The organism is Pseudomonas sp. ANT_H4 (assembly GCF_008369295.1).
Lineage (GTDB): Bacteria > Pseudomonadota > Gammaproteobacteria > Pseudomonadales > Pseudomonadaceae > Aquipseudomonas.
The window spans coordinates 57672-112399 of the sequence record NZ_VOBG01000015.1; the positions used below are offsets into that span (position 1 = coordinate 57672).

At 58.6% G+C, this 54728-nt stretch carries 59 protein-coding genes and 2 pseudogenes (2 of these 61 cut by a window edge); 33 read left to right on the forward strand and 28 right to left on the reverse strand.

Annotation, left to right across the window (positions count from 1 at the left end):
• The 8 genes from dnaE to ispD form a co-directional block, all read left to right on the forward strand.
• Positions 1-240, forward strand: partial view of a DNA polymerase III subunit alpha gene (dnaE, locus tag FQ182_RS19020; RefSeq protein WP_149413005.1) — the end only. The gene continues 3282 nt to the left of window position 1, outside the view; the window shows 240 of its 3522 coding nt (coding positions 3283-3522); the start codon falls outside the window, past its left edge; it ends in the stop codon at positions 238-240.
• A 153-nt stretch (positions 241-393) separates the two neighbouring features.
• The gene (locus FQ182_RS19025) at positions 394-1341 is read left to right on the forward strand and encodes an acetyl-CoA carboxylase carboxyltransferase subunit alpha (protein WP_149413006.1); all 948 of its coding nucleotides are present in this window, start codon (positions 394-396) and stop codon (positions 1339-1341) included.
• Between the two features lie 111 nt (positions 1342-1452).
• Positions 1453-2781, forward strand: a complete 1329-nt coding sequence (gene tilS / locus FQ182_RS19030) for a tRNA lysidine(34) synthetase TilS (RefSeq protein ID WP_149413007.1) — start codon at positions 1453-1455, stop codon at positions 2779-2781.
• Between the two features lie 273 nt (positions 2782-3054).
• On the forward strand, positions 3055-4686 hold the full coding sequence (locus tag FQ182_RS19035; protein WP_149413008.1) for a CTP synthase: 1632 nt from the start codon (positions 3055-3057) through the stop codon (positions 4684-4686).
• 5 nt (positions 4687-4691) lie between these two features.
• A complete protein-coding gene (gene kdsA, locus FQ182_RS19040; RefSeq protein WP_133099403.1) occupies positions 4692-5537 on the forward strand; it encodes a 3-deoxy-8-phosphooctulonate synthase in 846 nt (281 codons plus the stop codon).
• A gap of 157 nt (positions 5538-5694) precedes the next feature.
• Positions 5695-6984: a phosphopyruvate hydratase gene (eno, locus tag FQ182_RS19045; RefSeq protein WP_149413009.1), complete on the forward strand. Its 1290-nt coding sequence runs from the start codon at positions 5695-5697 to the stop codon at positions 6982-6984.
• A gap of 172 nt (positions 6985-7156) precedes the next feature.
• A complete protein-coding gene (gene ftsB / locus FQ182_RS19050) occupies positions 7157-7435 on the forward strand; it encodes a cell division protein FtsB (protein ID WP_029297251.1) in 279 nt (92 codons plus the stop codon).
• Entirely contained in the window at positions 7432-8139 is a 708-nt protein-coding gene (gene ispD / locus FQ182_RS19055) for a 2-C-methyl-D-erythritol 4-phosphate cytidylyltransferase (RefSeq protein ID WP_149413010.1), read from the forward strand. Before ftsB ends, ispD begins: the two co-directional genes overlap by 4 nt.
• Before the next feature lie 29 nt (positions 8140-8168).
• Here the strand turns inward: ispD and FQ182_RS19060 are convergent, their stop codons facing one another.
• Positions 8169-9065, reverse strand: coding sequence for a LysR substrate-binding domain-containing protein (locus tag FQ182_RS19060; protein ID WP_149413011.1), 897 nt, complete (start codon positions 9063-9065; stop codon positions 8169-8171).
• A 108-nt stretch (positions 9066-9173) separates the two neighbouring features.
• On the opposite strand from FQ182_RS19060, the gene FQ182_RS19065 reads away from it, so the two are divergent.
• From FQ182_RS19065 to rpoS, 8 genes are all read left to right on the forward strand, one after another.
• Positions 9174-10286 (forward strand): S-(hydroxymethyl)glutathione dehydrogenase/class III alcohol dehydrogenase, encoded by a 1113-nt coding sequence (locus tag FQ182_RS19065; protein ID WP_149413012.1) that lies wholly within the window; start codon positions 9174-9176, stop codon positions 10284-10286.
• An 89-nt stretch (positions 10287-10375) separates the two neighbouring features.
• The gene (fghA, locus tag FQ182_RS19070) at positions 10376-11221 is read left to right on the forward strand and encodes an S-formylglutathione hydrolase (RefSeq protein ID WP_149413013.1); all 846 of its coding nucleotides are present in this window, start codon (positions 10376-10378) and stop codon (positions 11219-11221) included.
• Positions 11222-11275: 54 nt separating this feature from the next.
• The gene (ispF, locus tag FQ182_RS19075) at positions 11276-11749 is read left to right on the forward strand and encodes a 2-C-methyl-D-erythritol 2,4-cyclodiphosphate synthase (protein WP_133099396.1); all 474 of its coding nucleotides are present in this window, start codon (positions 11276-11278) and stop codon (positions 11747-11749) included.
• Positions 11746-12804, forward strand: a complete 1059-nt coding sequence (gene truD / locus FQ182_RS19080) for a tRNA pseudouridine(13) synthase TruD (RefSeq protein ID WP_149413014.1) — start codon at positions 11746-11748, stop codon at positions 12802-12804. Before ispF ends, truD begins: the two co-directional genes overlap by 4 nt.
• A complete protein-coding gene (gene surE / locus FQ182_RS19085; RefSeq protein ID WP_149413015.1) occupies positions 12792-13541 on the forward strand; it encodes a 5'/3'-nucleotidase SurE in 750 nt (249 codons plus the stop codon). The genes truD and surE overlap by 13 nt, the downstream gene beginning before the upstream one ends.
• 41 nt (positions 13542-13582) lie before the next feature.
• Entirely contained in the window at positions 13583-14218 is a 636-nt protein-coding gene (locus FQ182_RS19090; RefSeq protein ID WP_178114486.1) for a protein-L-isoaspartate(D-aspartate) O-methyltransferase, read from the forward strand.
• Between the two features lie 210 nt (positions 14219-14428).
• Entirely contained in the window at positions 14429-15265 is an 837-nt protein-coding gene (locus FQ182_RS19095) for a peptidoglycan DD-metalloendopeptidase family protein (RefSeq protein WP_149413072.1), read from the forward strand.
• Positions 15266-15370: 105 nt separating this feature from the next.
• A complete protein-coding gene (gene rpoS / locus FQ182_RS19100) occupies positions 15371-16375 on the forward strand; it encodes an RNA polymerase sigma factor RpoS (protein ID WP_149413017.1) in 1005 nt (334 codons plus the stop codon).
• A 218-nt stretch (positions 16376-16593) separates the two neighbouring features.
• On the opposite strand, the gene FQ182_RS19105 is transcribed toward rpoS, so the two are convergent.
• Positions 16594-16803 (reverse strand): cold-shock protein, encoded by a 210-nt coding sequence (locus FQ182_RS19105; RefSeq protein WP_014336857.1) that lies wholly within the window; start codon positions 16801-16803, stop codon positions 16594-16596.
• Positions 16804-17193: 390 nt separating this feature from the next.
• Here FQ182_RS19105 and dcd point away from each other — a divergent pair, with 390 nt between their 5' ends.
• Together dcd and FQ182_RS19115 are read left to right on the forward strand one after the other, a co-directional pair.
• Positions 17194-17760, forward strand: a complete 567-nt coding sequence (dcd, locus tag FQ182_RS19110) for a dCTP deaminase (RefSeq protein ID WP_133099392.1) — start codon at positions 17194-17196, stop codon at positions 17758-17760.
• A gap of 108 nt (positions 17761-17868) precedes the next feature.
• Positions 17869-18069 (forward strand): hypothetical protein, encoded by a 201-nt coding sequence (locus tag FQ182_RS19115; protein WP_133099391.1) that lies wholly within the window; start codon positions 17869-17871, stop codon positions 18067-18069.
• A gap of 68 nt (positions 18070-18137) precedes the next feature.
• On the opposite strand, the gene FQ182_RS19120 is transcribed toward FQ182_RS19115, so the two are convergent.
• The 7 genes from FQ182_RS19120 to FQ182_RS19150 all read right to left on the reverse strand — a co-directional run bounded on the left by FQ182_RS19120 (position 18138) and on the right by FQ182_RS19150 (position 25795).
• A complete protein-coding gene (locus FQ182_RS19120; protein ID WP_149413018.1) occupies positions 18138-18902 on the reverse strand; it encodes an ABC transporter ATP-binding protein in 765 nt (254 codons plus the stop codon).
• Positions 18903-18917: 15 nt separating this feature from the next.
• Entirely contained in the window at positions 18918-20036 is a 1119-nt protein-coding gene (locus FQ182_RS19125) for a succinylglutamate desuccinylase/aspartoacylase family protein (RefSeq protein WP_149413019.1), read from the reverse strand.
• A gap of 8 nt (positions 20037-20044) precedes the next feature.
• Entirely contained in the window at positions 20045-20755 is a 711-nt protein-coding gene (locus FQ182_RS19130; protein ID WP_133099388.1) for an ABC transporter permease, read from the reverse strand.
• Positions 20752-21480 (reverse strand): ABC transporter permease, encoded by a 729-nt coding sequence (locus tag FQ182_RS19135; protein ID WP_149413020.1) that lies wholly within the window; start codon positions 21478-21480, stop codon positions 20752-20754. Before FQ182_RS19135 ends, FQ182_RS19130 begins: the two co-directional genes overlap by 4 nt.
• A gap of 58 nt (positions 21481-21538) precedes the next feature.
• Positions 21539-22321 carry a transporter substrate-binding domain-containing protein gene (locus FQ182_RS19140; RefSeq protein ID WP_149413021.1) on the reverse strand — a complete coding sequence of 261 codons (783 nt, stop codon included), beginning with the start codon at positions 22319-22321 and terminating at the stop codon, positions 21539-21541.
• A gap of 255 nt (positions 22322-22576) precedes the next feature.
• The gene (locus FQ182_RS19145) at positions 22577-25018 is read right to left on the reverse strand and encodes a penicillin acylase family protein (protein ID WP_149413022.1); all 2442 of its coding nucleotides are present in this window, start codon (positions 25016-25018) and stop codon (positions 22577-22579) included.
• 132 nt (positions 25019-25150) lie between these two features.
• Positions 25151-25795, reverse strand: a complete 645-nt coding sequence (locus FQ182_RS19150) for a glutathione binding-like protein (RefSeq protein WP_149413023.1) — start codon at positions 25793-25795, stop codon at positions 25151-25153.
• A gap of 135 nt (positions 25796-25930) precedes the next feature.
• On the opposite strand from FQ182_RS19150, the gene FQ182_RS19155 reads away from it, so the two are divergent.
• Positions 25931-26485, forward strand: coding sequence for a cysteine hydrolase family protein (locus FQ182_RS19155; RefSeq protein ID WP_149413073.1), 555 nt, complete (start codon positions 25931-25933; stop codon positions 26483-26485).
• Between the two features lie 72 nt (positions 26486-26557).
• Here the strand turns inward: FQ182_RS19155 and FQ182_RS19160 are convergent, their stop codons facing one another.
• Together FQ182_RS19160 and FQ182_RS19165 are read right to left on the reverse strand one after the other, a co-directional pair.
• Complete coding sequence (locus FQ182_RS19160) at positions 26558-26770, reverse strand: SEC-C metal-binding domain-containing protein (protein WP_149413024.1); 213 nt, start codon at positions 26768-26770, stop codon at positions 26558-26560.
• Positions 26767-27258 (reverse strand): LEA type 2 family protein, encoded by a 492-nt coding sequence (locus FQ182_RS19165; protein WP_149413025.1) that lies wholly within the window; start codon positions 27256-27258, stop codon positions 26767-26769. Before FQ182_RS19165 ends, FQ182_RS19160 begins: the two co-directional genes overlap by 4 nt.
• Before the next feature lie 366 nt (positions 27259-27624).
• Between FQ182_RS19165 and FQ182_RS19170 the strand changes: the two genes are divergently transcribed.
• From FQ182_RS19170 to FQ182_RS19180, 3 genes and pseudogenes are all read left to right on the forward strand, one after another.
• Entirely contained in the window at positions 27625-28800 is a 1176-nt protein-coding gene (locus tag FQ182_RS19170; protein ID WP_256666186.1) for a colicin E3/pyocin S6 family cytotoxin, read from the forward strand.
• A 14-nt stretch (positions 28801-28814) separates the two neighbouring features.
• On the forward strand, positions 28815-29054 hold the full coding sequence (locus tag FQ182_RS19175; RefSeq protein WP_149413026.1) for a pyocin S6 family toxin immunity protein: 240 nt from the start codon (positions 28815-28817) through the stop codon (positions 29052-29054).
• 359 nt (positions 29055-29413) lie between these two features.
• Positions 29414-29709 (forward strand): annotated as a pseudogene (locus FQ182_RS19180) (IS3 family transposase); the annotation flags it as partial.
• 207 nt (positions 29710-29916) lie between these two features.
• On the opposite strand, the gene FQ182_RS30385 reads toward FQ182_RS19180, so the two are convergent.
• The 3 genes from FQ182_RS30385 to FQ182_RS19195 are packed head-to-tail and all read right to left on the reverse strand — an operon-like array spanning position 29917 to position 31244.
• Positions 29917-30333 (reverse strand): recombinase family protein, encoded by a 417-nt coding sequence (locus tag FQ182_RS30385; RefSeq protein ID WP_256666188.1) that lies wholly within the window; start codon positions 30331-30333, stop codon positions 29917-29919.
• Positions 30269-30742: a YchJ family protein gene (locus tag FQ182_RS19190; RefSeq protein ID WP_149413027.1), complete on the reverse strand. Its 474-nt coding sequence runs from the start codon at positions 30740-30742 to the stop codon at positions 30269-30271. The genes FQ182_RS30385 and FQ182_RS19190 overlap by 65 nt, the downstream gene beginning before the upstream one ends.
• A 4-nt stretch (positions 30743-30746) precedes the next feature.
• Positions 30747-31244, reverse strand: a complete 498-nt coding sequence (locus FQ182_RS19195; protein WP_149413028.1) for a DUF6231 family protein — start codon at positions 31242-31244, stop codon at positions 30747-30749.
• Between the two features lie 191 nt (positions 31245-31435).
• Here FQ182_RS19195 and FQ182_RS19200 point away from each other — a divergent pair, with 191 nt between their 5' ends.
• The 3 genes from FQ182_RS19200 to FQ182_RS19210 all read left to right on the forward strand — a co-directional run bounded on the left by FQ182_RS19200 (position 31436) and on the right by FQ182_RS19210 (position 33340).
• The gene (locus FQ182_RS19200) at positions 31436-32128 is read left to right on the forward strand and encodes an OmpA family protein (RefSeq protein WP_149413029.1); all 693 of its coding nucleotides are present in this window, start codon (positions 31436-31438) and stop codon (positions 32126-32128) included.
• A 167-nt stretch (positions 32129-32295) separates the two neighbouring features.
• A complete protein-coding gene (locus tag FQ182_RS19205) occupies positions 32296-32589 on the forward strand; it encodes a DUF1145 domain-containing protein (protein WP_149413030.1) in 294 nt (97 codons plus the stop codon).
• Entirely contained in the window at positions 32582-33340 is a 759-nt protein-coding gene (locus tag FQ182_RS19210; protein WP_149413031.1) for a collagen-like protein, read from the forward strand. The genes FQ182_RS19205 and FQ182_RS19210 overlap by 8 nt, the downstream gene beginning before the upstream one ends.
• Before the next feature lie 80 nt (positions 33341-33420).
• Here the strand turns inward: FQ182_RS19210 and FQ182_RS19215 are convergent, their stop codons facing one another.
• Positions 33421-33885, reverse strand: a complete 465-nt coding sequence (locus FQ182_RS19215; protein ID WP_149413032.1) for a CopD family protein — start codon at positions 33883-33885, stop codon at positions 33421-33423.
• A 98-nt stretch (positions 33886-33983) separates the two neighbouring features.
• Between FQ182_RS19215 and dinG the strand changes: the two genes are divergently transcribed.
• The 5 genes from dinG to pdxH all read left to right on the forward strand — a co-directional run bounded on the left by dinG (position 33984) and on the right by pdxH (position 41845).
• Positions 33984-36128: an ATP-dependent DNA helicase DinG gene (gene dinG, locus FQ182_RS19220; protein WP_133099374.1), complete on the forward strand. Its 2145-nt coding sequence runs from the start codon at positions 33984-33986 to the stop codon at positions 36126-36128.
• 98 nt (positions 36129-36226) lie between these two features.
• Positions 36227-38611, forward strand: coding sequence for a beta-galactosidase (locus FQ182_RS19225; protein ID WP_149413033.1), 2385 nt, complete (start codon positions 36227-36229; stop codon positions 38609-38611).
• Between the two features lie 102 nt (positions 38612-38713).
• Positions 38714-39859 (forward strand): serine hydrolase domain-containing protein, encoded by a 1146-nt coding sequence (locus FQ182_RS19230; RefSeq protein WP_149413034.1) that lies wholly within the window; start codon positions 38714-38716, stop codon positions 39857-39859.
• Positions 39860-40015: 156 nt separating this feature from the next.
• The gene (locus FQ182_RS19235; protein ID WP_149413035.1) at positions 40016-41176 is read left to right on the forward strand and encodes an OmpA family protein; all 1161 of its coding nucleotides are present in this window, start codon (positions 40016-40018) and stop codon (positions 41174-41176) included.
• 21 nt (positions 41177-41197) lie between these two features.
• Positions 41198-41845: a pyridoxamine 5'-phosphate oxidase gene (gene pdxH / locus FQ182_RS19240; RefSeq protein WP_149413036.1), complete on the forward strand. Its 648-nt coding sequence runs from the start codon at positions 41198-41200 to the stop codon at positions 41843-41845.
• A gap of 49 nt (positions 41846-41894) precedes the next feature.
• Here pdxH and FQ182_RS19245 read toward each other — a convergent pair whose 3' ends face one another.
• A complete protein-coding gene (locus tag FQ182_RS19245; RefSeq protein WP_149413037.1) occupies positions 41895-42140 on the reverse strand; it encodes a hypothetical protein in 246 nt (81 codons plus the stop codon).
• 157 nt (positions 42141-42297) lie between these two features.
• Here FQ182_RS19245 and FQ182_RS19250 point away from each other — a divergent pair, with 157 nt between their 5' ends.
• Entirely contained in the window at positions 42298-42762 is a 465-nt protein-coding gene (locus FQ182_RS19250) for a glycine zipper 2TM domain-containing protein (protein ID WP_133099368.1), read from the forward strand.
• A 76-nt stretch (positions 42763-42838) separates the two neighbouring features.
• Here the strand turns inward: FQ182_RS19250 and FQ182_RS19255 are convergent, their stop codons facing one another.
• The 3 genes and pseudogenes from FQ182_RS19255 to nhaA all read right to left on the reverse strand — a co-directional run bounded on the left by FQ182_RS19255 (position 42839) and on the right by nhaA (position 45701).
• Positions 42839-43174, reverse strand: a complete 336-nt coding sequence (locus FQ182_RS19255) for a hypothetical protein (protein ID WP_149413038.1) — start codon at positions 43172-43174, stop codon at positions 42839-42841.
• A pseudogene (locus FQ182_RS19260) lies at positions 43171-44357 on the reverse strand (S-type pyocin domain-containing protein). Before FQ182_RS19260 ends, FQ182_RS19255 begins: the two are co-directional and overlap by 4 nt.
• A 156-nt stretch (positions 44358-44513) precedes the next feature.
• Positions 44514-45701 (reverse strand): Na+/H+ antiporter NhaA, encoded by a 1188-nt coding sequence (gene nhaA, locus FQ182_RS19265; RefSeq protein WP_149413039.1) that lies wholly within the window; start codon positions 45699-45701, stop codon positions 44514-44516.
• A 216-nt stretch (positions 45702-45917) separates the two neighbouring features.
• Between nhaA and FQ182_RS19270 the strand changes: the two genes are divergently transcribed.
• Positions 45918-47012: a PLP-dependent cysteine synthase family protein gene (locus FQ182_RS19270; RefSeq protein WP_149413040.1), complete on the forward strand. Its 1095-nt coding sequence runs from the start codon at positions 45918-45920 to the stop codon at positions 47010-47012.
• Positions 47013-47083: 71 nt separating this feature from the next.
• On the opposite strand, the gene FQ182_RS19275 is transcribed toward FQ182_RS19270, so the two are convergent.
• The 3 genes from FQ182_RS19275 to FQ182_RS19285 form a co-directional block, all read right to left on the reverse strand.
• Positions 47084-48697, reverse strand: coding sequence for an NAD(P)/FAD-dependent oxidoreductase (locus tag FQ182_RS19275; protein ID WP_149413041.1), 1614 nt, complete (start codon positions 48695-48697; stop codon positions 47084-47086).
• Between the two features lie 106 nt (positions 48698-48803).
• A complete protein-coding gene (locus FQ182_RS19280) occupies positions 48804-49475 on the reverse strand; it encodes a COG3650 family protein (protein WP_149413042.1) in 672 nt (223 codons plus the stop codon).
• A gap of 75 nt (positions 49476-49550) precedes the next feature.
• Complete coding sequence (locus FQ182_RS19285) at positions 49551-50150, reverse strand: short chain dehydrogenase (protein WP_149413043.1); 600 nt, start codon at positions 50148-50150, stop codon at positions 49551-49553.
• Positions 50151-50256: 106 nt separating this feature from the next.
• On the opposite strand from FQ182_RS19285, the gene FQ182_RS19290 reads away from it, so the two are divergent.
• A complete protein-coding gene (locus FQ182_RS19290; protein WP_149413044.1) occupies positions 50257-51165 on the forward strand; it encodes a LysR family transcriptional regulator in 909 nt (302 codons plus the stop codon).
• Here FQ182_RS19290 and FQ182_RS19295 read toward each other — a convergent pair.
• From FQ182_RS19295 to livG, 6 genes are all read right to left on the reverse strand, one after another.
• Positions 51162-51647 (reverse strand): DoxX family protein, encoded by a 486-nt coding sequence (locus FQ182_RS19295; protein WP_149413045.1) that lies wholly within the window; start codon positions 51645-51647, stop codon positions 51162-51164. The genes FQ182_RS19290 and FQ182_RS19295 overlap by 4 nt on opposite strands.
• Complete coding sequence (locus FQ182_RS19300; protein WP_149413046.1) at positions 51644-52420, reverse strand: DUF2063 domain-containing protein; 777 nt, start codon at positions 52418-52420, stop codon at positions 51644-51646. The genes FQ182_RS19295 and FQ182_RS19300 overlap by 4 nt, the downstream gene beginning before the upstream one ends.
• Positions 52417-53298 (reverse strand): DUF692 domain-containing protein, encoded by an 882-nt coding sequence (locus FQ182_RS19305; RefSeq protein WP_149413047.1) that lies wholly within the window; start codon positions 53296-53298, stop codon positions 52417-52419. The genes FQ182_RS19300 and FQ182_RS19305 overlap by 4 nt, the downstream gene beginning before the upstream one ends.
• Before the next feature lie 25 nt (positions 53299-53323).
• The gene (locus FQ182_RS19310) at positions 53324-53629 is read right to left on the reverse strand and encodes a DUF2282 domain-containing protein (RefSeq protein WP_149413048.1); all 306 of its coding nucleotides are present in this window, start codon (positions 53627-53629) and stop codon (positions 53324-53326) included.
• Between the two features lie 189 nt (positions 53630-53818).
• Entirely contained in the window at positions 53819-54520 is a 702-nt protein-coding gene (locus FQ182_RS19315; protein WP_133099355.1) for an ABC transporter ATP-binding protein, read from the reverse strand.
• On the reverse strand, positions 54521-54728 hold the 3' end of the coding sequence (livG, locus tag FQ182_RS19320; RefSeq protein ID WP_149413049.1) for a high-affinity branched-chain amino acid ABC transporter ATP-binding protein LivG. Its footprint extends 560 nt past the window's final position; only the last 208 of its 768 coding nucleotides appear in the window; its start codon lies off the right edge, out of view; it ends in the stop codon at positions 54521-54523.

The window sequence follows — 54728 nt, forward strand, 5'->3', positions numbered from 1 at the left end:
GCCGAAAGCCTGCGCCTGAAAGTGCGGACTGAAGCGCTTAAAGGTGATCAACTACGCTGGTTGGGGGACTTGCTCAAGCGTCATCGTGGCGCATGCCCAGTGACCATGGAGTACACCGGCAGCGATGCAAAGGCCATGCTGCAGTTTGGCGAGACCTGGCGAATTGACCCGGCAGACGGCTTGATTCAAGCATTGCGTGACCAGTTTGGGCGTGACAACGTCTTCCTCCAATACCGTTGACGGTCATGGGGCTTCTTTGCCATGAAGAGCAAGCGCCCTGACCTCGACCCAATATTTAATCTCGACCTAAACGCGCCTCTCCCTTAAGGTAGGGCGCGAATAGACAATCGGCTGGCCAGGCACCCCTTGGCCGTCGACCCAAGACGGACGCTTATGAACCCGAATTTTCTTGATTTCGAACAGCCGATCGCTGACCTGCAAGCCAAGATCGAAGAACTGCGCCTGGTCGGCAATGACAATTCGCTGAACATAGGCGATGAAATCTCCCGCCTGCAAGACAAGAGCAACACGCTCACCGAAGACATCTTCGGCAAGCTGACTAGTTGGCAGATCGCGCGCCTGGCCCGGCACCCGCGCCGTCCGTACACCCTGGACTACATCGACCACATCTTCACCGAGTTCGATGAGCTGCATGGCGATCGTCACTTCTCTGACGACGCTGCCATTGTTGGCGGTATCGCTCGCCTGGACGACCAGCCAGTGATGGTGATTGGTCACCAGAAAGGCCGTGAAGTGCGCGAGAAGGTTCGCCGCAACTTCGGCATGCCCCGCCCGGAAGGCTACCGCAAGGCCTGCCGCCTGATGGAAATGGCAGAACGCTTCAAAATGCCGATCCTGACCTTTATCGACACCCCAGGTGCCTACCCAGGCATCGACGCCGAAGAGCGCAACCAGAGCGAAGCGATTGCCTGGAACCTTCGGGTCATGGCACGACTGAAAACCCCGATCATCGCCACCGTGATCGGTGAAGGTGGTTCCGGCGGTGCACTGGCCATTGGCGTGTGCGATCAACTGAACATGCTGCAATATTCGACCTACGCGGTGATTTCGCCGGAAGGTTGTGCCTCGATCCTGTGGAAAACCGCCGAGAAAGCGCCGGATGCCGCGGAAGCGATGGGTATCACCGCCGAGCGCCTGAAAGGTCTGGGTATCGTTGATAAAGTCATCACCGAGCCATTGGGCGGCGCCCATCGCGATCCGGCGGCCGTGGCCGCTTCGATCCGTGCCGAACTGAGCGCACAGCTGTCGATGCTCAAGAAGTTCGACAATGACGCACTGCTGGCCCGCCGTTACGAGCGACTGATGAGCTACGGTCTCTGATCGATCACCGATCTGACAGACAATGAAGAACTAATGTGGGAGCCGGACTTGCCTGGCTCCCACATTTGATCGCTATAAGTTTCGAGGGTGATTCTGCTCGGACGGTACTCGATGAAACCTTTCAAGCCGGATCTTCCCGCCAAGCTCCTGCAAGCACTAGCCCCCTGGCGCAATGCCCCGGCTTGGCACATCGCTTTCTCCGGTGGCCTCGACTCCACCGTCCTGCTGCACCTTCTGGCTACGCTGGCCAAGACCGAAAACCTCCCGCCACTCAGTGCTATCCATGTCCATCATGGGCTGCAAGCTGCGGCCGATGCTTGGCCGGCTCATTGCCAGGCCTTGTGCGACACGCTGGGCGTGCCACTGCAGGTCATCCGCGTAAAAGTGCAGCCTGGCGCAAGTCTGGAGCGTGCGGCCCGTGAGGCGCGGTATCAGGCGCTCGGCCAAGTGACCAGGGCAGGAGAGCTGCTGCTCACGGGCCAACACCGCAACGATCAGGCCGAAACCCTGTTGTTTCGATTATTGCGTGGGGCGGGCGTGCGCGGGCTGGCGGCTATGCCTGTGCAGCGTCCGTTGGGTGATGGCTACCTGCTGCGGCCGCTGCTAGATACGTCGCGCATCGAATTGGAAGCCTACGCTCACGAGCAGCAGTTAACCTGGGTCGAAGACCCGACCAACGCCGACCCGAGCTTCTCGCGCAACTACCTGCGCCATCACGTGCTCCCGCTGCTGACCGAGCGCTGGCCTAAGGCTGTCAGCACTATGGCCCGCAGCGCCGAGCATCTGAGCGAGGCCCAGGGTTTGCTCGATGAATTGGCACTGATGGACTTACAGGCCGCCAGCCAGCCCTCGATATTCCCCTGGCTGGCACTGCCATCCCTGGCCCTTGAACCGCTTACCATGCTTTCCGAGGCCCGTCAGCGCAACGCCTTGCGACACTGGCTGACACCGCTGAGCCGTTTGCCCGACAGTGATCACTGGGCTGGCTGGAGTGCGTTGCGTGATGCTGCGGCAGACGCCCAGCCTCTGTGGCGCCTGGCAGACGGCCAGTTGCATCGGGCTGGCGGGCGTATCTGGTGGTTGCCTGCCGGCTGGTCGGATTTTTCTGACGCTCCGGCGAGCTGGTCACACCCTGAAAATCCACTACAGTTACCCGGTAATGGTCATCTGTATTTTAGCGGCACTGCGCCCAAAGGCCCACTGCACATACGCTACCGCCAGGGCGGCGAAGTCATGGAAGTGCCAGGTCGAGGTCACCGCGACCTTAAGCGTTTGCTTAACGAAAGCGGGGTGCCGGGCTTTGTCCGTGGCAGATTGCCGCTGCTGTACCGCGACGAGCAATTATTGGCCCTGCCGAACCTGCCTGGACTGGCGGCAAGTGCCCGTGGCGACTGGGAATTACATTGGATACCTGCAACACGCGATCAAGGTTTGAGCTGATAGCCCCTTTCCGGTAGACTACGCTCCCTTCTTGATACAACTTCTGTGGATTCGCCTGAATCGCAGCAGTTGCCGATTACCAAGCAGTCTTTGCTGGGCGATTCCAAAAAATGTGTAGCGATCAACGTACCGGTGTTCCATTGCCGGTCTGTCATAACGCGGCGGTTTTTTTGAAAGATGCACTGTGATTAATGCAGGTGATCGGGGGCTTCGGCCTTCCTTCGCTTTCCCCGGCGGCTCGGACCGCTTTAACGCAGACTTCTAGGGTTTTTCATGACGCGCTACATATTCGTCACGGGCGGTGTTGTTTCTTCATTGGGGAAAGGCATTGCCTCCGCTTCATTGGCGGCCATCCTGGAGGCGCGGGGACTTAAGGTCACCATGCTCAAGCTGGACCCGTACATTAACGTCGATCCGGGCACCATGAGCCCGTTCCAGCACGGTGAAGTGTTCGTCACCCACGACGGCGCCGAGACCGACCTGGACCTGGGTCACTACGAGCGGTTCATCCGCACGACTATGACCCAGAACAACAACTTCACCACCGGCCGTGTCTACGAGCACGTGCTGCGCAAGGAGCGCCGTGGTGACTACCTGGGTGCAACCATCCAGGTGATCCCGCACATCACCGACGAAATCAAGCGCCGCATCATCAAGGGCGCTGGCGATGCCGACGTGGCCATGGTCGAGATCGGCGGCACCGTGGGCGACATCGAGTCCCAACCGTTCCTTGAAGCCATCCGCCAGTTGCGTTTCGAAGTCGGCGCCAAGCGCGCGATGCTGATGCACCTGACCCTGGTGCCGTATATCGCCACCGCCGGCGAAACCAAAACCAAGCCTACCCAGCACTCGGTCAAGGAACTGCGTTCCATCGGCCTGCAGCCAGATGTGCTGGTGTGCCGCTCCGACCACGCGATCGATATCGCTTCGCGTCGCAAGATCGCCCAGTTCACCAACGTTGAAGAGCGTGCGGTGATTGCCCTGGAAGACGCCGACACCATCTACAAGATCCCGGGCATCCTGCACGCTCAGGGCCTGGATGATTTTGTCGTCGAACGTTTCGGCCTGCAATGTGGCGGCGCCGATCTGTCCGAGTGGGAAGCCGTGGTTGACGCCAAGCTCAACCCTGAGCATGAAGTCACCATTGCCATGGTCGGCAAGTACATGGAACTGCTGGATGCCTACAAGTCGCTGATCGAAGCGATGAGCCATGCAGGCATCAGCAACCGCACCAAGGTCAACCTGCGCTATATCGATTCCGAAGACATCGAGAACCAGGGCACCGCGTTGCTGGAAGGCGTCGATGCTATCCTGGTGCCGGGCGGCTTCGGTCTGCGTGGCGTGGAAGGCAAGATCACTGCCGTTCAATACGCTCGGGAAAACAAGGTGCCTTACCTGGGTATCTGCCTGGGCATGCAAGTGGCGGTCATTGAGTTCGCCCGTAACGTGATGGGCTGGAAAGACGCCAACTCCACCGAGTTCGATCGCGCCAGCGGCCACCCGGTCGTCGGTTTGATCACCGAATGGGAAGATGCCACCGGCGCTGTTGAGACCCGTACCGAAACCTCCGACATGGGCGGCACCATGCGCCTTGGCGCGCAGGATTGCCTGCTGGAATCAGGCTCGCTGGTGCACGATTGCTACGGCAAGGACGTGATCGTCGAGCGTCACCGTCACCGTTACGAAGTGAACAACAAGCTGCTGCCACAGATCCTGGACGCTGGCCTGAAAGTTTCCGGTCGCTCCGGTGATGGCGCATTGGTTGAAGTGGTCGAAGCGCCAGATCATCCATGGTTCGTCGCTTGCCAGTTCCACCCAGAGTTCACCTCGACACCTCGTGACGGTCACCCGTTGTTCAGCGGCTTCGTCAAAGCTGCACTGACGCAACATCAGAAGAAGGCGTAAACCTGATGGCCCAGAAGATCATTCGCGTAGGCGACATCGAGATTGCCAACGACAAGCCAATGGTGCTGTTCGGCGGCATGAACGTGCTGGAAAGCCGCGATATGGCGATGAAGGTCTGTGAAGAGTACGTCAAGGTCACCCAGAAACTGGGTATCCCTTACGTGTTCAAGGCCAGCTTCGACAAGGCCAACCGTTCGTCTGTGACCTCCTATCGCGGCCCTGGCCTTGAAGAAGGCATGCGGATCTTCCAGGACATCAAGCAAGCTTTCGGCGTGCCGATCATCACCGACGTCCACGAGTCTGAACAGGCCGCCGTGGTCGCCGAGGTGTGCGACATCATCCAGTTGCCGGCCTTCCTGTCGCGCCAGACCGACCTCGTGGTCGCGATGGCCAAGACTGGCGCTGTGATCAATATCAAGAAAGCCCAGTTCCTCGCGCCCCAAGAAATGAAACACATCCTGAGCAAGTGCGTGGAAGCGGGTAATGACCAGTTGATCCTCTGCGAGCGCGGTTCCAGCTTCGGCTACAACAACCTCGTGGTGGACATGCTCGGTTTTGGCATCATGAAACAGTTCGAATACCCAGTGTTCTTCGACGTGACCCACGCGCTGCAAATGCCCGGCGGTCGCTCCGATTCCGCTGGCGGGCGTCGTGCCCAGGTATTGGATCTGGCCAAGGCCGGCATCAGCCAGTCCCTGGCTGGTCTGTTCCTGGAAGCCCACCCGGACCCGGACAACGCCAAGTGCGATGGTCCGTGTGCCCTGCGCCTGGACAAACTGGAGCCATTTCTGGCCCAGCTCAAGCAGTTGGACGAACTGGTCAAGAGTTTTCCGACGGTAGAGACCGCGTAAAGCCGATTTCTCCGGTAAAGTATCCCACGCTAAATGCTCAGGCCCTCGGGCCTGAGTCTTGTCGTCTGCAAGTCTGCCCCGTTGTTCCACCCTTGCGGTCGGTCAAAAGATTTCCTTCAGCTGCGTCGTTTTCGTCAACTTTGGAGTGTTTACAACAATGGCAAAAATCGTCGACATCAAAGGTCGTGAAGTTCTCGACTCCCGTGGCAACCCCACCGTCGAAGCCGACGTGCTTCTCGATAACGGCATCATCGGCAGCGCCTGCGCGCCGTCCGGTGCTTCCACCGGTTCCCGTGAAGCACTGGAACTGCGTGATGGCGACAAGAGCCGTTACCTGGGCAAGGGTGTACTCAAGGCTGTAGCCAACATCAACGGTCCGATCCGTGACCTGTTGCTGGGCAAGGACCCGCTGGACCAGAAAGCCCTCGATCACGCGATGATCAAGCTCGACGGTACCGAAAACAAAGGCAGTCTGGGCGCCAACGCGATCCTCGCCGTATCCCTGGCTGCTGCCAAGGCCGCTGCACAGGATCAGGACCTGCCGCTGTACGCGCACATCGCCAACCTCAACGGTACACCGGGCGTCTACTCGATGCCGGTACCGATGATGAACATCATCAACGGTGGCGAGCACGCCGATAACAACGTCGACATCCAGGAATTCATGGTGCAGCCGGTTGGCGCCAAGACCTTCTCCGAAGGCCTGCGCATGGGTACCGAGATTTTTCATCACCTCAAGGCTGTGCTGAAGGCTCGTGGCCTGAGCACTGCTGTTGGTGACGAAGGTGGTTTCGCGCCGAACCTGGCATCCAACGAAGATGCACTGAAAGTGATCTCCGAAGCCGTGGCCAACGCCGGCTACAAGCTGGGCACCGACGTGACCTTGGCCTTGGACTGCGCTGCCAGCGAATTCTACGAAGACGGCAAGTACAACCTGTCCGGCGAAGGCCAGGTGTTCAACTCCGAAGGTTTTGCTGACTACCTCAAAGGCTTGAGCGAACGCTACCCGATCATCTCCATTGAAGATGGCCTGGACGAGTCCGATTGGGACGGCTGGAAAATCCTCACCGACAAGATCGGCGAGAAAGTCCAACTGGTGGGCGACGACTTGTTCGTGACCAACACCAAGATCCTGAAAGAAGGCATCGACAAAAAGATCGCGAACTCGATCCTGATCAAGTTCAACCAGATCGGCACCTTGACCGAAACCCTGGAAGCCATCCAGATGGCCAAGGCGGCTGGTTACACTGCTGTGATCTCCCACCGCTCCGGCGAAACTGAGGACTCGACCATTGCCGACCTGGCCGTGGGTACCTCGGCGGGCCAGATCAAGACCGGTTCCCTGTGCCGTTCCGATCGCGTTTCCAAGTACAACCAATTGCTTCGTATCGAAGAGCAGTTGGGCGCCAAAGCCAAGTACAACGGTCGTAGCGAGTTTCGCGGCTGATTGTTAAATGGTAAAAAGTCAGCAGATTGCGTCGGAAAAATCACGACAGCGTGAATTTCGACGCTAATCTCATGGCTATCAAGCGTAAGCCTGGTTTTTCCAGGCTTCGTGCTATCAGTTACTTCAAAAGTTTTTGCATGGCTGTCTTTTTTCACTGGAAACCCGATATTCGATGCGCAGTCCCAATTGGTTGTTCCTCGTCTTGCTCTTGCTCCTGGCTGGCCTGCAGTACCGCCTATGGGTGGGGAATGGCAGCCTGGCGCAGGTAACCGACCTGACCCAGCAAATTGCCGCACAGCACGCCGAAAACGAGGTGTTGCTGGAGCGCAACCGTGTGCTCGATGCCGAAGTGCTTGAGTTGAAAAAAGGCATGGAGACCGTAGAAGAACGGGCTCGTCATGAATTGGGCATGGTCAAGGAGGGCGAAACCCTCTACCAGTTGGCCCAATGAACCACTGTTTACCGGCCTTCTGGGCCGTGATTCCTGCCGCGGGCGTTGGTGCCCGTATGGCCGCGGACCGTCCCAAGCAATACTTGCAACTGGGCGGGCGCACTATTCTCGAACACAGCCTCGGCTGTTTTCTCGATCATCCTGACCTTAAGGGGCTGGTGGTCAGTCTCGCTGTTGATGATCCTTATTGGCCGGCTCTGCCGTGTGCCGGTGATCCGCGTATTGCGCGGGTGGATGGCGGTGAAGAGCGTTCGGGTTCGGTGCTTAACGCGTTGCTGCACCTACATGCCCAGGGTGCCGGTGATGACGATTGGGTGTTGGTGCACGATGCGGCACGGCCGAATTTGAGTCGCGATGACCTGGACAAACTATTGTCGGAACTGGCGAATGATCCTGTAGGCGGTTTGCTGGCGGTACCTGCTCGCGACACCCTCAAACGTGTCGATAAGCACGGGCGAGTGGTAGAGACCGTTGATCGCAGCCTGATCTGGCAAGCCTATACGCCGCAGATGTTTCGCCTGGGCGCCTTGCATCGGGCTTTGGCTGACAGCCTGGTGGCCGATGCCGTGATCACCGATGAAGCTTCGGCCATGGAATGGTCCGGCCAGGCGCCGCGCTTGATCGAAGGGCGCTCGGACAATATCAAAGTGACCCGGCCTGAAGACTTGGAGTGGCTGCGGCTACGATGGTCGAATCGCAGATAAATGTGGCATGACCCAGCAGGTGCTACTTTTCAGTCGCTGTACTCCGGCCTTCCAGCCAACCCCTCTTTCAAAAAGTCCACCAGCTTGCGCACCTTCGGCGACAAATGCCGTTGCTGCGGATACAGCGCCCATACCGCCGTATTGGGCGGTTGATGACCCTCAAGCAACGACACCAGTGCGCCGCTGTGCAAGTGTTTCAGCACGTAATAGTCCGGCAACTGACACAAGCCCACCCCTTGCAGCGCTGCATCTAAAACCGCCTGCCCACTGTTGCAGCGCCAGTTTCCATGCACCCGCTGGGAAAACTCCCGCCCGTCTTGTGCCAACTGCCAGATATCCGAACTGCCGATCAGACAGTTATGCCGACTCAATTCCGACAAGCTGTGTGGCCGTCCATACCGCTCAAGGTAGGAGGGAGACGCGCAGAGGTACATGCGCCGTGGCGCCAGGCGGCTTGCGACCATCCTTGAGTCTTGCAGGCGTCCAAGGCGAATCGCCAGGTCCAGCCCTTCGTGGACCAGGTCCAGTTGGCGGTTGCTCAGCTCGATATCTACCCGCAGTTGTGGGTAAAGCCCCATGAACCGCGTCACCAGTGGCACGATAAAGCGTTCGCCATAGGCCACGGCGCAGGTCATGCGCAACATGCCCTTGGGTTCGCTGGCCAGGTCACCCACTGCCCGTAGGGCTTCCTCGCGGCCATCCTGCAGACGTTGGCAATGTTGCAGAAAAGTCTGGCCGGCCTCGGTCAGCGTTACCCGTCGGGTGCTTCGGTACAGCAGGCGGGTTTGCAGGCGTTCTTCCAGGCGCGCCACCTGGCGGCTGATATGGGACGAGGACACCCCAAGACGTTCGGCGGCCGCCGTAAATTGGCTGCACTCGGCCACGGCAACGAACTCATCGATGCCTTCCCAGCGGTTTTCCAGCATGGTGATTATCCCTGTGCAGCAATAATGTTTTGCTTTTACCTGGATTATTAATCAGTAGGCAATGTTTTACACTGTTGGTCTTGCTTTATAACTCCATGGAGAACCCGGATGATCAAGTCCCGCGCTGCCGTAGCCTTCGAGGCCAAGAAACCCCTTGAGATCGTTGAAGTTGATGTCGCCATGCCCAAGGCGGGTGAAGTGCTGTTGCGCGTGGTCGCCTCCGGTGTTTGCCATACTGATGCTTTCACTTTGTCGGGCGCCGATCCGGAAGGCATCTTCCCGTCGATCCTCGGCCATGAAGGCGGCGCGATAGTCGAAGCCATTGGCGAAGGAGTGACATCGGTGGCGGTGGGCGACCACGTGATCCCGCTGTACACCCCGGAATGTGGCAAGTGCAAATTCTGCCTGAGTGGCAAGACCAACCTATGCCAGGCGATTCGTGCCACTCAGGGCAAGGGTTTGATGCCTGATGGCACTTCGCGCTTTTCCTACAAGGGCCAGCCGATTTTCCACTACATGGGCACCTCGACTTTCTCTGAGTACACCGTGTTGCCGGAAATCTCCGTGGCCAAGATCCCCAAGGATGCGCCCCTGGAAAAAGTCTGCCTGCTGGGCTGCGGCGTCACCACTGGCATCGGTGCGGTGATCAACACCGCCAAGGTCAAGCCGGGTGACACCGTGGCCATCTTCGGTCTGGGCGGTATTGGTCTTTCGGCGGTCATTGGTGCGGTCAAGGCCAAGGCCGCACGCATCATTGCCATCGACATCAACCCGGCCAAGTTCGAGATTGCCAAGCAGCTGGGTGCCACCGACTGCATCAACCCGAAAGACTATGACCGCCCGATCCAGGACGTGATTGTTGATTTGACCGACGGCGGCGTGGACTTTTCCTTCGAATGCATCGGCAATGTCCAGCTGATGCGTGCGGCCCTTGAATGCTGCCACAAAGGCTGGGGCGAGTCGGTGATCATCGGTGTGGCCGGTGCTGGCCAGGAGATATCCACTCGTCCGTTCCAGTTGGTGACTGGTCGCGTCTGGCGCGGTTCGGCGTTCGGTGGCGTGCGCGGTCGCAGCGAGCTGCCAAGCTATGTGGAAATGGCCCAGACCGGTGAAATTCCTCTGGATACCTTCATTACTCACACCATGGGCCTGGAAGATATCAACAAGGCATTCGACCTGATGCATGAAGGCAAAAGCATCCGTACCGTCATTCATTTCTGAAGAGCAGCGGCAAGTTGCAAGCTATAAGCGGCAAGGGGGGCGACTCTCTTGCAGTTTGAGGCTTGTGACTTGAAGCTGGGAGCACTCCCATGACCCTGGAAAATATTTCCTGCCAGAAGAGTTTTGGCGGTTGGCATAAACGTTACAAACACAGCTCCCGCGTACTGGGCTGTGACATGACGTTCGCCGTCTACCTGCCGCCGCAAGCGGAGCAGGGCGGCAAATTGCCGGTGCTGTACTGGCTGTCGGGACTGACTTGCACCGATGAAAACTTCATGCAGAAGGCGGGTGCGATGCGTGTTGCGGCCGAGTTGGGGCTGATCATCGTTGCGCCAGATACCAGTCCGCGTGGGTCCGGTGTGCCTGGGGATCCGGACGGTGCCTGGGATTTCGGTCTGGGTGCCGGGTTTTATCTGAATGCCACCCAGGAGCCTTGGGCCAAGCACTATCGGATGCATGACTACGTGGTGCAGGAATTGCCGGAACTGGTCGAGGCGCATTTCCCTGCCTCCAGCAAGCGCGGCATCAGCGGTCACTCCATGGGTGGTCACGGCGCGCTGGTCTGTGCCTTGCGCAATCCGGGTCGTTATCAATCGGTGTCGGCGTTCTCGCCGATCAACAATCCGATGGATTGCCCGTGGGGCCAGAAGGCCTTCTCCCGCTACTTGGGGGATGAGCGTTCGAAGTGGCGTGAGTGGGATGCCTGTGTGTTGATCAGCGAAGCTACGCAAAAGCTGCCGTTGCTGGTAGACCAGGGCGATCGCGATGATTTTCTTGAGGTGCAACTCAAGCCCGAAGCCTTGCAGCAAGCCGCCAGGGCGGCCAACCATCCGCTCAAGCTGCGGCTGCAACCGGGCTATGACCACAGCTACTTCTTTATCGCCAGCTTCATCGAAGACCATTTGCGACATCATGGACGCGCTTTGCTCGGTTAATGTCGGGCAAAAGTAGGTAGAATCACGCCCTGAATTAAATCGGGGCATTTTTTTATGCGTATTGGCCACGGCTATGATGTGCACCGTTTCGCCGAAGGCGACTTCATCACCCTGGGTGGCGTGCGGATCGCGCACCACCACGGGTTGCTGGCTCATTCCGACGGCGACGTTGTCCTGCACGCCTTGAGCGATGCCTTACTCGGCGCCGCTGCGCTGGGGGATATTGGCAAGCACTTCCCGGACACCGACCCGCAATTCAAGGGGGCGGACAGCCGTGTGCTGCTGCGCCACGTGGTCGGCCTGATCCATGCCAAGGGCTGGAAGGTCGCCAATGTCGACAACACCATCATTGCCCAGGCGCCGAAAATGGCCCCGCATATCGAATCGATGCGCGCGCTGATTGCCGCGGATCTTCAAGTTGAGTTGGATCAAGTGAACGTAAAAGCCACCACCACCGAAAAACTCGGGTTTGCCGGTCGCGAAGAGGGCATTGCCGTGCACGCCGTTGCCTTGTTGCAACACGCATGAATGATCTACAACTGCTGGGTCCGCGAGCCTATGGCGATGCCCTGGGCAGCGCAGTACTGAAGGCCACGGCCGAAGACTTCCAGGTGGATGAAGTACTGGATATTCCGCTGACCGGCGAAGGCGAACACCTGTGGTTATGGGTGGAGAAGCGCGGCCTGAATACCGAAGAGGCGGCGCGGCGCATTGCCAAGGCGGCAGGTGTGCCGTTGCGCACCGTCAGCTATGCAGGCCTCAAGGATCGCCAGGCGCTGACCCGCCAGTGGTTCAGCGTGCAACTGCCGGGCAAGGCCGATCCGGACCTGACTGCGGCGGAAAACGACACGCTGAAGATCCTGAAGATCGCCCGCCACAAGCGCAAGCTGCAACGCGGCGCTCATTCGGCCAACGGCTTCACGCTGCGGCTGACTCAGTTCGTCGGCGATGCCGCCGCGATCGATGCGCGCCTGCAACTGATCGTCCAGCAAGGCATCCCCAATTATTTTGGCGCTCAGCGCTTCGGCCATAACGGTGGCAACGTGGCGGATGCCCGCGATTGGGCTGCCCGCAAGGCCTTGCCGGAACAGCGCAACGTGCGTTCACGCCTGCTTTCCACCGCCCGTAGTTTTCTGTTCAATAAAGTGCTGGCGGCGCGGGTAGCCGACGGCTCCTGGCAGCGCGCCCAGGTCGGCGACTTACTGGCGTTCACCGATAGCCGCAGCTTTTTCCCGGCGGGGGAGGCGGAGTGTAGCGATCCGCGCCTGGCCATCCTTGATTTGCATCCCACCGGCCCGCAATGGGGTGAAGGCGATTCGCCGGCTACCGGTGCCACTCATGACTTGGAGCAGGCGGTGGCCGCCAGCGAAGCGGACCTGCGCGATTGGCTGGTCAATGCCGGCATGAGCCAGGAACGTCGCATTCTGCGACTGCCCATTGGCGGGTTGACGTGGCATTATCCCTCGCTGGACATTCTGCAATTGGAATTCGTCCTGCCGGCCGGATGCTTCGCCACTGTCTTGGTGCGCGAGCTTGTTGATCTGGTGCCGGTGGGGCAGACGGACAGCCCATGCGTATTCTGATATCTAACGACGACGGGGTCACAGCACCCGGCCTTGCCGCGCTTCATGCTGCGCTGGCGGACTACGCTGAGTGCGTGGTGGTTGCCCCGGACCAGGACAAAAGTGGTGCCAGCAGCTCGCTGACGCTCGACCGTCCGTTGCACCCGCAAACGTTAGCCAACGGCTTTATCAGCCTGAACGGAACCCCCACCGATTGCGTGCACCTGGCAATTAATAGTCTGCTGGATCGTGAGCCGGACCTCGTGGTTTCCGGGATCAACCTGGGTGCCAACCTCGGCGATGACGTGTTGTATTCCGGCACAGTGGCGGCTGCCCTTGAAGGGCGGTTCCTGGGGCGGACCTCGTTTGCCTTCTCGTTGGCATCTCGCCAGTTGGACAACCTGCCCACGGCTGCCTATTTCGCCCGCAAGCTGGTGGAGGCCCATGACTCCCTGGATCTGCCGCCGCGCACGGTGCTTAACGTCAATATTCCCAACCTGCCCCTGGACCATATTCGCGGTATCCAACTGACCCGCCTGGGCCATCGTGCCCGAGCGGCAGCACCGCTGAAGGTGACCGATCCTCGTGGCAAGGAAGGCTATTGGATCGCTGCAGCGGGTGATGCCGAGGACGGCGGACCGGGCACTGACTTTCATGCGGTGATGCAGGGTTATGTTTCGATTACTCCATTGCAACTCGATCGCACCTTCAGTGATGCCTTCAGTAGTCTCGATGGCTGGCTGGAGGGGTTGCGCTAATGGCTCGTGAACAAGACGACCTGCTGCGTAGGGGTATCGGCATGACCTCCCAGCGCACCCGCGAGCGGTTGATCCAGCGGCTTTACGAAGAGGGCTTGTCCAATGCCCAGGTGCTGGAAGTCATCCGTCGTACTCCACGGCATTTATTCGTCGATGAAGCCCTGGCACACCGAGCTTATGAAGACACCGCGCTGCCCATTGGCCACAACCAGACCATCTCCCAGCCGTACATGGTTGCGCGGATGAGTGAACTGCTGTTGGCGGCGGGTCCTCTGGACAAGGTGCTGGAGATCGGTACCGGCTCCGGTTACCAGACCGCCGTTCTGTCGCAGTTGGTGGAGCGGGTATTCTCCGTCGAGCGGATCAAGGTGTTGCAGGATCGGGCCAAGGAACGCCTGATGGAATTGAATCTGCGCAACGTAGTCTTTCGCTGGGGCGATGGCTGGGAAGGCTGGCCGGCGCTGGCGCCTTACAACGGCATAATCGTGACGGCGGTTGCGACCGATGTGCCCCAGGCATTGCTGGACCAGTTGGCTCCAGGCGGGCGGCTGGTCATTCCCGTGGGGTCTGGCGAAGTGCAGCAATTGATGTTGATCATTCGCGAGGAAGAGGGCTTTTCCCGGCATGTGCTGGGGGCGGTACGTTTTGTCCCGCTACTTAATGGCCCGCTGGCCTGATCATTTACCTGTACATACTGAATTCTATTGCCGGGTATGTGTCTTACAGCGGGGTCTATTGAGTCAACATAATCGATGCAGCGTATTAAACAGGATGATTTTTTCGTTTCTGTCTTGTTGCCGGTTAAAGCTCAGCAGCCAGTTATACTTGCGTCATATTTCAAGCCTGATACAGGCGTTCATATTCAGCCACCACAAAGGGAGCGGCGGGTGAGTCTCACGGTCATTGCGCAGCGTATGAGTAAAACAAGTTTTCAGCGACTGGTGATTGGCCTTGTCTTGAGTTCCTTATTGGCTGCCTGCTCCAGTACGCCAGGCGGCGGGGCGCGGGTCGTTGATCGCAATAATGCAGTGCCACAAAAGCCGACGGTCACCACCGGGCAATATGTCGTGCGCAAGGGCGATACGATGTTCTCGATTGCCTTCCGTTATGGCTGGGATTACAAGGCTCTCGCAGCCCGTAACAATATTCCTGTGCCCTATACGATACATCCAGGTCAGACCATTCGTTTCGACGGGCGTACCGGTTCAACACCGACTGCAGTTGTCACAAAATCCGGCTCATCGCCGTCATCTTCCAGCAGGACGACAGTCATCACTCGGCCTGCAGGCACCGCCACGCCTACGGTGGCGAGCAAGCAGGTACTCGCGCCGTTGCCTCCTGCAGGGCCTGCGCCGACTGGTTGGGGATGGCCTTCAAATGGCATTCTTATTGGGAAATTTTCCTCAAACGGTAGTTTGAATAAAGGCATTGATATCGCCGGGGATTTGGGACAGCCTGTTTTAGCTGCGTCAGATGGGACTGTGGTGTACGCCGGGAGTGGTTTACGGGGCTACGGTGAACTTGTCATCATCAAACACAGCGATACCTACGTGAGTGCCTACGGTCATAACCGCAGGCTGTTGGTTCGGGAGGGGCAGCAGGTCAAAGTCGGACAGACAATTGCCGAAATGGGGTCGACTGGAACGGACCGGGTGAAACTGCATTTTGAGATTCGCCGCCAAGGTAAGCCTGTTGATCCACTGCAATTCCTTCCCCGTCGTTGATGTGGTGCCAGCCTGTTTCCTCACGTAGAAGGAACAGGCTCCAGCGTTGCCAAGGATAAAGGCGTCGCTTGAGCTTGAGGTCGAACTCACCAAAGGACTATAACAATGGCTCTCAGTAAAGAAGCGCCGGAGTTTGACATCGACGATGAGGTTCTCCTTATGGAGACTGATGTCGGTACGGATTCGATGTCGAACGAGAGGTCTGCTGTACCTTCGGTTCGTGCCAAATCCAAAAACTCCTCAGCGTTAAAACAGCATAAATACATTGATTACACTCGGGCGCTCGATGCAACCCAGTTGTATCTCAATGAAATCGGCTTTTCCCCCTTGCTCACCCCCGAAGAAGAAGTCCATTTTGCGCGGTTGTCGCAAAAGGGCGATCCGGCTGGGCGCAAACGCATGATTGAAAGCAACCTGCGCCTGGTGGTGAAAATCGCCCGACGCTACGTCAATCGTGGGCTTTCCCTGTTGGACCTGATCGAAGAGGGCAACCTCGGCTTGATCCGGGCGGTGGAGAAGTTCGACCCTGAGCGGGGTTTCCGCTTTTCGACCTACGCCACGTGGTGGATTCGTCAGACCATCGAACGAGCGATCATGAATCAGACCCGGACCATCCGGTTGCCGATCCATGTGGTCAAGGAGCTCAACGTCTACCTGCGGGCGGCGCGTGAGCTGACACAAAAACTCGATCATGAACCTTCGCCTGAAGAAATCGCCAACCTGCTGGAAAAACCGGTAGGAGAGGTCAAGCGTATGCTGGGTCTCAATGAGCGGGTCTCTTCGGTTGATGTCTCGCTGGGTCCTGACTCGGATAAAACCCTGCTGGACACCCTGACCGATGATCGTCCTACGGATCCTTGTGAACTGTTGCAGGATGATGATCTTTCTCAAAGCATTGACCAGTGGCTTTCGGAGCTGACGGACAAGCAACGCGAGGTGGTGATACGCCGCTTCGGGTTGCGCGGCCACGAAAGCAGCACCCTGGAGGATGTTGGCCTGGAGATCGGCCTGACCCGTGAGCGGGTGCGGCAGATCCAGGTGGAGGGCCTCAAGCGCTTGCGTGAGATCCTTGAGAAGAATGGCTTGTCGAGTGAGTCGTTGTTTCAATAGAGACGATGCTTGGCAGCGATGAAACGCCCTATGCATGTGAATGCGTCGGGCGTTTTGCTTTGTATGCCGTAGATACTTTGTTCACGGTCAAGCTTTAGCGAGGCTGACGCAGTCTCGCCAGGGCTCGACATCTATGGAAATGTAGGTGTGGGGCCAAATGACAGGCACAAAAAAGCCCCGCTTTTAAGGGCGGGGCTTTTCGACTAAATCAGTACAAGTTAGATAACTTGAACTTCTTCAGCTTGCATGCCTTTCTGGCCGCGGGTAGCGACGAAAGAGACCTGTTGGCCTTCTTTCAGGCTTTTGAAGCCGTCAGATTGGATAGCTTTGAAGTGAACGAACAGGTCGTCACCGGATTGTGGAGTGATGAAGCCGAAGCCTTTTTCATCGTTGAACCACTTAACGGTACCAGTTTGGCGATTAGACATGGTGTATCTCCTTGGACAAAGTTGACTGCGACTCAGGAAAAGCCCTGGCCGAGACTGAGTGCAAAGAGCAGGAAAAATTCTTGGAGATGGTTGGATCGAAATTCAACATATCGTGTAGAGATTCTCAGTGACACAAGCAGCACAGTGGCGCCACCTTAACCCTTTTTCCGGAACGTGCCAATGGTATTTCCGAAGGTTTCTCTAAATTCGTGACTGACGGCGCCCTCTGCAGGGGTTGATCCCCTGAATTCAAGGCCCGGCCCCGCTGTGTAAGGCTGGCAGGAATCTGCCAGCCTTACTAAGAAAAATCCTCGGCCCTTTGAACCACGAGGCTGGCCCCGGTAAGATGCTCAACAGAATTTTTCCACCTCGCTATTCAGGACACCCGCCATGAGCATCAAATCGGACAAGTGGATTCGCCGCATGGCGCAAGAGCACGGCATGATCGAGCCCTTCGTAGAGCGTCAGGTGCGCGGCGAAGGCGCCGACCGAGTGATTTCGTACGGGGTTTCCAGCTACGGCTACGACGTGCGCTGCGCCGATGAGTTCAAGGTGTTCACCAACATCAACTCGGCCACCGTTGATCCGAAAAACTTCGACGAAAAGAGCTTCGTCGACGTCAAGAGCGATGTGTGCATCATTCCGCCAAACTCCTTTGCCCTGGCCCGCACCGTCGAGTTCTTCCGCATTCCGCGCAACGTTCTGACCATTTGCCTGGGCAAGAGCACCTATGCGCGCTGCGGCATCATCGTCAACGTGACCCCGCTTGAGCCAGAGTGGGAAGGCCACGTAACCCTGGAATTCTCCAACACCACCACCTTGCCGGCGAAGATCTACGCCAACGAAGGTGTGGCGCAGATGCTGTTTTTCGAATCCGACGAAGAGTGTGAAGTCTCTTACAAGGACCGTGGTGGCAAGTACCAGGGCCAGCGTGGCGTCACCCTGCCGCGAGCCTGATCGAATCGTCTGACATACCAAGGGAATTTGTCAGCGGGCAGGCACTCTATTGGGTGTACTGCCCCGGATCGTGCAAAACGCGCCGGGCCACGCTTGAGGAGTACCCCTATGAAGATCGATCCGCGAATCAGCGCCGAACTTGCCCGGCTTGAACCCAATCAGATTGGCGTTCTGGCCTGGTCCCTGATGGCACATCCCCCGATCAGCGCTGGCGGTATCCCCGGCCAGCCCGATCCTGATTACCCCCAGCCCACTGAACCTGGTGAGCCTACCCTTCCGGACGAGCCGCCGCCCGCGCCAGTTGCGTGAAGGTGCTCATCGTGTCTCTCACGGCCCGCTGAGCGCGTTGCGTGCGTCCAGCCTTGGGGCCGCGGCCGTTATTTCAGATTGCCGCTCAGGAACTGTTGGAGGCGCTCGCTCTTGGGGCTCCCCAGCACTTCTTCCGGTGTGCCTTCCTCTTCCACCAGGCCCTTGTGTAGAAACAACACTTGGCTCGACACCTTGCGGGCGAAGCTCATTTCGTGGGTCACCATGATCATGGTCCGGCCTTCTTCGGCCAGACCCTGGATCACCTTCAGCACTTCGCCCACCAGTTCTGGGTCCAGGGCCGAGGTGGGCTCGTCGAACAACATCACCTCCGGCTCCATCGCCAGGGCGCGGGCGATTGCTACCCGTTGTTGCTGGCCGCCGGAGAGAAACGCCGGATATTGATCGGCGACCCGTGCCGACAGGCCGACCTTGTCCAGATAGCGACGGGCGCGGTCTTCGGCATCTTTCTTGCTGCAGCCCAGCACTCGTCGCGGAGCCATGGTGATGTTTTCCAGGACGCTCATGTGGCTCCACAGGTTGAAGTGCTGGAACACCATCGCCAGTCGCGTGCGCAAGCGCTGCAACTCGGCATCGTCGGCTACGCGCATGCCGTGGCGGTCGCTGACCATGCGAACTTGCTGGCCATCGAGGGTCATGGCGCCGTCATTGGGTTGTTCAAGAAAGTTGATGCAGCGTAAAAAGGTGCTTTTGCCCGAACCGCTGGCGCCGATCAGGCTGATCACATCACCGGTCCTGGCCTTGAGCGAGACACCTTTGAGCACTTCGTTATCGCCATAGCTTTTGTGCAGGCCTTCAACGGTCAATTTGTACATGGGGGCGTGCATCCTTCAAGGCGAAAGTAGATAGCCGCTGCGGTAGGCTTGCGTGCCTGCGACATGGGCGATGACCATCCCGGCGGTGGCCATGCGGCGTAGCGAACGGGCGTAAAGCAGGCCGGCATTACGGCAATGAATCGGCGTTACGCGGTCGTGAATGGGGTCGATGATTTCGGCGATAAGCTGACCGGCTTTGAGGTATTCCCCAGGCAGCGCGCTGAACACCAGCAAGCCACCCACAGGCGTCGCCACGGGTTCAACAGCGGCCAGCGGCGTGGCGGGATAGGGCAAGTCCGGCAACGCTGCCGGCTCTCCGGCGATGGCACCGAACTGAATCAGGTAATCGATGATTGCCTGGCAGTCGAGGCTCGCCAAACCGTGGTTCACATCCCCTTGGCCGCGCAACTCGACAGTCACGGAAAAGCTGCCCATGGGAATGTTGAAGCGCTCGCCAAAACGTTGCTGCAACTGCCACCACGCCAGGGTGAAACACTCATCGAAGGATTGGCCGCCGGAGTCGGTGGCCAGCAGGCAGGCTTCGGCGCCGATATAGCGGGCCAACGGCTCGACCTGTGGCCAGGCATCGGGCGTGGTGTACAGGTGGGCCACGGCTTCGAAGTCGCAATGCAGGTCCAGCACCATGTCGGCATCACACGCCAGGCGTTGCAGCACCAGGCGTTGGGATTGTAGCTGGGTGGCCGGCACCTGCCGGGCAAGGGCCTGGCGCAGGCTGTCGCGGATCAGCTCTCGGTTGAGGTGCGGATCACTGCCCAGCAGGCCTTCGACCTGATTGCCGACTTCTTCACTGAGGTCGACAAACCGGCGATTGAAGTTCTGCCCGCTCTCCAGCTCGTAGCGGCCAAGGGGGATATCCATCAACACCTGTTCCAGGCCCGCCGGGTTGGCGATGGGCACCAGCACGATTTCACTGTGTAGGCGCCCGGCGGCGGCTAGTTCGGCCAGGCGGGCCTTCAGGTGCCAGGCCACCAGCATGCCGGGCAGCTCGTCGGCGTGCAGCGAAGACTGAATGTAGACCTTGCCTTCAGCCTGCTGCGGCCCGAAGTGGAAGCTGTGAATCTGCCGCGCCGTGCCTGGCACCGGCGCCAATAGTTCATGAATCAGATGACGCATGCAGTCTCCTAGTGGCTGGGGCCGAGAAAGGCCAGCCAGCGACGCTCCGCCAGACGAAACAGACCGACCAGGGCAAAGGTTACGGTCAGGTAGATCAGCGCAGCGATACCAAATGATTGAAAGGTGAGAAAGGTTGCCGAGTTGGCATCACGGGCGACTTTAAGCACGTCCGGGATCGTCGCGGTAAAGGCCACCGTCGTCGAGTGCAGCATAAGGATCACCTCATTACTGTAGTACGGCAATGAACGGCGCAGTGCCGAGGGCATGATCACGTAGGCATACAGTTTCCAGCCGCTCAAGCCATAGGCTTTTGCCGCCTCGACTTCGCCGTGGGCCATGCTGCGGATCGCCCCGGCAAAAATTTCCGTGGTGTAGGCGCAGGTGTTGAGGGCGAAGGCGAGGATGGTGCAGTTCATTGCATCGCGAAAAAACGCATCCAGCACCGGTTGCGCGCGAATCGCGGCGATGCTGTAGATGCCGGTGTAGCAAATCAGCAGTTGGATATAGAGCGGAGTGCCCCGGAACAGATAGGTGTAGAACTGCACTGGCCAGCGCACCCAGCGCGTCGGCGAAACCCGTGCGATAGACAGCGGGATCGACACCAGGAAACCGATGAAGATCGAGGCGCTGAGCAGCCACATGGTCATGGCCAGGCCAGTGATGTGGTAGCCGTCGCTGTAAAGGAAGGGCCGCCAGTATTCCTGCAGGAGCTCAATCATCGTAGCGCCTCCCGGGAACCTGCGGAGTAGCGGCGTTCCAGGCGGCGCAGGACGAAGTTGGAGGCGCTGGTGATCAACAGGTAGATCAACGCGGCGATCACCAGGAAGTAGAACAACTGATAGGTGCTTTTGCCGGCATCCTGGGCGGCCTTTACCAGGTCGGCCAGGCCGATGATCGACACCAGTGCCGTAGCCTTGAGCATCACCATCCAGTTATTGCCGATGCCTGGCAGGGCAAAGCGCATCATCTGCGGGAAGGTCACGTAGCGAAATCGTTGCCCGCGCTTGAGGCCATAGGCGGTGGCGGCTTCCAACTGGCCACGGGGCACGGCGAGGATCGCCCCGCGAAAGGTCTCGGTAAAGTAGGCGCCGTAGATAAAGCCCAGGGTGATAACCCCGGCGCTGAACGGGTTGATCTCGATGTACTCCCATTCCATGAAGTCGGTGAAGCTGGTCAGCCAGGTTTGCAGGCTGTAGAAAATCAGCAGCATCAGCACCAGGTCCGGCACACCACGAATGAGCGTGGTGTAGAGCTGGGCGGGGATGCGCAGGAGCCGCAGGCTGGACAATTTAGCGCTGGCGCCGAGCAGGCCCAGCAATACGCTGACGGCCAGGGACAGCACCGATAACTTGATGGTCATCCAGGTGCCTTGCAGCAAGAGCGGGCCGAAACCCTTCAAACTGAAAGCACTCAGGCCGAGGGTCTGCAACAGGTCTTCAAACATCGATCACGGCCTATGGCGAGGTAAAAAAGCGCCCATCGTGAAGATGGGCGCCCGGGCATTATTTGCCGCTGAACAGGTTCAGATCGCCAAAGTGTTTCTTCTGGATGGTGGCGTAGGTGCCATCATCGTGTAACGCTTTGATACCTTTATCCAAAAGTGCCTTCAGGTCTTTGTTACCTTTGGAGATGCCGACGGCGGTCTTGGCCGGCAGCAATTCGCTATCCACAGGCTTGCTGACTTCGTAGTCAACGCCTTGTGGCGATTTCAAAAAGCCCAGTTCGGCTTGCAGCATGTCCTGGATTGACGCGTCAAGACGGCCCGACATCAAGTCGGCGTAGACCTGATCCTGATTCTGATAGGCCTGGGTTTTCACACCAGCCTTGTCCAGCACGGCCTTGGTGTACGCTTCCTGAATGGTGCCTTGCTCGTAACCAACGGTCTTGCCCTTGAGGGACGTGATGTCTTCGCTCAGGCCAGAACCTTTCTTGAACACGTAGGACGTCGGGCCGGAAAACAGCTCGCTGGAGAAGTCGATGACCTTCTCGCGGGCCGGGGTCACGGTCATGGACGAAATCACGCCGTCGAACTTGTTGGCTTTCAGGCCTGGGATCATGCCGTCGAAGTCACTCTCGACCCACTTGCACTTGACCTTAAGCTCCGCGCAGATGGCATTGCCCAGGTCGATATCGAAGCCCACCAGGCTGCCGTCAGCCGCTTTGGATTCGAACGGTGCGTAGGAGGGATCGACACCAAAACGCAATTCCTTGTATTCCTTGGCCAAGGCAGAACCTGCGGCCATGCACAGAGCCAGTGCAGAAAGGGTCAGCAATGCTTTTTTCATTATGTAATCCCTGGGAATCAAGATAAGCGCATGTGGCGCGTTTAGGACTGTTACTGAACGGTGTCAGACGTAACGCAAGTAGCAATTTCTGCACCATAGTTCCGAATGGTCGTTTTAAAAGGTGGGATTACAGGTGGTGCGATGCAGGAAATGCCCGATTTCGGGCATTGGGAAGTGGGCGCGCTTATTTGGTGCCGTGTCCAGCGCTGACGTTTAGTTATCGTTCCCACGGGCGTGGGAACGATAGGTTGGGGATTACTTGCCGGGCACCAGGGTCAATCTGGTTTTGCCATACACCTTGTCAAAATTCTGCGGTTGCATCGGGAAGCTCAGGTATTGCGCCTTGAGCCACGCGTCGATGCCGTTGGCATAGTTCGCGCTGGCGGGGTTGCCGGATTGGCCGATGCCGCTTTGGCCCATCATCGGTTCCATCTGGCCGAAGTCGACGATCATGCGCAGCGCCGACACCTGTGTGGTGTCGAAATTTTGCCCCCAGCTGTAGGGTGCCGCGTTCAGGGTATTGTGATCACCGCCCGCCGCCAGTGGGCCGCGAACAGTCTGGCCGTGGGTGTTTTTCCAGGTGTAGCTGTGGAGTTTGCCCCACTGCCAGGCCTTGTGATCGACGCCCAATAGGCTGTCGCCCGCAGTAATTGCGGCGGCCAGGCTGCGGGCGAGGATTGCCGGTTTGTCTTCTTTTTGCGGGGTGTGCGCATCATCCCAGAATGGGCTGTCTTCGCGGCCCAACAGGTGATCGGCCTGGGCCGAGTAGGACAGGTTGGCGTTGCTGACAAAGGCTTTCCAGGTGGCGCTGGTCTGCGGGCCCAGCTCGTCGAGGAAGATCTGCTTGGTGCTTTCCTGCAAGAACAGCTCATAAATCGCCGCGTCGGTGGACGTCGGTGCCAAGCGGCCGTCGAATGCCATCAAGCGGTCCAGGGCTTCCCGCGCCTTGGCTCGTTCGGCGGCGGGCAGGGCGTCGATGGCCTGTTTTAGCGGCTGGGCCATGCCTGGCGCCAGGAACATGGTTTTCAGTTTGGCGGCGAAGGTGGTGGTTTGGTCGTACTGCATGGCGATTACGCTGCGGCTATCGTGCTTGCCGCTACCTGCCAGTTGCGCAAGCCGTTCGCTGCGTTCCGGAGCAGCCCAGGAGTTGGACAGCTGCATGCCATAACCGTGCGGGATGGTGCGCTGGTTGGCGGTGCCGACCCAACCTTGTGGCGGGTCTTGATCGTAAGGGTGCAGCATCGCGTCGGCGTAACCGTCCCAGTCAAAACGTGCGTCCCAACCCGGCGATGGCACCAGGCCTTCGCCTTCACGGCGGTTGGGGAAGCGGCCGGTGACTTGCCAACCAATATTGCTGGCGTCGGCAAAGACCATGTTCAGGGCGATGGCGCGAATCTCGCGGCTGGCGTCCGAGGCTTTCTCTACGTTCTGCGCCCTGGATAGGTCGAAGAACGCGTCCAGGCTCTTGTCGTCCTTGAAGTCGGCAGTTTGTAAAGCCAGGCCATAACCGCTGCTCAGGGATTGGGTGCTGTTGAGCAGCGGCCCGTGGCGGGTTTCGTACACCGCTTCGCGAAGTGGCTTCTGGCCTTTGGCGAAGAAAGTTTCGTTGCGCACGATGGCTGGCAGCCATTTGCCATTGTTCTCGTAGTACAGCGCGTTACCCTGGCGTTTGACCTTTTCCAGGAACAGGTCCTGGGTATCGCCAGAAACCTGGCTCATGCTCCAGGCTACCTTGCCGTTGAAGCCGGAGAGCAAGGTCGGGATACCGGCAATCGAGACACCGGCGGCCTGGTATTTTGGTGCGCGGATTTGCACGTAGTTCCACAGCGACGGCGCCTGCAGCGGTGTCGATAGGTCATTGGCCAACAAGCTTCTGCCACTGCGGCTGCGTTGTGGGGCGATGGCCCAGTTGCTGGAGCTGGAAACCCCGAGGGTATTGAGCGTGCCCAGGTGCTCGGTGATGCTGTTCAGCGCCGCCAAGCCAGGAATCTGGCTGAGGTTGACGCCCTTGAGCTTGTCGGATTCAGCCGACGGCAGTGGTTCATCCGGGTAGCTCGGTGTCAGCCAGGCGAGCTTATCGGCACCGACTTTTTGCGCGAGCACCAGGGCCGACAATTCTTCCTGAAGGTTGGCCGATTCGCTGAAATTCAGCAGGCAAAACAGCAGCGCTGAGTCTTCCGGCTTCCAGTATTCAGGCTTGTAGCCGGTCTGGGCCAGGTCTGCCGGCAGCTTGTCACGGTAGCGGAACAGGTAGGCGTTGACCCCGCGGGCATAGACTTCAAAGAACCGCTTCAGCCGAGGCGACGAAGCGTTGTAAAGCTCGCCGGCACTTTTCTTCAGGTTGACTGCCCGCATGAAGCGGTCGACATCCAGCACATCCGGCCCGGACATTTCCGCCAGACGGCCCTGGGCCAACAGGCGCAGGGTGACCATCTGGTTGATGCGATCGCTGGCGTGTACATAGCCGAGGGTAAACAGCGCGTCATGGAAGGTGCTGCTTTCGATCAGCGGCATGCCTTGGCTGTTGCGGCGCACGGAAACGTTTTGCGCCAGGCCTTTGAGGGGCTGCACGCCGGAAACGGGGGGCAAAGTGTCCTGGGTGCTCAGTGACTGGCAACCGGCCAGGCCCAAGACACTGGCCACTGCCGCGGCAACGCCGAACCGGGGAAGAAAATGTGAGAGGGCTGGCGAGGCCATGGCAAAGCTCCTGCGGGGGGTAGCGTCAGTAAAGGCGCTACGTTAGTGAGCGCGGTGAAACGACGCAAGCGGGAGGCGGTGCTTATTTTCAAGGGATCACTCCCACATAGGGCGTGGGAGTGCTCTGGGGACTCAAGACTTCGGCGGATTGACCTTTGCCACCAGCTCATACGCCCGCACCGTCGCCGGACGCTCCTTGATGTGGTTGAACCAGCGCTCTACATGGGGGAAGTCTTCCAGCTTCTGGCTCTGCCATTTGTGGGAAACGATCCACGGGTAGATAGCCATGTCGGCGATGCTGTATTCCTCGCCCGCCACAAACTTGCGATCTGCCAGGCGGCGGTCGAGCACGCCATACAGTCGAGCGGTTTCGTCGACATAGCGTTTGATCGCGTAAGGGATTTTTTCCGGGGCGAACTGGCTGAAATGGTGGTTCTGCCCAGCCATCGGGCCCAAGCCACCCATTTGCCAGAACAGCCACTGCAGGGCTTCCTGACGACCGCGCAGGTCCTGGGGAATGAACTGGCCGGTTTTTTCTGCGAGGTACAGCAGGATGGCGCCGGATTCAAAGAGGGAAATGGGAGCGCCGCCGTCGGTCGGGTGCTGATCGACGATGGCCGGTATACGGTTGTTGGGAGCGATTTTCAGGAAGTCAGGCTTGAACTGGTCGCCCTGGCCAATGTTGATCGGATGCACCTCGTAAGGCAGACCGGCTTCTTCCAGGAACAACGACACCTTGTGACCGTTGGGGGTGGTCCAGTAATACAGGTCGATCATGAAGCTCTCCAAGAGTGGTAATGCTTGAGCGGATAGCCAACAGATGAGAGGACTGTTTTACGCCCGATGACTTGCCTGTAGGAATAGGTAATGTTCAAGTGGCGAAAATTCAATGAAACATTTGGATCTATCGATATGGAAATCCGGCGCGGCGCAGCGTTGATCCTGATTGATCAACAAAAAGGCATTCATCATCCCAAACTGGGGCGGCGCAATAATCCCGACGCAGAGGAGCGCATGCTCGCGCTACTGGCCCTGTGGCGCAGTAACGGTTGGCCGGTGATCCATGTTCAGCATTTGTCCCACTCGCCGGACTCGGTGTTCTGGCCGGAGCAGTCGGGGGTGGAGTTTCAGGACGCGTTTATTGCGCAGGCGGGCGAACAATTGATCCAGAAGCAGGTGCCGGATGCGTTTTGCGGTACGGCGCTGGAGGCAACATTGCGCGGCTCTGGAATCAGGCAAGTGGTGCTGGTGGGCGTAGCTACCCACAACTCGGTGGAAGCTACTGCTCGTAGTTCCGGCAACCTTGGGTTTGAGACTTGGGTGGTTGAAGACGCCTGCTACACCTTCGACAAGGCGGACTTTTATGGGCAAATGCACTCGGCTGAGACGGTGCATGCCATGTCCTTGGGTAACCTGCATGGCGAATACGCCACGGTTATTTCGTCGAAGCAGGTGTTGACTAACTAGCGTTGTAAACACTGACCTTGTGGCGAGGGAGTCAGCTCACTCGCCACAGAACGCGCTCTTACTACACTCGCATCAAGCGCCGTGGCACTTCTTGAATTTCTTTGCACTGCCGCACGGGCAAGGATCGTTGCGACCCACGTCCTTCAAGGTGTTGCGAACTGGCTCCTGGTGAGCGTGGCCGCAGTTCGGACCGTGGACATGGCCGTGGCCGTGGTCGTGATCATGGTGATCGTGATCATGATCGTGGTTGCAGTCAGGACCATGGACATGGGGTTGCTGAGTCATTGATGTCGCTCCGGAATAAAATCGCCGGGGATTATCTCGCCATTGCGCAGCACGTGCACGTCGTTACCGATGAATAATCCGGTTTTCAGTTCGCCTTCCAGCCGATAGGGGATGGGTTGGTCGGGGTTTTTCAGCATCTCGACCACCTGACGCACTTGCGGCCACAGGTTGGTGCGCACAGAGATCTTGAAAAACCCCCGGCTGTGAGGTGCCACGGTGAACCACTCATTGGACTCGCCTTCGGTCAGCACAATATCGTCCAGGGTGATCTTGTAGATCAGCCCGCGCACTGTCAGGTCCGAGTCGTTACGGTTGTCGACGCGAAAGTGCAGCTTGAATTTCTGTTCCAACAACTTGGCCCGGACCACTTCGACCTTGACCAGGTGCACCTGCGGCGCGGGAGCATCGTCGGCGAACCAGGACGCGCAGCCCGACAGCCCGAGGGTTAATGTCAGCAGAAGGCTGTAAGTCCGTAAGTGGTTAACCATGCGTTGTCCCTGTAGGGCGAGGGGGGTGCCTGCTGTTATAGATAGCTGGAACAGCACTTCTTCATTTATTGCTACAAAAACCTACCAATGATGCGCTTTCCGCTCGGGTTATAACTTCTAGGATTTATCTTAGTGGGTGCAGAAGCATATGCAATGTTCCCGCCTGCCGTAGCGCGGTCAATCGCCATCATTCGGAGACCCGCATTAAAGTAAAGTGGTTACTCCTCCGCCCACAATCTGTAGACCTGATAGACGACTTTTCATAATTTTTGAGAATTGTCCTACAGAAAAACCAAACACCCGTGAAGTAGCGTCCTGTCGCACTTAATCGGCGAACACGGATCGTCAATTTGCACAGGGAGTGTTATGGCGGTTAAAAATATCTTCCCGAGTACTCTGGGATGTAATGGGATAGATGGCAATAGGCGACATGCCGAGGCGACAGAGGAAGCGCAGGCAGCTTGGGACAGAACACTGGCGGCGAATGCAAGGAACGAGCGGGAAGCTGACGCACGTAGGAATTCGATCAAGAAGCCGGTGGAAGTCATTCTACCCGGATGTGTCTTCGCCAAGAGTTGCAATCTCCCTGACGGCGTAATCAATCACACCAGCCCTTCCGGTTTTGTGCCTGTTGAGAAACTGGCCGACTACGGACTGTGGGCTGTGCTTGGAACCGGGGCAGCTATTACCTCCCAAGGCACCCCACTGCAACTGGTGGGCGGGTCTGCTACCGGCAGTGCAATTGCTCAACGTCTTGGCGGGTCGCTATCACTGGGCCTGCTGAAAGGATCAGGCATTGTTGCTGCTGGCGCTGCATTGGGCACTGTTGCATTGCTGATTCCGAACACCAGCATTTCACCTGACAGCGCCTTCTACGAGAATGATCAGTACGCCACCCTTGATGCTGGCCGCACTCGTGTTCGTGTCAACGTGAAGACTTTGCCGGATGGCTCCGTTAACGCTTACAGCTTCTACACTGGTGGCAAAACTGACTGGGAAAACGTTCCGGTCATCAAGGCAGAGAAAGACGGCGAAAACTACGTTGCTGATATTGGCAACGGCATTGGCCTCACTTGGACGCCAGCGGCAAGTCCAGACAGTGTTATGGGTATTCCTGCACTTGAGGGTGCCCCACAGTTGCCACCTATCTGGGTGTATCCGCCAACCGAACAGGCCAATAAGATACTGGTCAATCCGGTTCATCCGCCAGATTACCAAGACGCAATTATCACGTTTCCTAACACCGGCATTCAGCCGATTTACATCTCACTGAGCGTATCAGGTGACCATAGTTATCACCCGGCGCCTAAAGGACTGATGGCATTTCCTGATGCTGCGAGGGATAAATCAAAAAACAGCGTTCAAGGTGGTGGTAAAAAACGTACCCGCTGGAAAGACTCTAAAGGGCGGATTTACGAGTGGGACAGCCAACACGGGGCTGTCGAAATGTATGATAAACAAGGCAAGCATTTGGGGGAGTACAACCCAGAGACAGGCGAGCAAACCAAGCCCGCAAAACCGGGAAGAACCACTCCTAAATAGATTGAGAGGTAGTTATGTACTTATGCATCACAGGATTTTTGCCTGACAGCTTTGAAGATAACTCGTTGAAGTACGAACTGGACGTGGCACCAGAGCTTGAACAAAGAGTAATGGATATTCTAGGTTGGAAGAGCCTTGACGCTGAGGCCGATGGGGAGTTACCACTAACCCGTGAACAGGTTAGCCAGATCGCCGATGTCGTCGAGGAATCTCTGCCCGACAACCTTGATATGTTTATTGGAGTTGTTGCGTAGCGACAGAGAACATCACAGCCAGCAATCAGAATACAGACGAAGCTCGCCCACACCAAAGGACTGTCATCCTGCATGGAGATAAAACTGGAGGTGTGAGCGAGCGACAGAGATTCCACCGTAATCGTTCCAGCCAGTTCCTGGCCCCCGCCAAAATTTCCGGTGCACCTCGATAACCGTTTAGTTTTCGAGCTCCAAAATAAACCTAATGGTTTTTCGGGTACTGCTTAACATCGAGCAGTAGGCTTGTCTAGAAACGCCCAAAGGGAACCACAAATAAGATGGGGCACGTGGCCCCGAATAGCTTGATTAGAAGTATCTGTGTAGCAACCAGCGTCACGCTGCCTTCGTTTCTCGCTTGATCTGACCAAGGCAGCCAGTACAGCAGTTCTGATTGGCGCAGTTTTTTGAAGGCGAACAATTTGGTTGCCAGCATGAGTCGCCGAGGCAACTGTGATGACAACGCCGTAGCCGAGAGCTTTTTCCAGCTTCTAAACGGATTAAGCGGAAAATCTACACAACACGGCAAGATGCTCGTAGCGATGTGTTCGATTACATCGAGATGTTCTACAACGTAAAACGCCGCCATGGTTTCAACAATCAGCTGTCACCGGTAGAGTTTGAAAAGCGTTACGCAATGAGCTTGCAAGGTGTCTAGAGAATCCGGGGCGATTCAAAGCTTCCCAAGGGGCTTGCCATATTCGCGGGCATCCTTCTGTTTATTACGCCACGCTGAAGACACCCGACCGCCCTTGAGTGCCGATTCTTCATGAGCACGGGACATCGAGATAATCGAGATGATTAGATCAATTTCGTTGTAGTTCTTGGTGTACAGGCGGCTGTCAGTGCTGGTGTAGACGTTGATTCACTTCGCCAGAAGATCGAGGAAACGGGGCAGGGCGTCCCTCACCTTTTCACGTGAAAGACGGTCTAGGGACTCCACTACCAAATAGCTGCCCGGTGGGATGGTCCCGTCTTCTACGAAGCTCAGGAATCTGGCCAACTCGCCAGTATCGTCGAGGTGCTTGCCCTTGCATGCCGAACGGCCTGCATCAAAGAAAAGATATTCACGAGGATCGGCTAACTCGAGGTCGTTCTCATCGCAAAACTTCTTTGCAGCTTTCACTTGCCTTGCGTAACTGTCGCCTGCTGACTGGCGTTGCTGCTGAAGCGAATGTAGCTGAAGACCTTCCCCATGGTGCCGCGTACCTAAATCTTTATGGTAGGTAATTGTAGCAACACTTCTTGAATTTTTGCCCACTGCCGCACAGGCAGTTGTCATTGCGCCCAGCCTTGACCTGTACCGTCGGGTCAATGAAGTACCAGCGCCCATCGTTTTGTACGAAGGAAGACCTTTCGCGGTGGCTGTGTTCGCCGGTGCTGTCATGCCAGCGCGCGATGAAGGTGACGAAGGCGTGCTCTGGCTGCCCGCCGAACACTTCCGAGCTTTCCACCTCCAGCCCCAACCAGGTGCTTTGGGCGCTCCAGGCGCTGATTGCTTCGCGATCCAGTCCGCTCTGTTGCGCGGGTAAAGTGGTCGCCAGTAGATAGTCCACCAGGCCCAGTACATAGGCGCTGTAGCGCGAGCGCATCAGCGCTGTGGCACAGGGTGCGGGGTGGCCGGCGTGGTAATGGCCGCAGCAGGCATCCAGCAGGTTGCCACTGCCGCAGGGGCAAATGGATGTACTCATCGGGTTACCACCAATACTTTCCGAAGTTTTGCGGGTTGGCCCAGAAGCGGGCATTGAGCCAGTCCGGCACCTGTTTATAGTCAAGCAGATCATAGGTAAACAGCGTCAGTATCTGGTCGTCGCGCTGGAAACCCTCACTGGCTTGCAGGGCCAGCGAGAAAAAGTCGGTCTCTTTCCAGTCGCAGGCGCCCAAGTCCGCGAGCACGGCGATGCGGCTGGCGTTCAAGTTGCGGATGCCGCCCAGCAGTTCCAGGCCCTCCCGTTTTGACAGGTGCTCCAGGCAGTCGACCACCAGCGCCAAGTCAAACCGCTGTGCTGCGAGTGCTGCCGGCAAAGGTCCAGGCTCGGAAAAGGATACGACGGTATTGGGGTGCGCCTCCTTGAACGCATCAAGCGCCGGAAACTGGCTGGCACCCAGCAGCAACAGGCGTTTTGGCCCATGAAGGTCAAGCAAGGCGGCCAAGGCTTGCTGGGGTGTACGGGAAGAAATACCGGCGCTCATCGAAGATCCTCAAATCAGAACCGTAGAGACTAGCCTGCCTGAGCGTGCGGGCCTAGAGCGGGCGGCGGGATTTAGTCAGGAGAAAGCATCTACGGCCAATGAATACGGGGGGATGGCATGCTGGCGCAGATTAAAGGAGCCGTCTTTACTCCACCTATCGGCCCCCGGTCGATCCCCTCAGGAGAAATCAGATGAGCATCATGCGGACAGCTCTACCTTTGGTTCTGCTAACCGGAGTATTGACAGGTTGCGCAGGCTTGCAAAAAACCGATTGGCCCACCTGCGCTGCGCTCGGCGGTGTGACCGGTGCCGCTCTCGGCGCGACCGAAAGCTCCTCATGGGCTGGCGGTGGCGCGTTGTTGATCGGCGGCATGGCCGGCGCTTATTGCTGGGTCCATGGCGACGGTGACGAAGACGGCGACGGCGTGCCGGACAGCCGCGACAAGTGCCCAGGCACCCCCAAAGGCGTGCAGGTCGACGCCGATGGTTGCCCACCTGTGCCGGTAGCGGTGGTCGAGGAAGTGGTGGTGGTCAAGGAAGAAACCATCGTGATTCGTGACGTTCACTTCCAATTCGACTCGGCCAAGCTCACGGCGGCAGACAAAACCAAACTCGACACCATCGCCACGCGCCTGAAACAGGAAGCCCCGAGCGCACAACTGCGAGTCAGCGGCCATACCGACAGCGTTGGCAAAGATGCCTACAATCAGAGACTCTCGGAAAAACGCGCCCATTCGGTGACCGATTACCTGGTCAGCTCAGGTGTGCCGCGCAGCAACTTCGTGTCGGTGACAGGTTCCGGTGAAAGTCATCCGGTGGCCGACAACAAAACGGTCGACGGCCGTGCCTTGAACCGTCGGGTGGAAATCCAGATCAACCGCTAGATAGCGTATATGCCCCTGTGAGGCCCACAGGGGCATTGCTGGCGATCCTCGTCGAACTGGCGGCCAAACCAGGCCCTTCATCAAGTTTTTTAATCCTTCACTGGCAAATCGCCCACGTAAGTCGTTACTGTGCCCCCAAAGAATAATGTGCAAGGGGAGCGTGCGGGATGAAGGTGTTTTGGGGGCTGGGGAAGTTTTTGACGTTGCTGTTTTGGGTGGTCGTGGTAGTCAACCTGTTCAAACCACTGATCAATCCGTTTCACCTGTTGGTCAATCTGGCCGGCAGCCTGTTGTTGCTGACCCATCTGCTGGAGTTGCTGTTATTCAGCGCCAACGTGAAAAATCGTGTCCATCCTTGGCGTGACCGCTTGCAGATTCTGCTGGTGGGTATGTTCCATGTGCAGAGCCTTTCAGCGCCTGCACCTGTCGATGAAGTGAACAAGGAGGCCAATCATGCGTAAGGTTTTTTTGCTGGCCCTGCTCGTTAGTCCCATCGCCCTGGCCCAGAGCGTCAGCGTCGACACCAACTCGTTGATGCGCCTGCCCAACAGCACTAGTGTTTTGCAACTGGAGCGCCTGGACGTGGCCGACTACGGCACATTGTTAATTCCGGCCACTATCTCTCAGGTCAGCATCGATGAATTGCACCTGGGCCGCGAGGCACGGATCGCCATCGTGCCCAGCGCATCTGGCCTTCAGTTGCTGGTGCGTCATGCACAACTGGAGCATGGCAGCCAGATTACCTCCCGCGGCGCGCCCGGTACTCACGAGAAGCCTGCCAAGCCAGGGCGTGACCTGAGCTTGCGTATCAATTCCCTGAATGCCGGCGAATTGTCGGTGGATGCCCGTGGCGGCGCCGGATCCCAAGGCTATGCCGGACTGGACGGCGCCAATGGCGAAGACCCCGGTTGCACCTGGGGTTCGGCTGGACGCGGTGCCAATGGTGACAACGGTGGCGACGGGCTACCGGGCGCGGCGGGTGCAGTAGTCAGGGTCGAACTGCCCCAGGATTTCCCAAGCACCAAGATCAAGGTGTGGGTTGACGGTGGCGCGGGCGGCTTGCCGGGCCTGGCTGGCAATCCTGGCAAGGGCGGGCAGTCCAAGGGTTGCCTGGTGTACCGCGCTGATGGCGGCGATAAGGGCCGGCCGGGGCTCGAAGGGCAGCCGGGTGTTCAGGGGCCTGCGGGCTCCGTAACGGTCCAGCGGTTATAGGGGAAGGGCAGCTTCAAGCCACAAGTTTCAAGCTGAAAGTACAAGGCTTGCAGCTTGAGGCTTGAAACGGGTGACTGTTGTTAAAACATCGGTCGTGCCGAAGCCACTGCCATCAGCACCAACCCGACAATCAGATTGATCCCCACCAATTTACGGATTTTTCCCAACGCAGCCGCTCCAGCCGGCCAATCCTCAGCGGCCACTGCTGTGCGCAGTTCAGGCAATTGCAGCGCCTGGATGCGGATAAACAGTGCCGTCATCACCACGTACAAGCCCATCATGACCTGCACATAGCGCGGTGCGGTCTCAAAACCGTTGAAGCGCAGTTGCAACAGGCCGACACCGCTGATCGGCAACAGCAGCACCGCCACCCAGACCCACACGAAAAAACGTTGAAACACATTCACCCACAATTTCAGCCGGGCAGGGCCATCAAGCGCGGCCATGGCGGCCGGGCGCAGGATCATCCAGGCGAAAAACATGCCGCCGACCCAGACCAGGGCGGCCAGAACATGCAGGGTGTAAGCAAGGCTAAAGACGGTCATTGAGGTACTCCGTTCTGCGCGGGATTAATTAGCGGGGTATGATAGCGGCCGATCCGAACCACTGAAAATTTATCCAGCGTTTTTGCGCCCGACTATCCATGATCAGCACTGAACTCAAAACCACGATCCAGGGCGCCTACTCGCGTTTTCTCGAAGCCAAGAGCTTGAAGCCGCGGTACGGCCAGCGCCTGATGATCGCTGAAATCGCCAAGGTCCTCGGGGATATCGACACCGACGATGAAGGCCGGCGCAGTGGCGACCCGGCGGTGGTGGCTGTCGAAGCCGGCACCGGTACCGGCAAGACCGTGGCCTATAGCCTGGCCGCGATCCCCACCGCCAAGGCCGCCGGCAAGCGCCTGGTGATTGCCACCGCTACCGTGGCCCTGCAGGAGCAGATCGTCTACAAGGACCTGCCGGACCTGATGCGCAACAGCGGCCTGAACTTCACCTTCGCCCTGGCCAAGGGCCGTGGCCGCTATATGTGCTTGTCCAAGCTCGATGTGCTGTTGCAGGAAGGCCATGCGCAAACCGCCACGGCATCCCTGTTCGAAGAAGAAGGCTTCAAGATCGAGGTGGATGAGGCCAGCCAGAAGCTGTTCACCAGCATGATCGAGAAACTGGCAGGCAACAAATGGGACGGTGACCGTGACAACTGGCCCACTGCCCTGGAAGACGCCGACTGGGCGCGCCTGACCACCGATCACAGCCAATGCACCAATCGCCATTGCCCCAACTTCGGCCAGTGCGCCTTCTACAAGGCCCGAGAAGGCATGGGCAAGGTTGACGTTATCGTTACCAACCACGACATGGTCCTTGCCGACCTGGCCCTGGGTGGCGGCGCCGTGCTGCCGGACCCGCGCGACACGCTCTACGTGTTCGACGAAGGCCATCACCTACCGGACAAGGCCATCGGCCACTTTGCCCACTACACCCGCTTGCGCTCCACCGCCGACTGGCTGGAAACCACCGCGAAGAACCTCACCAAGTTGCTGGCCCAGCACCCTCTGCCCGGTGACCTAGGCAAGTTGATCGAGCAGGTTCCGGAGCTGGCGCGGGAGATCAAGACCCAGCAACAGTTCATGTTCAGCGCCTGCGAGCAGGTGGCAGACTTCAAACCCGGCGAAGACGTCGAAGGCCGCGAGCGCCCGCGTCACCGTTTCGTCGGCGGGATGATTCCTGAGCACATGCGCGAAATGGGTATCGAATTGAAGAAGGGCTTTTCCCGCCTGACTGACCTGTTTACCCGTCTCACCGACTTGCTCAAGGAAGGCATGGACGGCGAGGTCAACATTGGCATCGCCAGCAACCAGGCCGAAGAGTGGTATCCGTTGTTCGGCAGCTTGCTGTCCCGTTCCCAGGGCAACTGGGAGTTGTGGACCGCGTTTACCGTCGAAGACCCGGAAGACAACCCGCCCATGGCACGTTGGCTGACCCTGTCGGAAAGCGGTGCGCTGTTCGATATCGAGGTCAATGCCAGCCCGATCCTCGCGGCGGAAATGCTGCGACGCAATCTGTGGAATGTTGCCTATGGGGCCTTGGTTACCTCGGCGACGCTGACGGCCCTGGGCACTTTCGACCGTTTCCGCATGCGCGCCGGCCTGCCGAAAAAGGCCGTCACGGCCGTGGTGCCGAGCCCGTTCCATCACGCCGATGCCGGTGTGTTGCGGGTGCCCGACCTCAAGGCCGACCCACGGGACGCGCCGGCCCACACGGCAGCGATCATCCGTGACCTGCCGTCGCTGGTGGAGGGTTCCCGTGGCACCCTGGTGTTGTTCTCGTCGCGTAAACAGATGCAAGACGTGTTCGATGGCCTGGACCGTGATTGGCGCAAGCAAGTGTTTATCCAGGGCAACCTGTCGAAACAGGAAACCCTGAACAAGCACAAGGCACGGGTCGATGGCGGGGATTCCAGCGTGCTGTTCGGCCTGGCCAGTTTTGCCGAGGGCGTGGATTTGCCCGGCGCGTATTGTGAGCACGTAGTGATCGCCAAGATCCCGTTCTCGGTGCCGGATGATCCCGTCGAAGCGGCGCTCGCCGAATGGATCGAAGCCCGGGGCGGCAACCCGTTCATGGAAATCTCGGTGCCGGACGCTTCCTTGAAGCTGGTCCAGGCCTGCGGCCGCTTGCTGCGGACCGAAGAAGACCGGGGCACCATCACCTTGCTCGACCGCCGCCTGGTCACCCAGCGCTACGGCAAAGCAATCCTCAATGCCTTGCCGCCGTTCAGGCGCGAAATATCTTGAACCACAGTGGGCGGAATCGCCCACTTCGTGGTCTATCTCACTGTCACTGACTCACGTCATCAGGCCATTTACCGGCCGTTTGGGAGAACCTTGTTCGTATGATTCGCTCGCTGCCCGCCATTTTTGCCTTGCTGTTCGCCGCGCCGTTACTGGCGGCACCTGCCGGACAACAAACGCTGTTCAACTTTGTCCGTCCTGCCGACGTGGTCAAAGTGGCGACCCAGGACGCCAGCCTGCCGCAATACAATGCCGAGCAAACCCCTGAAGGCGAAGTGCTGCGCCGTATTACCTTCAATCCGGCGGCCGAGCCGAGCCTGGTACTCAGCCCGCAAAGTGGTGCCTGGGACTGGTCGCAGTCCAGCGCCATGAGCTTGCGTATCCAGAGTGCGATGGACTGGGCGTTGACCCTCTACGTCAAGGTCCAGAGCAATGACGGCAAGACTCTGGTCAGCCGCATCGACTTGCTGGCTGGCCCTGCGCAAACCCTACTGATTCCCCTGCAAGCCAACTCGCCCTTGAGCCAGGGCATGAAGGCCGGGCCGCCGATGCCGATCACTGTCGACGGCCAGCGGGTGTTGTTGGCCAGCAGCAACGGTGAGATCGACCGTAGCCAGGTGGTGTCGGTCACGTTGTCGATGATCAAGCCCAATGTTGCCCAAAGTATTCTGCTGGAGCGTTTTGGCGTGCAGGACAGCGAGCCGGTGTTCAAGGCCGCCTACGGTGATTTAGTGGACACCTATGGGCAGTCCAACCGGGCCCGCTGGCCGGAGAAAGTCAGCAGCGACGAGCAACTCAAGGCCGCCGCGGCCAAGGAGCAGCAACAACTCAAAGGTTGGCTCGCTGAGCGCGACCGTTCCTCGCTGGACAAATTCGGCGGCTGGACCAAAGGCCCGGCCTTCGAGGCTAGCGGCTTTTTCCACACTGAAAAGCGCGACGGGCGCTGGTATCTGGTGACCCCGCTGGGCCATCCGTTCTATTCCCTGGGCGTCAACACCGTGACTCCGGACAACAGTCAGACCTACGTCGCCGGCCGCGAGTGGATGTTTGGTGCACTGCCCAAGTCCGGTGAGTCTTTCGACAAATACTACGGCAGCGGCGATAACCGCAGCGGCAACGGCGCTGATCAAGGGCGCAGCTTCAATGTCGGGCGCTGGTATGACTTCTATGGCGCGAACCTGCAACGCACCTACGGGCAACCTTGCGTGCCGTCCAGTGACAAGGCTGGTGTAGCTCAGGCGGCCAAGGCCGATACTGCGCAAACCGGGCCTGTTGTTGCCCCTTGCACGCCGGAAGGTTTTGATCAAAAGCGCTGGCTTAGCCACACGCTGGATCGCTTGCAAGCCTGGGGTTTCAACACGGTGGGCAATTGGAGCGATTCCGACCTGGGGACGGCTGACCGCGTGCCCTACACCTTGGCGCTGTCGATTGTCGGCGACTACGCCAGCATCAGCACCGGCACCGACTGGTGGGGCGGTATGCCCGACCCGTTCGACCCGCGCTTTGCCATGGCCACCGAACGCGCCGTGGCCATTGCCGCCCGCGACCATCGTGACGATCCGTGGTTGATCGGCTTCTTTGCCGACAACGAACTGGCCTGGGCCGGCCCCGGTAACGACGCAAAATCTCGGTATGCCCTGGCATACGGCACCCTGCGCATGACCACCGACGTGCCGGCCAAGCGTGCGTTTCTCAAGCAGTTGCGAGACAAGTACCGTAACCAGGCAGGCCTGTCGAAAGCCTGGGGCATTGACCTGCCGGCCTGGGAGCTGATGGAAGACCCCGGCTTCGTGCCGCCGATGCCCGATCCTGAACACCCGGAAATCGAAGCGGACTTCAGATACTTTCAAAAGACCTTCGCCGATGCTTACTTCAAGACCATCTCCGACGCGCTGAAATGGCACGCGCCCAACCAGTTGCTGCTGGGTGGCCGATACGCCGTCAGCACTCCGGAAGCGGTGGCCTCCTGCGCGCAGTATTGCGATGTGCTGAGCTTCAACATGTACACCCTCAAACCCCAGGACGGTTACGACTTCGCGGCCTTGCGAACACTGGACAAGCCGGTGTTGATCACCGAGTTCAACTTTGGCTCCGCAGATCGTGGCCCGCTCTGGGGCGGAGTGACGCAATTGGCAAAAGAAGAAGACCGTGGCCCGGCTTACGCCAACTTCCTCAAGCAGGCCATGGCTGAACCCTCGATTGTCGGCGTGCACTGGTTCCAGTATCTGGACCAGCCGGTCACCGGTCGCCTGCTGGACGGTGAAAACGGCCACTTCGGTTTGGTGGGGATCACTGACGTGCCGTTCCAGGGTTTTGTCGACAGCGTGCGTAAAAGCAACCTTGCGGCGATTGATCAATTGGGCAAGGACGCGGAAAAAGCCAAGGCTGCAGCCCATGTGGGTGAGGGTGGGAAACCTGGACATGAAGATAAGGCCGCCGGGCAGGGCAGCGGTCATGCCGGTGGGCATTCGGGGAACGGTCACTGATCGCTCCAGCCCATCAATCATGACGGCGACGGGTTCCCAAATTCCTTAATGGCTGGAACAATGTCCGCCACTTTATGCAGGACTTTTCCGAGGGGGATTTAGGTGCAGATTCAGGGTCATTACGAACTTCAGTTCGAAGCAGTGCGTGAAGCCTTTGCCGCGCTGTTCGACGACCCTCAGGAACGCGGCGCGGCGCTGTGCATCCAGGTTGGCGGGGAAACTGTCCTGGACCTGTGGGCCGGTACTGCCGACAAGGACGGTGCAGAGGCCTGGCACAGCGACACGATCGCCAACCTGTTTTCTTGCACCAAGACCTTCACCGCCGTCACGGCTCTGCAGCTGGTTGCCGAAGGCAAATTGCAACTGGATGCTCCCGTTGCCAACTACTGGCCACAATTTGCCGCTGCTGGCAAAGAATCCATCACCTTGCGCCAATTACTTTGCCATCAGGCCGGCTTGCCCGCGCTGCGCGAGACGCTGCCGGCCGAAGCGCTGTATGACTGGCAAATGATGACTGATGCCTTGGCCGCCGAAGCACCCTGGTGGAAGCCCGGAGAAGGCCATGGCTACGCCGCCATCACCTATGGCTGGCTGGTGGGGGAGTTGCTGCGTCGTGCTGACGGCCGTGGCCCGGGAGAGTCCATCGTGGCGAGGGTTGCACGCCCATTGGGCCTGGACTTTCACGTCGGATTGGCGGACGAAGAATTTTATCGGGTTGCCCATATTGCCCGCGGTAAAGGCAATGTTGGTGATGAAGCGGCCCAGCGTTTACTGCAAGTAACAATGCGTGAACCTACGGCCATGACGACCCGTGCATTTACCAATCCACCGTCTATTCTGACCAGCACTAACAAACCTGAATGGCGGCGCATGCAGCAGCCGGCGGCAAATGGTCACGGTAATGCCCGCAGCCTGGCGGGTTTTTATAGTGGTCTGCTGGACGGTAGTTTGTTGGAAGCCGACATGCTTGAGCAACTCACCCGCGAGCACAGTATCGGTGAAGATAAAACCTTATTGACGAAAACCCGGTTTGGCCTGGGCTGCATGTTGGATCAACCACACGTGCCTAATGCGACGTTTGGCCTTGGCCCACGTGCCTTTGGGCATCCTGGAGCCGGTGGTTCTGTGGGGTTTGCCGATCCGGAATATGATGTAGCGTTTGGTTTTGTGACCAATACACTGGGGCCTTATGTACTTATGGACCCACGGGCGCAAAAGTTGGTAAGAATATTGGCCGGTTGTCTGTAAATAGCTTGCTGTTTGGCGTTTTTTTGTTACAAAGACGCTGACATAAAACGCTAGGCCAAAAGACGCTGGGCGAAATGTTGTAACTTTATTGTTCTAGACGCGTCTGTTTAACGGGCCATTCAGGCCCCTGATTTTTTCTCATTTTGTGGATATCTCATGTTATCGAACAAGTCTTTGGCACTGGCGCTCTGCCTCACTATTACTGGCTGTGCACAAACTCCACAAAATGATGCCGAAGGCGGGCATTGGTGGTCACTGGGTTCCGACAAGGCCGCGACCAAGGACGCCGCTCCCCAGGCTGATGCCAAACCGGCTGCCAAGCCTGCCGCGACTGCCAAGGCTGATGCGCCTGTAACCCCAGCTGCGGCACCTGCGCCAGTTGCCAAGGCGGACACCGGTTCCAGCTGGTGGCCTTTCTCCTCGAAAAGCGCTGATGCCAAGGCTGCCGATGCCAAGGCTGACCTCAAAGCCGACCTCAAGGCTGCAACGCCTGCACCGACTGGTGCACCCGTCGTCGCCAAGACCGATACCGGCACCAAGTGGTGGTGGCCGTTTGAAAGCAAGCCAAAACCCCTGAGTAAGGTCGACGTAACCAACGTCCCGATGCCAGACCCGAAAATCACCCAAGCCTGGCTGGATGACTATGAGCCGCGCCTGCGCGCTGCCATCAAGGACAGCAACCTGCAACTTGAGCGTCGCGACAACGTCCTGGTGGTGATCGCCCCGGTCGACGGCTCCTACAACCCCAAGCGCCCGGCGATGTTGCTGCCGGTGACCCTGGGCCCGTTCACTCGGGTTGCCAAGGCTGTTGAAGGTGATCCAAAGACCGCCGTGCTGGTCCTGGGCCATATCGATGCCACTGGTGCCGCGCCACAGAGCCAGGCGCTGACCAAGGAACGTGCACAGTCCATCGCTTCTATTTTCAGCCTCAGCGGCTTGAGGCAAGACCGCCTGATGCTGCGTGGCATGGGCGACATGATGCCCCGTGCAGCCAACGACAGTACCCAAGGCCGTGCCCTGAACCGTCGCATGGAAATCATGTTTACCCAGCGCACCACCATGTTGGCCTTGCTCAGCAAGTACAACTCGGGTAACCCGCCGAAACCTGAACTGATCGCGGTGCAGGACGTTCCGGCACCTGCCGCTGCAGCCCCTAAAAAGGCCGTTGCCGCGAAAAAAGCTCCAGCCGCCAAGAAAGCCGCTGCCAAGCCGGCCGCCAAAAAAGCGCCAGTCAAAGCTGCTGCGAAAAAAGCAGCGCCGGCCAAGGCGGCAGCGCCAGCGAAGAAAGCTGCTTCCAGCGACCAGGCAAAAAACTGATTGAGTGAGAAGGAAAGCCGCATGACCCAAGCCTTGGCTGATATGCGCCGTGACTACACACGGGACGGTTTGACCGAGGCCCAGGCCCCGGATGAACCGTTTGCCTTGTTCCACCAGTGGTTCAGCGAGGCGGTCAAGACCGAGCAGCCACCAGTAGAAGCCAACGCCATGACCCTGGCGACGGTCGACCAGGACGGTCGGCCTCATTGCCGGGTCCTGCTGCTCAAAGGGCTGGATGCACAGGGCTTTACCTTTTTCAGCAATTATCAGAGTGCCAAGGGTGAGCAACTGGCGGCTCGTCCCTTTGCCGCCATGACATTCTTCTGGCCAACCCTGGAACGTCAGGTTCGGATTGAGGGCCGGGTGCTCAAGGTGACGCCCGAGGAGTCGGATGCTTACTACCAGGTTCGCCCGCTGGGCAGCCGCCTGGGGGCGTGGGCATCACCGCAAAGCCGAGTCATTCGTGATCGCGAAGAGTTGCAGGACTTGCTCAAGGCTACCGAGCAACGCTTCAGCGATACGCAGCCTGACTGTCCTGAACATTGGGGCGGCTATCGCCTGTTGCCGGAGCGCATCGAATTCTGGCAGGGCCGCCCGAGTCGCCTGCATGATCGCTTGAACTTCCGCTTACAGGGTGCCGACTGGACCCGTGAGCGGCTGGCACCCTGAAAGTAGCTTTCGTTACCCCATCTAAATGTTGCGCAGAAGGCCCAAGCCTCTATTCAGAGGCTTTGGATGGGTACTGCTGCGCAGCGTCTTGCAGCCATTGCGGCAAATTCTTGCGTTTGACCTTCTCGTTTCTGGCGCGGTCCAACTGTTGCAGCATGAAGGTGCGCTTGTGCGGATCATCTCCGGCCAGGGACAACGCCAGGTCTCGGTCCATCCAGCGCTTGATCCTGGCGTACAACCACCAGTGGAAGTACAGGCCGGCAACGGTGGTGGCTACAATGATGAAGTAGTCCATGAAAATCCTTGTGATGGCGAAGGTGCTACCGTTCGTCGAGGTTTGCGATACAGCCTGTCTGTACTGGGGCTGAATGAAAGCAATTTTCTGCGGGCCATGCCGTGACAGGCGTCAAGCTGCGGAGTTTAATGAATACCTGTCCTTTGGAGTTGATGCTATGCGTAAGTCTGTTTTGCTGGTTGCCTGCTTTACCACCATGTCGTTGCTGCTGGGTGGCTGCGCCTCCAGTCTGACCGGCGACTCCTACTCCCGTGACGAAGCGCGTCGTGTACAGACTGTTCGCATGGGCACCATCGAATCCCTGCGCCCAGTGAAGATCGAAGGCACCAAGACTCCAATCGGCGGTGCTGCTGGTGCAGTCATCGGCGGCGTCGGCGGCAGCGCCATCGGCGGCGGTCGTGGCAGCATTGTGACCGCAGTCATCGGCGCCGTTGCTGGCGGCCTGCTGGGTTCGGCCACCGAAGAAGGCCTGACCCGCACCCAAGGCGTTGAAATCACCGTTCGCGAAGACGACGGCAGCATGCGCGCCTATGTCCAGGCCGTTCAGGAAAATGAAATCTTCCGCATCGGCGATCGTGTGCGCATCATGACGGTTGACGGCACCAGCCGCGTTACTCGTTAAGAGTAAGGCAGCAGTAAAAGAAAACCCCAACCGGGTGGCTGGTTGGGGTTTTTTGTTGGGTGTAAGTCTTGGGGGATCAGGTGAACATCTGGATATCGTCAAGCGTGTCTTGTACGGCACCACTCAGAAAAGGTGATTTTCTTTTTGCTTGTTGCAGTGCTGGCGCAACTTTCGCCATGTTCAGCTCACCGAAACGGCGCGCAATGTGGCCTATCGCAATGATGGCAGCTGACGCGATATCCTCATCAGGATTGCTCACATACTGGAGACAGGTTTCTTGTGCCCAAGTAGCGTCTGTCTCGTTAAGCCCGATGGATATTAGTGCTTCCGTTACCTTGTTCAGGTCTTTGGTTGCGAGAAAGCTAATAGCCTCATTGCGGCTCAACGACGGGTCGTGATAGCGCATACTCATTTTTCAGCTCCCAGAATTTTTCCTTTCCGATTTGTTTTGTTCGCTTTTATTAAAGCGTTTTTCATCTCCTGGCGTAGCTCACTCCACAACCTTACATGACCGTGATATTCGCCTTCTGAGGTTCGATCAATAACGACGAATTCATTTGTATGTGGGTCAATCCCTATCCGTCTACGCGAATTTGGCGGATTCAGCTCTACCGAGTTACTAAGAGCATCTAAGCCGTTAGTCGGTTTTTTGCTTTTGATAGAGTTATCTTTTTTTCCGTGGTAAGAAGCATCCACATACCTCAGGTTTACGACGATATATAGCGGCCTAATCCCCGAATCCGCCGGAAACACCAGGATGAAATCCTTGTATTTCGGCGGGTAGATCGGGTCAACGATGATGTTGGAGGCCTTCTCGGTCGGCGGGTACACCCAGATTTGCGGCGCCTGCGGCGCAGCTTCCAGTGCAGGAATGCCAAGGGTGTCAGCGGGATCGATGGCAGGCGTCCAGATCAGCTCAATCCCGTCGCCCAAGTCCGCGACCTGCTGCGTGCCGCGCAAGCCAAACTTCACAACATCGACCATCTCCCATTCACGATTTTTCCCCGTGTAGAAGGCGTATCCCTTGAGCGTGCCCGTGGCATTGACCGCAGTTGACGGTCGTTGTAGAGCGCGCTGTCGCCTAGGCTGGAAGGCCAGATAAGTGCTGCAATCCCAAGCATCAGGCCTGCGCCGACTGCTCCTGCACCGGCTGCAACGCTGGACGCCCCGCCAACCGCGGACCCTCTCAGTGCCAGAGTCCCTAGTCCTGCCGGGAGTGCGCTACCGCTAATCTTCTTGAGCGGCAGCAGCCCCTCGCTGTCTGTCTCACAGCCACCGAGCAGCACGTGTTCGCCATAGTCCCCTATGCGATCAAGCGGTATGTAACCGGACGGATTGTTGTAGTCGATGAGGGCGTCCGGCAGGTTGCAGGACTTGGCGAATACACAACCGACCATGGGCAATGGCGTTGGCGGCGGCTCCACTTTGCGCCTAGCCTCGTAGGCCTCCTGGCGGGCAAGCATCGCTTCGTATGAAAGTTGGCTGGCCTCACGATCAGCCAGTTCGCGCTCGTTCATGTGTTCGAGGCGTCGGTAACCACCGGTACCGGTCCCATAGGACCGCCATACCTGGGGTACATCCTTGTTGTTTGCCATCGAGCCCTCCAGGCTTGCCTCATAACGACGTCCGGCGTTGGAGCCGGGAGCACGACGTTATTGCAAGCAGCGGAGGGTGGATGTAGGACGGTTCTGTGAGATAGCGCCGAATGGGCCGAGAGCAGGTTGGAGCCGGCAAGCCGGCTCCAGAAGAGATTACGCTTGAACGAGTGCCTGCTTGCGACTGGCCATCGCCGTCACCGCATAGCCAATCAACGCCGCCAATATCGAACCGGTCAGGATGCCCATCCGGTCCATACCGGCGTATTCACTGCTGCCCGGCACAAATGCCAGCGAGCCGACAAACAGGCTCATGGTGAAGCCGATGCCGCACAGTATCGCCACGCCCAACACCTGGCCCCAATTGGCGCCATTGGGCAGCACGGCAAGGCCGGTTTTTATCGCAACCCAGGTGAAGCCCAGCACGCCGACGGTTTTGCCCAACAGCAGGCCTGCGGCGATGCCCATTGGCACGTGGTGGGTGAAGCTTTCCAGGTTGACGCCGGTCAGCGAGACGCCGGCGTTGGCAAAGGCGAACAGCGGAAGGATCGCGTAGGCCACCCAGGGATGCAGTGCGTGTTCCAGGGTCAGTAGTGGCGAAGGTTCGGCATTTTTGGTGCGCAGCGGGATGCAGAACGCCAAGGTCACACCGGCCAGGGTGGCGTGCACGCCACTCTTGAGCACGCAGACCCACAGGATCAGCCCGACGATCATGTAAGGCCCCAGCTTGACGACACCGAGCCGGTTCATCGCAATCAAGGCGATCAGGCACGCCGCCGCACCGGCCAATGAAGCCCCGGACAGGTCGGTGGAGTAGAATATCGCGATAACGATGATCGCGCCAAGGTCGTCGATGATGGCCAGGGTCATCAGGAACAACTTCAGCGACACCGGCACGCGCTTGCCCAGCAGGGCCAATACGCCCAGGGCGAAGGCAATGTCGGTGGCCATGGGAATCGCCCAGCCGCCTAGGGCTGCCGGGTTGTCCTTGTTCAGCGCCCAGTAGATCAGTGCCGGTACGACCATGCCGCCGATGGCTGCCGCACCGGGCAGTACCACTTGCGAGGGCTTGGACAATTGGCCGTCGAGCACTTCGCGTTTGACCTCAAGGCCGATCAGCAGGAAGAACAGGGCCATCAGGCCATCGTTGATCCACAACAGCGCCGGCTTGGCGATGTTCAGCGCGCCGATTTGTGCGACCACCGGGACGTCGAGAAAGCTCGCGTAAAAGTGCGACAACGGCGAATTGTTGATGATCAGTGCCAAAGCGGCAGCAGCGATCAGAAGCAGACCGCTGGCGGCTTCCAGCTGGAAGAAACGGGTGAAAGTGCTACGCAGAGGCAAGGGATGCTCTCCAATCAAGGTTCAGTAGGGGAGTACCCTAACTCGTACCGTTAGTTGTTAAAACAAAAGTTATATTCTTTTTTGTTATAAGGCGGGTGCTTGGTCGACATTGCGCCAAAGCCTAGCAGTTATGTGTCCAGTTGAGTCTGGACTGTATCTGTGTGAAATGTAGGAAACATCCTAAGATCGAAGCTGAAACCCTTAGAGAAACCGATCATGAGCGACAACCGACCGTGGGCCCGCGAAGCCATTCGCATCATTGAGGCGGACTTCCAGCGCAGTGCCGACACTCACCTGATTCCCCTGCCGCTGCCGGGCTTGCCGGGTATCGAGTTGTACTTCAAGGATGAGTCCAGCCACCCCACCGGCAGCCTGAAACACCGGCTGGCTCGTTCATTGTTCCTCTACGCCCTGTGTAATGGCTGGCTCAAGGCTGGCGCGCCGGTGATCGAGGCGTCCAGTGGCTCCACGGCCATTTCCGAAGCGTACTTTGCCCGTTTGCTGGGCTTGCCGTTTATCGCGGTGATGCCGGCCACCACCTCCCAGGAAAAAATTGCTCAGATCGCCTTCTATGGTGGCAAGAGCCATCTGGTGCAGGACCCCACGCAAATCTACGCCGAGTCTGAGCGTCTGGCCCAGGAAAGTGGCGGTCACTTTATGGACCAGTTCACCTACGCCGAGCGTGCCACCGACTGGCGAGCGAACAACAACATTGCCGAGTCGATCTTCCAGCAGCTGCGTTTCGAGCGCCATCCAGAGCCGAGCTGGCTGATTTCCAGCCCTGGCACCGGAGGCACCACGGCGACGCTGGGGCGTTATGTGCGTTATCGCCAGCATTGCACCCGTGTGTTGTGCGCCGATGCCGAGCGTTCGGTGTTCTTTGACTATTACCTGACCGGGGATGCGAGCTTGCGTTTGGACTGCGGTTCGCGGATCGAAGGTATTGGTCGGCCTCGGGTGGAAGCGTCGTTCCTGCCAAAAGTGATCGACGCGATGGTCAAGGTGCCGGACGCCTTGTCCTTGGCAGCTATGCACTACTTGGCGCAGCGTTTGGGGCGGCGGGTAGGTGGTTCCAGCGGCACCAACTTGATTGGGGCGTTGATTGCTGCGCAGCAGATGAAGGCGGCGGGGGAGTCGGGGTCGATCGTGGCCATCTTGTGTGATGGCGGGGAGCGTTATGGCACCACCTATTACGACCAGGCATGGCTGGCGGGGCAGGGGTATGAACTGGAGGGGTTGATCGCAACCGTTGCGGCCAGTGTCGAGCGAGGAGAGGCGCTGCCGGACAGCGTGTCGCGCGCCAATATTTGAGGGGCAGCGGCAGGCTTTAAGCTACAAGAAAAAGCAGGTCAGCACCTGCTTCTAACTTGCAGCTTGCAGCTTCAGCCCTGGCTGGCCAATATATCCTGGGCCAGCGCCTCGGCAATCCGAATCCCATCGACACCCGCCGACAAAATCCCACCGGCATAACCCGCGCCTTCACCGGCGGGAAACAGGCCTTTCACGTTCACACTCTGCATCGACTCGTCGCGAGTAATCCGCAGCGGCGATGAAGTGCGGGTCTCGATCCCGGTCAGGACCGCATCGTGTAACGAGTAGCCTTTGATCTGCTTCTCGAATGCGGGCAAGGCTTCGCGGATGGCCTCGATGGCGAAGTCCGGCAAGGCCAGGGCCAAGTCACCTAGGGCCACGCCTGGCTTGTAGGACGGTTCGACACTGCCGATAACCGTGGACGGTTTGCCAGCGATGAAGTCACCCACCAGTTGCGCCGGGGCGTCGTAATTGCTGCCACCGAGGATGAATGCGTGGGACTCCAGGCGCTCCTGCAACTCGATGCCCGCCAGGGGGCCGCCCGGATAATCCACTTCGGGGGTTATACCCACCACGATTCCGGAGTTGGCATTGCGTTCGTTACGCGAATACTGGCTCATGCCGTTGGTCACGACACGGTTTGGTTCGGAGGTCGCTGCTACTACCGTGCCGCCAGGGCACATGCAGAAGCTGTAGACCGAACGACCGTTCTTGGCGTGGTGTACCAACTTGTAGTCGGCAGCGCCCAGTTTCGGGTGCCCGGCATACTTGCCCAAGCGTGCGGCGTCGATCAGCGACTGCGGGTGCTCGATACGAAAGCCCACCGAGAACGGCTTGGCTTCCATGTGCACGCCACGACCGTGGAGCATGCGGAAGGTGTCGCGGGCGCTATGGCCCAGGGCGAGGATCACGTGTTTCGAAAGAATCTGCTCGCCGCCATCGATGACGACGCCGTTCAACTGGCCGTCTTCGATCAACACGTCGGTCACGCGCTGTTCAAAGCGCACTTCACCGCCCATGGCGATGATCTGATGGCGCATGTTTTCCACTACGCCAGTGAGCCGGAACGTACCGATGTGCGGTTTGCTGACGTAGAGGATTTCTTCCGAAGCGCCGGCCTTGACGAACTCGTGCAGGACTTTGCGCCCGTGGAATTTCGGGTCCTTGATCTGGCTGTAGAGCTTGCCGTCGGAAAAGGTCCCGGCGCCGCCTTCACCGAATTGCACGTTGGATTCGGGGTTGAGCACGCCTTTTCGCCACAGGCCCCAGGTGTCCTTGGTGCGCTGGCGCACTTCACGGCCACGTTCGAGGATGATCGGCTTGAAGCCCATCTGCGCCAGCAACAGCCCGGCAAAAATCCCGCAGGGGCCGAAGCCGACGACGATTGGCCGCTCGGTCAGACCTTGCGGTGCCTGGCCCACGACTTTGTAGCTGACGTCGGGTGCCAGATTGATGTTGCGGTCATCGGCGAATTTGAGCAGCAGGGCGGCTTCGCCCTTGACGTCCAGATCGACGGTGTAGATGAAGCACAGCTCCGACGTTTTTTTGCGGGCGTCGTAGCTGCGTTTGAACAGGGTGAAATCGAGCAGGTCATCACTGGCGATGCCCAGGCGCTGCACGATGGCGGGCCGCAGGTCTTCTTCGGGATGGTCGATGGAGAGCTTGAGTTCGGTGATTCGTAGCATGACAGGATCCGGTGTGCGGCGTTTGATGAGGCCGGCAGTTTTGCAAACCGGCGATTATAAGCCCCAACGGCGGTTTCCCGTCATGTTAAAACAGCGCCGGGCCGAATCAGTCGTCCCGTGAGCCACCAAACGCTGCGCAGCCACGCTGCACCTGGCCGTTTACCCGCAACTCGGCGCTCATGTGTTGCAGGCTGCCGCTGACGCTGTCGACACAACGCTGTGGGGCGACCCACAGTTCGATGTGCTGGTTGTTGGCTTCGGTCATAAGGTTGAAACGGCCATCACCCAACTGCTCTTCCACATAAGGCACCGGCAACGGCGGCTGGCCTTCACGTATCAGCACCATGCCCTTGGCGGTGACGCTCAGCGACCAGGCTGGCTTGTGGCCATTGGCGCGCAGGATCATGCGCTTGAAGTCGGGGTCGTCACAGGCCGAGGTCGAACGCTCGACGCGATAGAGTTGTTGCAGGTCGACCTGGCCTTGGGTACCGGTGGCGACGCCGGAGAACTTGCCCCGTAGGTCGGCGAACAGCGCGCCTTGCTGGCCGGCCAGGGAGGCCGCTTCCTGGAGGATGCTGGTGCCGCCAGTGTCATTGACCACGTAGTTACGTTGGTCGTGGCAGGGCTGGAACAGCAGTTTATCACCGATGGCCGTTAGCTCACCCTGCATGCGGGTCAGGCCCGTGAGAGAGGGCTTGGCCGGCTCGCTGTCGAACATCTGGCAGGCGGTGAACAGCGGTAGCAGGGCAAAAAGAATGAGGGTACGGGCGGCACGCATTATCGGGTCTCCTGATAAGTGCCGCCACGTTACGCAGGCTGAGGGTGCATCACAAGCCTGGGACACACGTTGAGTTCAACCAATGATGTATGTCTGCCCCGTTTGCATGCCTTCCACACTTTTCGCGTAGGCCAATGCCACATCCGCCGCCGGCACCGGCTTGAAGCCACGAAAGTACGGGGCATAGCTGCCCATGGCTTCCAGCAGCACGTTTGGGCTCACCGAGTTGATGCGCAGTCCCCGTGGCAACTCAATTGCTGCGGCCTTTACGAATGCATCAAGGGCGCCGTTAACCAGGGCTGCCGAGGCGCCCATGCGAATCGGGTCGCGGTTGAGAATGCCGCTGGTAAAGGTGAACGATGCGCCGTCGTTGGCGAACTCACGGCCGATCAGCAGCAGGTTGACCTGGCCCATCAGCTTGTCTTGCAAACCCAGGTCGAAGTCGGTTTCGCTCATGTCCGCCAAGGGCACGAAGTTGACGTTGCCGGCAGCGCAGACCAGAGCATCGAACGTGCCGGTCTGCTGGAACAACGTGCGGATCGAGGCGCTGTCGCTGATATCGACCTGGAAATCGCCGCTTTTGCGACCGATGGTGATCACGTCGTGGCGCTGGGACAGTTCTGCCTTGACCGCCGAGCCGATAGTGCCGCTGGCGCCAATCAGTAGGATTTTCATCGTGTCGTTCCTCCAGTTGTTCAGGTGAGCCTTCAGTCTAGAGTGGTTTTTTCTGCTGATAAGCGCACTAATGGGCAACCTTTGGTTTTCAATTGGAAACAATCCAGTGAGCGAAATGGATGACCTGGCGGCGTTTGCGGTGTTGATCGAAGCTGGCAGCTTTACCTTGGCGGCCCAGCAATTGGGCTGCAGCAAAGGCCAGCTGTCCAAGCGCATCAGCCAATTGGAGGCGCAGTTTTGCGTGGTGTTGCTGCATCGCACCACCCGCAGGCTTAGCCTGACGGCGGCGGGTGCGGCGTTATTGCCTCAAGCCCAAGCACTGGTGGTCCAGGTCGAGCGGGCGCGTCAGGCGTTGGCCCGGCTTAAGGACGATTTGGCCGGTCCCGTGCGTATGACGGTTCCGGTCTCTTTGGGCGAAACCTTCTTCGACGGCCTGTTGCTGGAGTTCTCCCGGCAGTACCCGCAGGTGCAGATTGAGTTGGAGCTCAACAACAGTTATCGCGACCTGGCGCGGGATGGCTTTGATCTGGCAGTGCGTTCAGAAGTTGCCAACGATGAGCGGCTGGTGGCCAAGCCATTGCTGGCCTGGCACGAGATGACCTGCGCCAGCCCGGCCTATCTGGAACAGCATGGCGAGCCGGCGACCCCAGCGGACCTGGTCGGGCATAGCTGTCTGCTCAACAGCCACTACAGTGGCCGCGAAGAGTGGTTGTATCACCAGCAACATGAACTGTTGCGTGTTCGGGTGTCCGGGACCTTCGCTTCCAACCATTACAACCTGCTGAAAAAAGCGGCACTGGTGGGCGCCGGCATCGCGCGTCTGCCGTCATACGTATTGCAGGCGGAATTGGCTGACGGCCGACTGCGCTGGCTCTTGCGCGACTATCAGACTCGCAGCATGCCGATGTATCTGGTCCATCCCTATCAGGGTGGCTTGCCGAGACGCACCCAGGTGCTCGCGAACTACCTGGTGGGCTGGTTCAAACGCAGTGGCGAGGCCCTGGATCAACTTTAGCGGTAGCGCCGGGCAATCAACTGATCAATGGACAAGCGCCCTGGCCCCTTGGACATCAATAGCAGCAGCAGGGCAATCCAGGTGCCGTGGGTCGGGTAGGCATCCGGGTAGACGAACAACTGAATAGTCAGGGCCATGCCTAACAGTGCCAATGCCGAAAAGCGCGTGGCGAACCCTATCAGGATCATGATCGGGAAAAAGTGCTCGGCGAAAGCCGCCATGTGCGCCGCCACTTCCGGCGACAGCAGGGGCACCTGATATTCACTGCGAAACAGCGGCAGGGTGGAATTCGCCAAGCGTGGGACGCCCAGGTTGAACGCGCCGTCGATCAGGTCCACGGCAAAGCCTTCGACTTTGGTCTGGCCGGATTTCCAGAACACTGCCGCAATGGAAAAACGTGCGACAAAGGCGATCAAGCTGTAGGGGATTTTCTCGAAGCACTGGATGACCCGTGCGATCCGGCTCGGTGTATGGGTGTTCATGGTTGTACCTTCTTTTCGGTGTGCAAGTGAGTAATGGCTCCGTGGCCAATCAGCAGCGCCAGACATTTGTGCAGGTCGAATTCGGCGGCTGCGTCGAGGGCGCAAGCCACGGCCATCTCCAGCGGCCAACCGTTGTTCAGGCTGTTGATAAACGCCACCGAACCGATGTCGACGCTGAAGACCTCGACCTCCAGGCCGTTGCGCAGGACCAGGGCTCTTTGTGCATGCAAGGGGTTGAGGGTGGACAGGGATGACTCCGTCTGGTGCGCAGCCCATAACGCCACTACGGCGTAGGCCGAGTTCAAGGTGGCGAGGGACGGGTGTAATTGCAGGCACAGATTTCCCAAAGACGATTGATGCTGCAGATTCGCAATCACGGTTTGCTGATCCAGTGCCGGTGTGTCGGTCGCGTGATAGGCCCTCACCCGCAAGCACTCCAGCCGCGCCATATCGGCCAGGTAAGGCAGGCTGGAAGCGGGTGCAAAACCCTGGATGAAGCTTGCGAAATCACTGCCGTATTCGTTGAGCACCGGGCTAGTGGGAGGGAATGCCTGGACATAAACTCCGGCCATGGCCTGAAAAAACTCATCCCCCACCAGTTGCCGGATAACCGGATAACCATCTGCCAGCGCGTTGATCAAGGAGCTGTGGACGTTGTTGCGATAGACCGCAAAGCGACTGGCCGGATCGGCGCCGTTGCTGCTGAAAATGCCTTCAGGGCATACCGGGTCCGACGCCAGCAGCGCCTTGGCAAACGAGTCCTGCCAGCTCATGAACGCACCTCGATGGCCTGCAGGTACTGGTCGGCCTTGTGCACTTCGGCGTGCAACACGGCAAATGCGGGCACCTGGTTGTCTCGCTCGATCAGGGTGGCAACTGGCCCGATGCGTTCAAGGACGTGCTGATAGAGGCGCCATACGGCGTTATCAATAGGCGCGCCGTGATCATCGATAAGCAGGCGATCACCGAGGCTGTCGGTGTTTTCGGCAAAACCTGCCAGATGAATCTCACCTACGGCATACAGCGGCAAGGCATCGATGTAGGCAAGGGGATCGCGCTGGTGGTTGATGCATGAAACGTACACATTGTTGACGTCCAGTAAGAGGCCGCAGCCGGTGCGACGAACGACTTCGCTGATGAAGTCCGTTTCGTCCAGCGTGGAGCGCCGAAACTGCAGGTACGTCGACGGGTTCTCCAGCAGCATTTGCCGCTTGAGGGTGGTTTGTACCTGATCAATGTGTTCACACACTCGGTCGAGTGCGGCGTTGTCATAGGCCAACGGCAACAAGTCATTGAGAAACACCGGGCCATGGCTGGACCAGGCCAGGTGTTCGGAAAAGGATTGGGGTTGATAGCGTTCGATCAGTGTGGCCAGGCGTGCGAGGTGCTCGCGGTTCAGCGCACCTTCGCCGCCGATGGACAGGCCGACGCCGTGCAGTGACAGCGGATACTGTTCGCGGATCAACCTCAGGTAGTGATGAAAAGGCCCGCCGGCCACCATGTAGTTTTCGGCGTGGACTTCAAAAAAACCGATGTCGGGCAAGGTCTTGAGCACTTGCGTGAAGTGCTCGCTCTTGAGCCCCAGGCCCGCCCGGAGAGGGAGGCCGGGCGCCTGAGCCTGGGAGATGCTGGGCAAAGATGAAAGCGTCATCGTCAGTACTCAGGCTTGCGTGGTTTCAGGACTTGGCTTTGAAGGCTTCCATCTGGCCAAAACCTGTGGGCGAAGTTTTGCTTTCCAAAGTAGTGCAGGTGCCTGTGGGAACCAGATTCCAGGCATCGGCCTGGAAGTCGATTTTCGAGGTGCCGGCACAGGAAGTACCTTTGCCCGCAGCGCAGTCGTTCTTGCCTTTTAAGGCGACGCCGAAGCATTTTTCCATGTCATCGGCTGCGTGGGCGGTGGTGGTCAGGGCGCTCAGGCTCAGGGCTGAACCCAGGGCCAGGACGAGGGTGGCGGCGGACAGTGAGCGAGTGGTGGTGGTCATGGTGTTTCTCCAGCAGTGGGTTGAGTAAGGAAGCGTTTGTGCTTGCTTACACCACTAGAGAAAGGGGGGTAGGGATCGTTACAAACTCGTTTGAAAATAACTCAAACCCGGCCATCCAGAATGATGGGGACGATCCGCGACAGGAACAAAAAAACGACCCGAAGGCCGTTTTTGTAATGCCGTGCTTGGTTAACCGCCCAGATACGCCTCACGCACCTTCGGATCGGTCAGCAGTTGTTCACCGCTGCCCTGCATCACCACCCGGCCGTTTTCCAGCACATAGGCGCGGTCGGCGATTTTCAGCGCCTGGTTGGCGTTCTGTTCCACCAGGAACACCGTTACACCGTCCTTGCGCAGTTGTTCGATGATGTCGAAGATCTGCTGGATGATGATCGGCGCGAGCCCCAGGGACGGCTCGTCCAGGAGCAACAGCTTGGGCTTGCTCATCAGTGCCCGACCGATGGCGAGCATTTGCTGCTCGCCGCCGGACATGGTGCCGCCACGCTGGCTGAAGCGTTCCTTGAGCCGTGGAAAGAGGTGCAACACCTTGTCCATCTGCTCCTGGTAATCGCCCTTGTCGGTAAAGAACCCGCCCATGGCCAGGTTTTCTTCCACTGTCAGGCGGGCAAACACCCGACGACCTTCCGGCACCACGGCAATGCTCTTGCGCATGATGTTCGAGGAATGCTGGCCCACCAGTTCTTCACCCATGTAGCGGATGCTACCGCTGTGAGCCTGGGGCGAACCGCACAAGGTCATCAGCAGGGTGGATTTGCCGGCACCGTTGGCGCCGATCAGGGTGACGATCTCACCCTGGCGCACTTCGACGTTGACGTCATGCAGGGCCTGGATTTTGCCGTAGAAAGTGGAAACGTTTTCGAATTGCAGCATTTACGCTTCCCCCAAATAGGCTTTGATCACTTCCGGATTGTCGCGGATCTGTTCCGGCGTTCCGTCGGCCAGTGGCGTGCCCTGGTTGATCACGACGATGTGGTCGGAAATGCTCATGACCAGTTTCATATCGTGTTCGATCAGCAGCACGGTCGCGTTGTTTTCTTCACGCAGCACACCGATCAGCGCCTTGAGGTCTTCGGTTTCC

Coding starts and splice junctions, on each gene's coding strand:
- FQ182_RS19025 (WP_149413006.1), top strand. CDS start 394: ATGAACCCGAATTTTCTTGATTTCGAACAGCCGATCGCTGACCTGCAA.
- tilS (WP_149413007.1), top strand. CDS start 1,453: ATGAAACCTTTCAAGCCGGATCTTCCCGCCAAGCTCCTGCAAGCACTA.
- FQ182_RS19035 (WP_149413008.1), top strand. CDS start 3,055: ATGACGCGCTACATATTCGTCACGGGCGGTGTTGTTTCTTCATTGGGG.
- kdsA (WP_133099403.1), top strand. CDS start 4,692: ATGGCCCAGAAGATCATTCGCGTAGGCGACATCGAGATTGCCAACGAC.
- eno (WP_149413009.1), top strand. CDS start 5,695: ATGGCAAAAATCGTCGACATCAAAGGTCGTGAAGTTCTCGACTCCCGT.
- ftsB (WP_029297251.1), top strand. CDS start 7,157: ATGCGCAGTCCCAATTGGTTGTTCCTCGTCTTGCTCTTGCTCCTGGCT.
- ispD (WP_149413010.1), top strand. CDS start 7,432: ATGAACCACTGTTTACCGGCCTTCTGGGCCGTGATTCCTGCCGCGGGC.
- FQ182_RS19060 (WP_149413011.1), bottom strand. CDS start 9,065: ATGCTGGAAAACCGCTGGGAAGGCATCGATGAGTTCGTTGCCGTGGCC.
- FQ182_RS19065 (WP_149413012.1), top strand. CDS start 9,174: ATGATCAAGTCCCGCGCTGCCGTAGCCTTCGAGGCCAAGAAACCCCTT.
- fghA (WP_149413013.1), top strand. CDS start 10,376: ATGACCCTGGAAAATATTTCCTGCCAGAAGAGTTTTGGCGGTTGGCAT.
- ispF (WP_133099396.1), top strand. CDS start 11,276: ATGCGTATTGGCCACGGCTATGATGTGCACCGTTTCGCCGAAGGCGAC.
- truD (WP_149413014.1), top strand. CDS start 11,746: ATGAATGATCTACAACTGCTGGGTCCGCGAGCCTATGGCGATGCCCTG.
- surE (WP_149413015.1), top strand. CDS start 12,792: ATGCGTATTCTGATATCTAACGACGACGGGGTCACAGCACCCGGCCTT.
- FQ182_RS19090 (WP_178114486.1), top strand. CDS start 13,583: ATGACCTCCCAGCGCACCCGCGAGCGGTTGATCCAGCGGCTTTACGAA.
- rpoS (WP_149413017.1), top strand. CDS start 15,371: ATGGCTCTCAGTAAAGAAGCGCCGGAGTTTGACATCGACGATGAGGTT.
- FQ182_RS19105 (WP_014336857.1), bottom strand. CDS start 16,803: ATGTCTAATCGCCAAACTGGTACCGTTAAGTGGTTCAACGATGAAAAA.
- dcd (WP_133099392.1), top strand. CDS start 17,194: ATGAGCATCAAATCGGACAAGTGGATTCGCCGCATGGCGCAAGAGCAC.
- FQ182_RS19115 (WP_133099391.1), top strand. CDS start 17,869: ATGAAGATCGATCCGCGAATCAGCGCCGAACTTGCCCGGCTTGAACCC.
- FQ182_RS19120 (WP_149413018.1), bottom strand. CDS start 18,902: ATGTACAAATTGACCGTTGAAGGCCTGCACAAAAGCTATGGCGATAAC.
- FQ182_RS19125 (WP_149413019.1), bottom strand. CDS start 20,036: ATGCGTCATCTGATTCATGAACTATTGGCGCCGGTGCCAGGCACGGCG.
- FQ182_RS19130 (WP_133099388.1), bottom strand. CDS start 20,755: ATGATTGAGCTCCTGCAGGAATACTGGCGGCCCTTCCTTTACAGCGAC.
- FQ182_RS19135 (WP_149413020.1), bottom strand. CDS start 21,480: ATGTTTGAAGACCTGTTGCAGACCCTCGGCCTGAGTGCTTTCAGTTTG.
- FQ182_RS19140 (WP_149413021.1), bottom strand. CDS start 22,321: ATGAAAAAAGCATTGCTGACCCTTTCTGCACTGGCTCTGTGCATGGCC.
- FQ182_RS19145 (WP_149413022.1), bottom strand. CDS start 25,018: ATGGCCTCGCCAGCCCTCTCACATTTTCTTCCCCGGTTCGGCGTTGCC.
- FQ182_RS19150 (WP_149413023.1), bottom strand. CDS start 25,795: ATGATCGACCTGTATTACTGGACCACCCCCAACGGTCACAAGGTGTCG.
- FQ182_RS19155 (WP_149413073.1), top strand. CDS start 25,931: ATGGAAATCCGGCGCGGCGCAGCGTTGATCCTGATTGATCAACAAAAA.
- FQ182_RS19160 (WP_149413024.1), bottom strand. CDS start 26,770: ATGACTCAGCAACCCCATGTCCATGGTCCTGACTGCAACCACGATCAT.
- FQ182_RS19165 (WP_149413025.1), bottom strand. CDS start 27,258: ATGGTTAACCACTTACGGACTTACAGCCTTCTGCTGACATTAACCCTC.
- FQ182_RS19170 (WP_256666186.1), top strand. CDS start 27,625: ATGGCGGTTAAAAATATCTTCCCGAGTACTCTGGGATGTAATGGGATA.
- FQ182_RS19175 (WP_149413026.1), top strand. CDS start 28,815: ATGTACTTATGCATCACAGGATTTTTGCCTGACAGCTTTGAAGATAAC.
- FQ182_RS30385 (WP_256666188.1), bottom strand. CDS start 30,333: ATGACAACTGCCTGTGCGGCAGTGGGCAAAAATTCAAGAAGTGTTGCT.
- FQ182_RS19190 (WP_149413027.1), bottom strand. CDS start 30,742: ATGAGTACATCCATTTGCCCCTGCGGCAGTGGCAACCTGCTGGATGCC.
- FQ182_RS19195 (WP_149413028.1), bottom strand. CDS start 31,244: ATGAGCGCCGGTATTTCTTCCCGTACACCCCAGCAAGCCTTGGCCGCC.
- FQ182_RS19200 (WP_149413029.1), top strand. CDS start 31,436: ATGAGCATCATGCGGACAGCTCTACCTTTGGTTCTGCTAACCGGAGTA.
- FQ182_RS19205 (WP_149413030.1), top strand. CDS start 32,296: ATGAAGGTGTTTTGGGGGCTGGGGAAGTTTTTGACGTTGCTGTTTTGG.
- FQ182_RS19210 (WP_149413031.1), top strand. CDS start 32,582: ATGCGTAAGGTTTTTTTGCTGGCCCTGCTCGTTAGTCCCATCGCCCTG.
- FQ182_RS19215 (WP_149413032.1), bottom strand. CDS start 33,885: ATGACCGTCTTTAGCCTTGCTTACACCCTGCATGTTCTGGCCGCCCTG.
- dinG (WP_133099374.1), top strand. CDS start 33,984: ATGATCAGCACTGAACTCAAAACCACGATCCAGGGCGCCTACTCGCGT.
- FQ182_RS19225 (WP_149413033.1), top strand. CDS start 36,227: ATGATTCGCTCGCTGCCCGCCATTTTTGCCTTGCTGTTCGCCGCGCCG.
- FQ182_RS19235 (WP_149413035.1), top strand. CDS start 40,016: ATGTTATCGAACAAGTCTTTGGCACTGGCGCTCTGCCTCACTATTACT.
- pdxH (WP_149413036.1), top strand. CDS start 41,198: ATGACCCAAGCCTTGGCTGATATGCGCCGTGACTACACACGGGACGGT.
- FQ182_RS19245 (WP_149413037.1), bottom strand. CDS start 42,140: ATGGACTACTTCATCATTGTAGCCACCACCGTTGCCGGCCTGTACTTC.
- FQ182_RS19250 (WP_133099368.1), top strand. CDS start 42,298: ATGCGTAAGTCTGTTTTGCTGGTTGCCTGCTTTACCACCATGTCGTTG.
- FQ182_RS19255 (WP_149413038.1), bottom strand. CDS start 43,174: ATGAGTATGCGCTATCACGACCCGTCGTTGAGCCGCAATGAGGCTATT.
- FQ182_RS19270 (WP_149413040.1), top strand. CDS start 45,918: ATGAGCGACAACCGACCGTGGGCCCGCGAAGCCATTCGCATCATTGAG.
- FQ182_RS19275 (WP_149413041.1), bottom strand. CDS start 48,697: ATGCTACGAATCACCGAACTCAAGCTCTCCATCGACCATCCCGAAGAA.
- FQ182_RS19280 (WP_149413042.1), bottom strand. CDS start 49,475: ATGCGTGCCGCCCGTACCCTCATTCTTTTTGCCCTGCTACCGCTGTTC.
- FQ182_RS19285 (WP_149413043.1), bottom strand. CDS start 50,150: ATGAAAATCCTACTGATTGGCGCCAGCGGCACTATCGGCTCGGCGGTC.
- FQ182_RS19295 (WP_149413045.1), bottom strand. CDS start 51,647: ATGAACACCCATACACCGAGCCGGATCGCACGGGTCATCCAGTGCTTC.
- FQ182_RS19300 (WP_149413046.1), bottom strand. CDS start 52,420: ATGAGCTGGCAGGACTCGTTTGCCAAGGCGCTGCTGGCGTCGGACCCG.
- FQ182_RS19305 (WP_149413047.1), bottom strand. CDS start 53,298: ATGACGCTTTCATCTTTGCCCAGCATCTCCCAGGCTCAGGCGCCCGGC.
- FQ182_RS19310 (WP_149413048.1), bottom strand. CDS start 53,629: ATGACCACCACCACTCGCTCACTGTCCGCCGCCACCCTCGTCCTGGCC.
- FQ182_RS19315 (WP_133099355.1), bottom strand. CDS start 54,520: ATGCTGCAATTCGAAAACGTTTCCACTTTCTACGGCAAAATCCAGGCC.